General features: G+C 61.9%; 51 protein-coding genes (1 of these 51 running past the window's edge). 29 read left to right on the forward strand and 22 right to left on the reverse strand.

Features of this window, described 5'->3' with window-relative positions; genetic code table 11:
* Positions 1-192: 192 nt before the first annotated feature.
* The 9 genes from ACFVSJ_RS00005 (at position 193) to ACFVSJ_RS00045 (ending at position 9735) form a co-directional block, all read left to right on the forward strand.
* The gene (locus ACFVSJ_RS00005; RefSeq protein ID WP_387432876.1) at positions 193-891 is read left to right on the forward strand and encodes a GntR family transcriptional regulator; all 699 of its coding nucleotides are present in this window, start codon (positions 193-195) and stop codon (positions 889-891) included.
* 334 nt (positions 892-1225) lie between these two features.
* Positions 1226-2230: a sugar phosphate isomerase/epimerase family protein gene (locus ACFVSJ_RS00010; RefSeq protein ID WP_387432878.1), complete on the forward strand. Its 1005-nt coding sequence runs from the start codon at positions 1226-1228 to the stop codon at positions 2228-2230.
* Between the two features lie 6 nt (positions 2231-2236).
* A complete protein-coding gene (dhaL, locus tag ACFVSJ_RS00015; RefSeq protein WP_387432880.1) occupies positions 2237-3988 on the forward strand; it encodes a dihydroxyacetone kinase subunit DhaL in 1752 nt (583 codons plus the stop codon).
* Positions 3985-4467 carry a ribose-5-phosphate isomerase gene (locus ACFVSJ_RS00020; protein WP_387432882.1) on the forward strand — a complete coding sequence of 161 codons (483 nt, stop codon included), beginning with the start codon at positions 3985-3987 and terminating at the stop codon, positions 4465-4467. The genes dhaL and ACFVSJ_RS00020 overlap by 4 nt, the downstream gene beginning before the upstream one ends.
* A gap of 2 nt (positions 4468-4469) precedes the next feature.
* A complete protein-coding gene (locus ACFVSJ_RS00025) occupies positions 4470-5438 on the forward strand; it encodes a 3-hydroxyacyl-CoA dehydrogenase family protein (RefSeq protein ID WP_387432883.1) in 969 nt (322 codons plus the stop codon).
* Positions 5439-5457: 19 nt separating this feature from the next.
* Complete coding sequence (locus ACFVSJ_RS00030) at positions 5458-6222, forward strand: SDR family NAD(P)-dependent oxidoreductase (protein ID WP_387432886.1); 765 nt, start codon at positions 5458-5460, stop codon at positions 6220-6222.
* A 154-nt stretch (positions 6223-6376) separates the two neighbouring features.
* Complete coding sequence (locus ACFVSJ_RS00035) at positions 6377-7726, forward strand: MFS transporter (protein ID WP_387432888.1); 1350 nt, start codon at positions 6377-6379, stop codon at positions 7724-7726.
* Positions 7723-8499, forward strand: a complete 777-nt coding sequence (locus ACFVSJ_RS00040) for a triose-phosphate isomerase family protein (RefSeq protein ID WP_387432891.1) — start codon at positions 7723-7725, stop codon at positions 8497-8499. Before ACFVSJ_RS00035 ends, ACFVSJ_RS00040 begins: the two co-directional genes overlap by 4 nt.
* A 78-nt stretch (positions 8500-8577) precedes the next feature.
* Complete coding sequence (locus ACFVSJ_RS00045; RefSeq protein ID WP_387432892.1) at positions 8578-9735, forward strand: IS30 family transposase; 1158 nt, start codon at positions 8578-8580, stop codon at positions 9733-9735.
* A 40-nt stretch (positions 9736-9775) separates the two neighbouring features.
* Here ACFVSJ_RS00045 and ACFVSJ_RS00050 read toward each other — a convergent pair whose 3' ends face one another.
* Positions 9776-13324 (reverse strand): TM0106 family RecB-like putative nuclease, encoded by a 3549-nt coding sequence (locus ACFVSJ_RS00050; protein WP_387432895.1) that lies wholly within the window; start codon positions 13322-13324, stop codon positions 9776-9778.
* Between the two features lie 97 nt (positions 13325-13421).
* On the opposite strand from ACFVSJ_RS00050, the gene ACFVSJ_RS00055 reads away from it, so the two are divergent.
* The gene (locus ACFVSJ_RS00055; RefSeq protein ID WP_387432898.1) at positions 13422-13874 is read left to right on the forward strand and encodes a nucleoside deaminase; all 453 of its coding nucleotides are present in this window, start codon (positions 13422-13424) and stop codon (positions 13872-13874) included.
* An 82-nt stretch (positions 13875-13956) separates the two neighbouring features.
* Here ACFVSJ_RS00055 and ACFVSJ_RS00060 read toward each other — a convergent pair whose 3' ends face one another.
* From ACFVSJ_RS00060 to ACFVSJ_RS00080, 5 genes are all read right to left on the reverse strand, one after another.
* A complete protein-coding gene (locus ACFVSJ_RS00060; RefSeq protein WP_387432900.1) occupies positions 13957-16191 on the reverse strand; it encodes a hypothetical protein in 2235 nt (744 codons plus the stop codon).
* 403 nt (positions 16192-16594) lie between these two features.
* Positions 16595-16939 carry a hypothetical protein gene (locus tag ACFVSJ_RS00065; RefSeq protein WP_387432902.1) on the reverse strand — a complete coding sequence of 115 codons (345 nt, stop codon included), beginning with the start codon at positions 16937-16939 and terminating at the stop codon, positions 16595-16597.
* Between the two features lie 20 nt (positions 16940-16959).
* Positions 16960-23430, reverse strand: coding sequence for an RHS repeat-associated core domain-containing protein (locus tag ACFVSJ_RS00070; protein WP_387432905.1), 6471 nt, complete (start codon positions 23428-23430; stop codon positions 16960-16962).
* A gap of 549 nt (positions 23431-23979) precedes the next feature.
* Complete coding sequence (locus ACFVSJ_RS00075; protein WP_387432906.1) at positions 23980-24396, reverse strand: hypothetical protein; 417 nt, start codon at positions 24394-24396, stop codon at positions 23980-23982.
* 159 nt (positions 24397-24555) lie between these two features.
* Positions 24556-24978: a hypothetical protein gene (locus tag ACFVSJ_RS00080; RefSeq protein WP_387432908.1), complete on the reverse strand. Its 423-nt coding sequence runs from the start codon at positions 24976-24978 to the stop codon at positions 24556-24558.
* 72 nt (positions 24979-25050) lie between these two features.
* Here ACFVSJ_RS00080 and ACFVSJ_RS00085 point away from each other — a divergent pair, with 72 nt between their 5' ends.
* The 4 genes from ACFVSJ_RS00085 to ACFVSJ_RS00100 all read left to right on the forward strand — a co-directional run bounded on the left by ACFVSJ_RS00085 (position 25051) and on the right by ACFVSJ_RS00100 (position 28526).
* Entirely contained in the window at positions 25051-26013 is a 963-nt protein-coding gene (locus ACFVSJ_RS00085) for a hypothetical protein (RefSeq protein ID WP_387432910.1), read from the forward strand.
* Positions 26006-26746, forward strand: a complete 741-nt coding sequence (locus ACFVSJ_RS00090) for an ABC transporter ATP-binding protein (protein ID WP_387432912.1) — start codon at positions 26006-26008, stop codon at positions 26744-26746. The genes ACFVSJ_RS00085 and ACFVSJ_RS00090 overlap by 8 nt, the downstream gene beginning before the upstream one ends.
* Positions 26734-27900: an ABC transporter permease gene (locus tag ACFVSJ_RS00095; protein ID WP_387432914.1), complete on the forward strand. Its 1167-nt coding sequence runs from the start codon at positions 26734-26736 to the stop codon at positions 27898-27900. The genes ACFVSJ_RS00090 and ACFVSJ_RS00095 overlap by 13 nt, the downstream gene beginning before the upstream one ends.
* Positions 27901-28094: 194 nt before the next feature.
* Entirely contained in the window at positions 28095-28526 is a 432-nt protein-coding gene (locus ACFVSJ_RS00100; protein WP_387432917.1) for a CBS domain-containing protein, read from the forward strand.
* A gap of 45 nt (positions 28527-28571) precedes the next feature.
* On the opposite strand, the gene ACFVSJ_RS00105 is transcribed toward ACFVSJ_RS00100, so the two are convergent.
* Complete coding sequence (locus ACFVSJ_RS00105) at positions 28572-28868, reverse strand: hypothetical protein (protein WP_387432919.1); 297 nt, start codon at positions 28866-28868, stop codon at positions 28572-28574.
* Between the two features lie 80 nt (positions 28869-28948).
* On the opposite strand from ACFVSJ_RS00105, the gene ACFVSJ_RS00110 reads away from it, so the two are divergent.
* Complete coding sequence (locus ACFVSJ_RS00110; protein ID WP_387432922.1) at positions 28949-31399, forward strand: Tex family protein; 2451 nt, start codon at positions 28949-28951, stop codon at positions 31397-31399.
* Positions 31400-31424: 25 nt separating this feature from the next.
* On the opposite strand, the gene ACFVSJ_RS00115 is transcribed toward ACFVSJ_RS00110, so the two are convergent.
* From ACFVSJ_RS00115 to ACFVSJ_RS00125, 3 genes are read right to left on the reverse strand one after another with little or no spacing between them, the layout of a single operon-like run.
* The gene (locus tag ACFVSJ_RS00115) at positions 31425-32444 is read right to left on the reverse strand and encodes an alpha/beta hydrolase (RefSeq protein ID WP_387432923.1); all 1020 of its coding nucleotides are present in this window, start codon (positions 32442-32444) and stop codon (positions 31425-31427) included.
* A complete protein-coding gene (locus ACFVSJ_RS00120; RefSeq protein WP_387432924.1) occupies positions 32441-32833 on the reverse strand; it encodes a DUF1622 domain-containing protein in 393 nt (130 codons plus the stop codon). Before ACFVSJ_RS00120 ends, ACFVSJ_RS00115 begins: the two co-directional genes overlap by 4 nt.
* Before the next feature lie 14 nt (positions 32834-32847).
* Positions 32848-33747 carry an MSMEG_6728 family protein gene (locus tag ACFVSJ_RS00125; protein WP_387432927.1) on the reverse strand — a complete coding sequence of 300 codons (900 nt, stop codon included), beginning with the start codon at positions 33745-33747 and terminating at the stop codon, positions 32848-32850.
* Positions 33748-33830: 83 nt separating this feature from the next.
* On the opposite strand from ACFVSJ_RS00125, the gene ACFVSJ_RS00130 reads away from it, so the two are divergent.
* From ACFVSJ_RS00130 to ACFVSJ_RS00140, 3 genes are all read left to right on the forward strand, one after another.
* The gene (locus tag ACFVSJ_RS00130) at positions 33831-34862 is read left to right on the forward strand and encodes an adenosine deaminase (RefSeq protein WP_387432929.1); all 1032 of its coding nucleotides are present in this window, start codon (positions 33831-33833) and stop codon (positions 34860-34862) included.
* Positions 34863-35009: 147 nt separating this feature from the next.
* Positions 35010-35813, forward strand: coding sequence for a hypothetical protein (locus ACFVSJ_RS00135; protein ID WP_385665551.1), 804 nt, complete (start codon positions 35010-35012; stop codon positions 35811-35813).
* Between the two features lie 93 nt (positions 35814-35906).
* Positions 35907-36191, forward strand: coding sequence for an acylphosphatase (locus tag ACFVSJ_RS00140; protein ID WP_387432931.1), 285 nt, complete (start codon positions 35907-35909; stop codon positions 36189-36191).
* Here ACFVSJ_RS00140 and ACFVSJ_RS00145 read toward each other — a convergent pair.
* The 3 genes from ACFVSJ_RS00145 to ACFVSJ_RS00155 are packed head-to-tail and all read right to left on the reverse strand — an operon-like array spanning position 36188 to position 38002.
* Entirely contained in the window at positions 36188-36313 is a 126-nt protein-coding gene (locus ACFVSJ_RS00145) for a hypothetical protein (RefSeq protein ID WP_387432934.1), read from the reverse strand. The two genes, ACFVSJ_RS00140 and ACFVSJ_RS00145, sit on opposite strands and share 4 nt — an antisense overlap.
* 11 nt (positions 36314-36324) lie before the next feature.
* Complete coding sequence (locus ACFVSJ_RS00150) at positions 36325-37203, reverse strand: PfkB family carbohydrate kinase (protein WP_387432937.1); 879 nt, start codon at positions 37201-37203, stop codon at positions 36325-36327.
* A 25-nt stretch (positions 37204-37228) separates the two neighbouring features.
* On the reverse strand, positions 37229-38002 hold the full coding sequence (locus ACFVSJ_RS00155) for a GntR family transcriptional regulator (RefSeq protein ID WP_387432939.1): 774 nt from the start codon (positions 38000-38002) through the stop codon (positions 37229-37231).
* Positions 38003-38137: 135 nt separating this feature from the next.
* On the opposite strand from ACFVSJ_RS00155, the gene ACFVSJ_RS00160 reads away from it, so the two are divergent.
* Positions 38138-39568 carry an MFS transporter gene (locus tag ACFVSJ_RS00160; protein ID WP_387432942.1) on the forward strand — a complete coding sequence of 477 codons (1431 nt, stop codon included), beginning with the start codon at positions 38138-38140 and terminating at the stop codon, positions 39566-39568.
* Between the two features lie 72 nt (positions 39569-39640).
* Positions 39641-40633, forward strand: coding sequence for a nucleoside hydrolase (locus ACFVSJ_RS00165; protein WP_387432943.1), 993 nt, complete (start codon positions 39641-39643; stop codon positions 40631-40633).
* Between the two features lie 76 nt (positions 40634-40709).
* Here ACFVSJ_RS00165 and ACFVSJ_RS00170 read toward each other — a convergent pair whose 3' ends face one another.
* From ACFVSJ_RS00170 to ACFVSJ_RS00190, 5 genes are all read right to left on the reverse strand, one after another.
* Positions 40710-41462, reverse strand: coding sequence for an ArsR/SmtB family transcription factor (locus ACFVSJ_RS00170; RefSeq protein ID WP_387434134.1), 753 nt, complete (start codon positions 41460-41462; stop codon positions 40710-40712).
* Positions 41463-41502: 40 nt separating this feature from the next.
* Positions 41503-42840 (reverse strand): amidohydrolase family protein, encoded by a 1338-nt coding sequence (locus tag ACFVSJ_RS00175; RefSeq protein ID WP_387432945.1) that lies wholly within the window; start codon positions 42838-42840, stop codon positions 41503-41505.
* A 148-nt stretch (positions 42841-42988) separates the two neighbouring features.
* Positions 42989-43489 carry a DinB family protein gene (locus ACFVSJ_RS00180; protein ID WP_387432948.1) on the reverse strand — a complete coding sequence of 167 codons (501 nt, stop codon included), beginning with the start codon at positions 43487-43489 and terminating at the stop codon, positions 42989-42991.
* Positions 43486-43917 carry a VOC family protein gene (locus ACFVSJ_RS00185; RefSeq protein WP_387432951.1) on the reverse strand — a complete coding sequence of 144 codons (432 nt, stop codon included), beginning with the start codon at positions 43915-43917 and terminating at the stop codon, positions 43486-43488. The genes ACFVSJ_RS00180 and ACFVSJ_RS00185 overlap by 4 nt, the downstream gene beginning before the upstream one ends.
* A 36-nt stretch (positions 43918-43953) precedes the next feature.
* Positions 43954-44709 carry an SDR family NAD(P)-dependent oxidoreductase gene (locus ACFVSJ_RS00190; RefSeq protein ID WP_387432952.1) on the reverse strand — a complete coding sequence of 252 codons (756 nt, stop codon included), beginning with the start codon at positions 44707-44709 and terminating at the stop codon, positions 43954-43956.
* Positions 44710-44886: 177 nt separating this feature from the next.
* On the opposite strand from ACFVSJ_RS00190, the gene ACFVSJ_RS00195 reads away from it, so the two are divergent.
* From ACFVSJ_RS00195 to ACFVSJ_RS00210, 4 genes are all read left to right on the forward strand, one after another.
* Positions 44887-45576, forward strand: a complete 690-nt coding sequence (locus ACFVSJ_RS00195; protein WP_387432955.1) for a hypothetical protein — start codon at positions 44887-44889, stop codon at positions 45574-45576.
* Between the two features lie 181 nt (positions 45577-45757).
* Positions 45758-46036, forward strand: a complete 279-nt coding sequence (locus ACFVSJ_RS00200) for a hypothetical protein (RefSeq protein ID WP_387432957.1) — start codon at positions 45758-45760, stop codon at positions 46034-46036.
* Between the two features lie 600 nt (positions 46037-46636).
* On the forward strand, positions 46637-48136 hold the full coding sequence (locus ACFVSJ_RS00205) for an AAA family ATPase (RefSeq protein ID WP_387432959.1): 1500 nt from the start codon (positions 46637-46639) through the stop codon (positions 48134-48136).
* The gene (locus ACFVSJ_RS00210) at positions 48133-48759 is read left to right on the forward strand and encodes an HNH endonuclease (protein WP_387432961.1); all 627 of its coding nucleotides are present in this window, start codon (positions 48133-48135) and stop codon (positions 48757-48759) included. Before ACFVSJ_RS00205 ends, ACFVSJ_RS00210 begins: the two co-directional genes overlap by 4 nt.
* A gap of 363 nt (positions 48760-49122) precedes the next feature.
* Here the strand turns inward: ACFVSJ_RS00210 and ACFVSJ_RS00215 are convergent, their stop codons facing one another.
* Positions 49123-49548, reverse strand: a complete 426-nt coding sequence (locus tag ACFVSJ_RS00215; protein WP_387432962.1) for a hypothetical protein — start codon at positions 49546-49548, stop codon at positions 49123-49125.
* Positions 49549-49819: 271 nt separating this feature from the next.
* Here ACFVSJ_RS00215 and ACFVSJ_RS00220 point away from each other — a divergent pair, with 271 nt between their 5' ends.
* Positions 49820-50557, forward strand: coding sequence for an ANTAR domain-containing protein (locus ACFVSJ_RS00220; RefSeq protein ID WP_387432964.1), 738 nt, complete (start codon positions 49820-49822; stop codon positions 50555-50557).
* A 377-nt stretch (positions 50558-50934) separates the two neighbouring features.
* Entirely contained in the window at positions 50935-52305 is a 1371-nt protein-coding gene (locus ACFVSJ_RS00225) for an MFS transporter (RefSeq protein WP_387432967.1), read from the forward strand.
* Here the strand turns inward: ACFVSJ_RS00225 and ACFVSJ_RS00230 are convergent.
* Entirely contained in the window at positions 52292-52537 is a 246-nt protein-coding gene (locus tag ACFVSJ_RS00230) for a hypothetical protein (protein ID WP_387432969.1), read from the reverse strand. The genes ACFVSJ_RS00225 and ACFVSJ_RS00230 overlap by 14 nt on opposite strands.
* A 121-nt stretch (positions 52538-52658) precedes the next feature.
* Here ACFVSJ_RS00230 and ACFVSJ_RS00235 point away from each other — a divergent pair, with 121 nt between their 5' ends.
* Positions 52659-53111, forward strand: a complete 453-nt coding sequence (locus ACFVSJ_RS00235; RefSeq protein ID WP_387432971.1) for an SRPBCC family protein — start codon at positions 52659-52661, stop codon at positions 53109-53111.
* A 2-nt stretch (positions 53112-53113) separates the two neighbouring features.
* On the opposite strand, the gene helR is transcribed toward ACFVSJ_RS00235, so the two are convergent.
* On the reverse strand, positions 53114-55279 hold the full coding sequence (gene helR / locus ACFVSJ_RS00240) for an RNA polymerase recycling motor ATPase HelR (protein ID WP_387432972.1): 2166 nt from the start codon (positions 55277-55279) through the stop codon (positions 53114-53116).
* A 431-nt stretch (positions 55280-55710) separates the two neighbouring features.
* Between helR and ACFVSJ_RS00245 the strand changes: the two genes are divergently transcribed.
* Positions 55711-55950: a hypothetical protein gene (locus ACFVSJ_RS00245; protein WP_387432974.1), complete on the forward strand. Its 240-nt coding sequence runs from the start codon at positions 55711-55713 to the stop codon at positions 55948-55950.
* Positions 55951-56249: 299 nt separating this feature from the next.
* On the forward strand, positions 56250-56819 hold the full coding sequence (locus ACFVSJ_RS00250) for a hypothetical protein (protein ID WP_387432975.1): 570 nt from the start codon (positions 56250-56252) through the stop codon (positions 56817-56819).
* 155 nt (positions 56820-56974) lie between these two features.
* Here ACFVSJ_RS00250 and ACFVSJ_RS00255 read toward each other — a convergent pair whose 3' ends face one another.
* A protein-coding gene (locus ACFVSJ_RS00255) for a DUF1648 domain-containing protein (RefSeq protein WP_387432977.1) crosses the window boundary here: on the reverse strand, positions 56975-57671 show its 3' portion. Its footprint extends 53 nt past the window's final position; only the last 697 of its 750 coding nucleotides appear in the window; the start codon falls outside the window, past its right edge — the gene reads right to left on this strand; its stop codon occupies positions 56975-56977.

Below are 57671 nucleotides of genomic sequence, written 5' to 3' on the forward strand. Positions count from 1 at the left end.
CTCTTCTCTTTGCGGGCGTGTACCGTTAAGGGGGGGCAACCGCCCTGGGTCGCTTTTGGGGGGGTTTTGCGGCCTCAAACCGCGCACAAATGCGACCCAGTTGGGGGAGGGTGGGCGGAATGTGACGCTGGGATCGCCGGGGTTTGGGGGATATTCGAGGGTTTGCGTGGGGCGTTCCTATAGGATTTGGGCATGCCTGAAGCTTCCCCGAGCTCCGCCCGTACCGGCTTTCCCGTGAGCCGCCAAGTCCTTGCCGACCACGTTTATGAGGCGCTGCTTGAGTGGCTCATGGATGGTCGCTTGGAGCCAGGTGCTGCGGTCAGCATCGACGGCATGGCGCGGGAACTCGAAGTCTCGCCGACTCCCGTGCGTGAAGCCTTGGCCAGGCTGGAGCACACCGGCATGGTCCGGCGTGTGGCTCTTAAGGGCTACCGGGTGGCTCCGGTTTTCACGCGCGAGGATTTCGCGGAGCTCATGGAGGCCAGGCTGTCGATCGAGCCCGTCAATGCCCGACTGGCGTGTTCGCGCATGACGCCACAGGGCCTCGACGCGCTGAAACAGGCCGTTGAGGACCTGAAGAGGGCGCCCCGCGGGGGGTCGTTCGCGGAGTATCGCAGCTACCTTGAAGCCGACGAGCGCTTCCATCAACTGATCGCGGCCCAGGCCAGCAACCAGTTCCTCCTCGCGGCCTACAACACGCTGGGCGGGCAGATCCAGCGGTTCCGGCTCTTCGGGGGAGTGGGAATTACCGACGCGGAGCAGGCCATTGCGGAGCACCAGGCTGTCCTCGATGCCATGACCAGCGGAGACCCTGAGCGGGCGGCGCAAGCAATGACCGACCACGTTGAGAAAGTCCGTGGCCGCGCTATCGCCGACGCTCCCGAGGACTAGCCACTCACTCCAGTATGTGTTGCGCACTCCTTTGCGCCGTTCGCACCAGTTGAGCGTCGATGGCGCATCCGTTCGCGCCCTGCGCACCCCTGGTTACGGGGGCGGTTGGCGGGAAGGGGTGCGAAGCGCTCCGAGGCGCCTGTGGTTGCGGGTGCGCCCGGCGGGAAGGGGTGCGCCGCGCTCGGGACACCCGAGGGCCTGCCACGCCCAGTGATCCTCTTCACAAAAATTTGTAAGACATATAGGATCTAGGAAGTTTCCAGCAAAGGGTTGACAGCGTAGCTCGATTCGTAAATCCTATAGGAAACAGGATTCCACGAAGGAGTGATCACCCATGGCGTACACCGCCGAAAACTGGCCCATCACGGCGGCCCTCCTCCAATTCCCAGGCTCTGACGCCTCCGGCCAGCAGGTCAACGACGCCGACGCTTCCGTATGGGCGGATGTCCTCCAGGAAGTCAAAGACGCAGGTTTCGCCAACGCTGACCTGACGGACAGCTGGGTCCGCCCCGGCGACCTCGGCAAGGAACGCCTGGCGGAGTTCAAGCAGGCAGCTGAAGAAGTGGGCATCGGCGTCCCCGTCATTTCCGCCATCCGCCGCAGCGTCATCCACCAGCAGGACTGGGCCGAGAACCTCGCCTACAGCCACCGCACCATCGACGCCGCCGCCGAGCTGGGCTGCGAAGTGGTCTCCTTCGGCCTGCACCAGGCCATCACGCCGGAACAGCAGAAGCAGTTGTGGTTCTGGACCGTTGAGGGCTACAAGGACCCGTTCGGTGACAAGGAAGCCTGGAACAACGCGGTTTCCCGCATCCGTGAACTTGGCCAGCACGCAGCTGAGGCGGGCATCCTCATTTCCCTGGAAATGTACGAGGACACGTTCCTCGGCACCGGCGACTCCTCCGTCCAGCTGGTGCAGGACATCGGCCTGGACAACGTGGGACTCAACCCGGACCTTGGCAACCTGATCCGCCTGCACCGCCCCATCGAGGACTGGCGTGAACTGGTCCACAAGACCCTGCCGTACTCCAACTACTGGCACATGAAGAACTACATCCGCGACGAGGACGTGGCCCGCGACAGCTACATCGCCATGCCTTCGCCCATGGAAAGCGGTTTGATCAACTACCGCGAGGCCTTCAAGTTCGCGCTCTCGGTTGGCTTCCAAGGCATCCTCTGCGTGGAGCACTACGGCGGCGACGGACTCAGCGTTACTGCCAGCAACCAGGATTACCTGCGCCGCCACATCCTTCCCAAGAAGGACGGCTACGCCTTGGGCCGGAGCAAGGTTGCCCAGGGACGCCAGCAGCCCGCCACGTCCGAGTTCGCCGGGGTCTAGGAAACCATGACACAGATCTTCGACAACCCGGCGGACTTCGCCGACGAGGCACTGGACGGCTTCGTCGCGGCAAACCGGAATTACGTTGCCCGGCTCGATGGTGGCGTGGTCCGTTCAACCGAGATACCCGAAGGCCAGGTGGCCCTGGTGATCGGTGGCGGCTCGGGACATTACCCGGCCTTTGCGGGCCTGGTAGGCCCCGGCCTCGCTGCCGGATCGGCCTGCGGCAACATGTTCGCTTCACCGGCGGCCGGTCAGGTGTACCGGGTGGCCAAGGCATCCAACGCGGGCGGCGGCGTGCTGCTGAGCTACGGCAATTACGCCGGCGACGTCCTCCACTTCGGCCAGGCCCAGTTGCGCCTCAACGCCGAAGGCATCGAAACCCGTACCGTGCTTGTCACTGACGACATCGCCAGCGCGCCCATCGACCAGCTTGAAAAGCGCCGCGGCATTGCCGGTGACCTCACTGTTTTCAAGATCGCAGGAGCCGCAGCGGAAGCGGGACTGAACCTTGACGACGTCGAGCGTTTGGCCCTCAAGACCAACCACCGGACGCGCTCGCTCGGCGTGGCGTTCGACGGCTGTACCCTGCCCGGCGCCAAGGATCCGCTGTTCCACGTTCCCGCAGGCCAGATGTCGCTCGGGCTGGGAATCCACGGCGAGCCCGGGATCTCCGAACACCCCATGCCCACAGCCTCGGAGCTCGCAGAACTCCTGGTCTCCAAGCTGCTCGCGGACAAGCCGGAGGATTCCGGTGACCGCGTGGTGGCAATCGTCAACGGCCTGGGCACGGTCAAGTACGACGAACTCTTCCTGCTCTTTGGCAAGGTGGAGAAACTCCTCGCCGCCGCGGGTCTGACCATCGTGGAACCGGAATGTGGGGAGCTGGTGACCAGCCTGGATATGTCCGGCCTGTCCCTGACGCTCCTGTGGCTGGATGAGGAGCTGGAGCAGTACTGGTCCGCGCCCGCCGACACGCCCGCCTTCCGCAGGGGAAGCATGGCACCGCGCGCACCCCGGACCGCTGCGTTGGCGGACGACGCCGAAACCTCCGAGAGCGAGCAGCCCACCACGGCTGCTGCTGAACTTGGGCGGCAGGCCGTGGCCGTGCTCGCCCAGGTGAGGGACGTCGTCGTCGAACATGAGGACGAACTCGGCAAGCTGGACGCGATTGCCGGCGACGGTGACCACGGAATCGGCATGCGCCGCGGCGTCGATGCTGCAGCGTCGGCTGGAGAAGCTGCGGAGGGATCCTCGGTGGCGAAGGTTCTGCTGGACGCCGGCGAAGCCTGGAGCGAAAAGGCCGGTGGAACCTCTGGTGCGCTCTGGGGTTCAGCGGTCATCGCCGCCGGGCAGGCGCTCGGCAACCGCGAGACCTACAGTGCAGCGGACGCCAGGGACGCTGTGTCGGCCTTCGCCAGTGCGATCACCGAACTTGGCAAGGCCGAAGCGGGCGACAAGACCATGGTGGATGCCCTCCTGCCGTTCCGGGACGCGTTCCTGGCAGAGCTCGACGGCGGCGCGCCGGTTGACCGGGCACTGGCAGTGGCCGCTGCGGCGGCCGAATCCGCTGCCGCAGCAACCGCCGAACTGCGCCCGCTCAAGGGCCGGGCACGTCCGCTGGCCGAAAAGAGCCTCGGCCATCCTGATCCGGGCGCGGTCTCCTTCGGACTGATCACGGCACGCATCTCACAATTCATCGATTCACAACTGGCCCCCGCCTCCGCGGCACAGGCCGGAAACGGAGCAGAAGCATGAGCACCACTGAAGGCTGGCGGATTATCGTCGGCAATGACGAGGCGGGCGTCGAGTACAAGAACGCGCTGAAAGCCTTGCTCGAAGCCGATCCCCGCGTCGCTTCCGTAACGGACGTCGGAGTCGGTGCCAACGATTCCACCGCCTACCCGCACGTTGCCGTGGATGCTGCCCGAAAGGTGGCAGAGGGCGAAGCCGACCGTGCTTTGTTGATTTGTGGCACTGGCCTTGGCGTCGCCATCGCGGCCAACAAGGTCCCGGGAATCCGTGCCGTCACCGCCCACGACAGCTACTCCGTGGAGCGCTCCGTCCTCAGCAACAACGCCCAGATACTCACGCTCGGCCAGCGGGTCATCGGCCTCGAACTGGCCAAGAAGCTCGTGGGGGAGTGGCTCGACCACCGCTTCGATGAAACCTCCGCTTCCGCCGCCAAGGTGGATGCGATCTGCTCTTACGAACCCGACTACACGAAGGCAGTCTGATCATGACGTCAACAGAAACCCAGGCCCGGAAGATCGCCGTCGTTGGCTCCGGCTACATGGGCGGCGGCATCGCCCAGGTGCTGGCGCTCGGCGGTGCACGCGTGGCCCTCGCGGACGTCTCTGCCGAGGTGGCCCAGAAGAACTACGACCGCCTGTTGGAGGAGTCGGACCAGTTCATCGCCGACGGTCTCTTCCCCGCAGGTTCCACGGAGATCCTCAAGCAGAACCTCTGGGCGGCAAAGGACATTGAGGAAGCCGTTGCCGACGCCGACTTCATCGAGGAAGCCGTTCCCGAGGTGCTCGAGATCAAGCACGCAACCCTGGCCCGGATCAGCGCCGCCGCCCGCCCGGATGCCGTGATCGGTTCGAACACGTCCACGATCTCCATCGCCGCCTTGGCTGAGGCAGTGACCAGCCCGGAGCGCTTCCTGGGCGTGCACTTCTCCAACCCGTCTCCGTTCATCCCTGGCGTGGAGATCATCCCGCACGCCGGGACATCCGTGGACACGGTCTCCGCATCGCGGGACCTCGTGCACGCAGCCGGCAAGCAGACCGCCGTCGTCAAGGACGTCACCGGTTTCGTGCTCAACCGCCTGCAGTACGCGCTTTTCCATGAAGCGGCGCAACTGGTGGAGCAGGGCATCGCAACAGCGGACGACGTCGACACCCTGGTCCGCACGACGTTCGGCTTCCGCCTGCCGTTCTTTGGGCCGTTCGCCATCGCTGACATGGCCGGTTTGGATGTCTACAACTTCTGCTACAAGTCCCTGCAAACCGGGTTCCCGGAGCGCTTCGCGACGCCGAAGATCCTCTCCGACCTGGTGGAAGCAGGCAAACTCGGCACCAAGACCGGTGCCGGCTTCCTCAACGTTCCCGCCGAACGGACCCCGGAGCTCATCGCCTACCGCAACAAGGCCTATGTGGCCATGCAAAAGCTCATTGAAGAGCTTGGCCCGGCACCGATCAACTAACTCTTACAGGAGAAAACACATGACGTTCCCCGTATCACGCACCGCCGTCGTTACCGGCGCTGTGTCCGAACGCGGCATTGGCCGTGCAACCGTCAACTACCTTGCCGCACAGAGCTGGAACATCGGCATCATTGACCTCGACGACGCCGCCTGCAAAGCCGCCGCCAAGGAAATCGCGGCCGAATACGGTGTCCAGGCGCATGGCGTCGGCGCCAACGTGGCCAGCGAAGCCGAGGTCCGCGCTGCGATCGACGAACTCGAGGCCGAACTGCCGCAGATCGTGGCCCTGGCCAACGTGGCAGGCGTCAGCTCACCCATCGGCTACCTGGAACTCGAGCCCGCGGAGTGGGACCGGGTGCTGAGCATCAACCTCAACGGCGTGCACTTCGCTACCCGGCGTGTGGCCGAGTCCATGGTGAAGAACGGCATCGGCCGCATCGTCAACATCTCCTCGGTCTCGGCGCAGCGCGGTGGCGGCACCTTCTCGAAAACCCCGTACTCGGTGGCCAAGGCCGGCGTCATCGGCCTGACCCGTGCCACCGCCCGTGAGCTTGGCGAATTCGACATCACCGTCAACGCGATCTCTCCCGGCCCGATCGACACGGACATCATGGGCGGAACCCTGAGCGACGAACGCAAGGACGAGTTGGTCAAGGACCTCGTGGTGAACCGCGTTGGCTCCACCCGCGACATTGCCGCAGCCATCGCCTTCCTCATCAGCGAGGACGCCGGATACATCTCCGGCCAGACGCTGAATGTGGATGGCGGACTGTACATGCACTAGGCCCGACATGAGGGCCTGGACCAAGGAACGCAAGATCTACTTCGCCGTGGGCGTCGTCGCCTGCATCGTGGGCATGGTGCTCATCTTCTACCCGCGCTGATGGCGCGCACTTAAATCCATCACCCCCCAACTGACTACTCAAAGAGGAGTTTCGATGTCCGTTGCCTCAACTTCCACCAAGGAGTTGCTGGATTCGCCGATTTTGAAGTCGGCCATATCCAAGGCTTCATTCCGGCTGATGCCAATGTTGGTCATCCTGTATGTGGTGGCCTTCCTGGACCGCACCAACGTGGGCTTCGCGGAGGCTGCCCTCGGCGTGGACAAAGGCATCACAGCAGGTGCCTACGCCCTCGGCGCCGGCATCTTCTTCATTGGCTACGCCCTGTTTGAAATCCCCAGCAACCTGCTGCTCACCAAGTTCGGAGCGAAGGTGTGGCTTGCCCGCATCGCCGTAACGTGGGGCATCGTATCCGCGTGTTTCGCGTTTGTGCAGGGTGAAACCTCGTTCGTGATCCTGCGCTTCCTGCTGGGTGTGACCGAAGCGGGCCTGTTCCCGGGCGTCATCATGTTCCTCGCGGCTTGGTTCCCCAACAAGGTCCGCGTGAAGATGTTTGCCATCTTCTACCTGGCCCAGCCGTTCTCGCAGATGATCGGTGCTCCGCTGTCCGGTTGGCTCATCAATATCGGCGACCAGGTTCCGGGTGTCGCCGGCTGGCAGGTCATGTTCTTCGTCGAAGGCATGCTGGCAGTCCTGGCCGGTGTCGCAGCATTCTTCTTCCTGATCAACAGCCCCCAGGAAGCCAAGTTCCTGAGCAAGGAGGAGAAGACGGCACTCACGGACGTCATGGCCCTGGAAGATACCGTCAAGGAAGAATCCGGTCCCCGCGGGGTCCTTGCGTCGATGCGGAACGGCAAAGTCTGGTACTTCACCGTCATCTATTTCTGCCTGCAGATCGCGGTTTACGGTGTGACGTTCTACTTGCCCCAGCAGGTGGCCCAGCTGACGGGCCAGAAGGTGGGGCTCGCCGTCGGACTCCTGACTGCCATCCCGTGGTTCTTCGGCATCTTCGCTTGCTTCTTCATCGGCAAGGCCGCCAACACGGTTCTCCGCCGCCGCCGCTGGGGTACGGCACTGTTCGTCTCCACGGGCTTGTGCATCTTCGGTTCGGCGTGGGCAGGGGCCAACCACCAGCCCACGCTCGGCATCATCTTCATTACGCTCGCGGTGTGCAGCTTCCTGGCGATTGGTCCCATCGCGTGGTCCTACCCGACGGCGTTCCTCACCGGAACAGCGGCTGCTGCGGGCATCGGCCTCATCAACTCCCTCGGTAACCTGGGCGGCTTCGTGGCGCCGATCCTGCGGACCACGGTCAACGAAGTCACGGCCTCGGACACCGGAACCATGGGCGTCTACGCCCTCGGTGTCCTGCCGTTCCTCGCGGCGATCATGATGTTCGGAACGCGTGCCTTCACCAACAAGGCAGACGAGCTGCTGGGCAAGTGACGTTTTCTGGGACCGGGACCCTGTACGTAGGGGTCAGCACCAAGATGTACCTTGGCTACGCGCAATCCCTGGCGTGGTTGGAGCAACTGGTGAAAGAAGTGGACGCCCGTCCGGCCCTCGCGGCCGGGCGGGTAGTCCCGTTTGTCATTCCATCGTTCCCGGTACTGCCTGCCGCTTTGGAGCTCGTGGCGGATTCGCCGTTGGTGCTCGGTGCACAGGACTGCGGGTGGGAGGACGGGCCGTGGACAGGGGAGGTGTCACCGTCGATGCTGGCCGAGATCGGTGTGGGCCTCGTTGAAATCGGGCATGCCGAACGGCGCCAGTGGTTCGCCGAGTCTGAGGCGATGATCGCGCGGAAGGTGCGTGCCGCCGTCGACTCCGGCTTGACGCCGCTGCTGTGCGTGGGGGAGGCGGAAACTGTGTCCCCGCAGGCGGCCGCGGACTATGTGTTGGGGCAGATCGCCGAAGCCGTGTCCGGCGATTGGGCTCTCGCAGGGAAACTTGCCATTGCTTATGAACCGGTGTGGGCCATCGGCGCGGCGGAACCTGCTTCGGTTGGGTATGTCTCGGAGGTTGTGTCGCGGTTGCGTCGCCTGTTGGCCAAGCACGGTCTGGGTCAGCTGCCGGTCATTTATGGCGGCTCTGCAAAGCCCGGCTTGTTGCCGCAGCTCACTGGCGTATCCGGGCTTTTCCTGGGCCGCTTCGCGCACGATCCCGCGAACTTCGGACGTGTGCTGGACGAAGCCCTGGCCCTCCTCCCGACTCCCAAGTAAGTCGCATTTGTGCGCGTTCTGAGCCCTTCGAATCATGCGGTGATCGCAACACCTGATTATTGAAGGGTGTCGATTGCCATGGTGAAGTTCTCCAGTCGTTTGGTTGCTGAGGTTGTTCAGTCGTTCTGGCAGCAGGTAGCGGAAGGCTCCCGTTTTGAAGAAGCGGGCGAGTCCGTCGGCTGGTCCGTCACGACCGTTCGGCGTGAACTGAGATCCTCGGGAGGGGTCCGGCCCCGCAGGGGTCGGACCCTTTCGGGGCGTTCGCTGTCCTTTGATGAACGCGAGCAGATCGCTTTGCTCAGAGGCAAGGAATCCATCCGTGATATCGCCAAACGGCTGGGCCGGTCGCCCTCGACGATCTCCCGGGAACTGCGCCGGAACGCTGATGAGGTCTACTACTACCGTGCCACTACTGCCCATGCACGGGCCCACGCAAGGGCAGCCCGGCCCAAGACCGCTAAGCTCAAAAGCAACGAAGCCTTGCGCAAGGAAGTCCAAAAGCGACTCCGTAGGAAGGACTCACCGGCCCAGATCGCCGGCCGGCTCCGCAAGGACCACCCGAACAACCCGGAGATGTGGGTGTCACACGAGACCATCTACCAGTCCCTCTATCTTGAGTCCCGGGGCGGACTGAAACGGGAACTGCTCAAGAACTTGCGCACCGGCCGGACCTTGCGCAAACCCCAACGCCGCCCCGACGAACGCCGCGGCAGAATCCCAGGCATGGTCATGATCGCTGACCGCCCCGCCGAGGTCGAAGACCGTGCGGTACCAGGGCATTGGGAGGGAGACCTCATCGTCGGCAAGGACGGCAAAACCGCCATCGGCACCGTTGTCGAACGCACCACAGGGTTCGTGATGCTCGTCCACGTACCCACAGATCAGAACCGCGCCGAGTCCGTCCGGGACGGGCTGATCAGCAAACTGAGCGCCCTGCCCGACGAACTGAGGCTCTCACTGACCTGGGACCAAGGCATCGAAATGAGCAAGCACAAGGAAATGAAGATCGCAGCCGATATCGACATCTACTTCTGCGATCCCCACTCACCCTGGCAACGCGGCTCGAACGAAAACGTCAACGGGCTCCTGCGCCAATACTTTCCCAAGGGCACAGACTTAAGCATCTACAGCCAAACCGACCTCGACTACGTCGCCCACGAACTCAACGACCGGCCACGCCAACGATTCGACTTCTGCACCCCAAATGAGATGATCAGAACCTTCCTGTTGCGATAACCGCTAGAAACCGCCCCGTCAAAACGCGCACAAATGCGACCTACTTGGGTGAGCAGAGGGCGATGAAACCGCCGAGGTTCTCAAGGCCCTCGGGATGCGTCGGGAGGTAGTTGGTCAACTCGGGCGAACGTACGACGACGGCACGCCACTTACCGCGCGACACCGCCACATTGATCCGGTTGCGCGAGAGCAGGAATTCCATGCCCCGGGGGACCTCACCCGCGGCCGATGCCGCCATGGACACGATCACTACGGGGGCTTCCTGGCCCTGGAACTTGTCCACGGTACCCACCCGGACCGCGCCGAGCCCGGCCGCACGGAGCTGGTGCTTGATGAGCTGGACCTGGGCGTTGTACGCCGCGACCACCAGGATGTCCGTCTCGATCAGGGGGCGCGGACCATCGTGCTCTTCGGAGGGGTCCAGCCAGGGGAGACCAAGGTGTGCCTGTACCTGCCGCACCACCTCGGCGGCTTCCTCGGGGGAGGACGTTGAATTTCCGGTGTGGTCAACGTACACACAGGCAACCCCGGGCCCGGCGCCTTCCAAGTGTCGCTTTGACGCCGCCGGGGCTGCCTCAAGCCTGCCATCGTAGGACAGGACCGAGACGGCATGGCAAAGAGCCGGGTGCATCCGCCACGAGTGGGCCAGGAAGTATCCGAGCTCCGGCGGGAGGGTGTTGTAGCCGTCGGACAGCCACCCCAGCGCGGACTCGTCAACGGGTTCGGGATGCGTACCCTGCGTGACTTGGGGCAGCTGCTGGGGGTCTCCGAGGAGCAGGAGCCGTTTGGTGGCCCGGCTGACGGCCATGGTGTTGGCCAGCGAGAATTGCCCGGCCTCGTCAATGACAAGCAGGTCCAAGCACCCCGCGGGAACGGTACTTCCCACCATAGTCCACGCCGTCCCGCCGATCAGCGCACCTCCCGGCTTGGAGAGGATGTCCTGGACGTCGGCCTTCCCACACCCGTTCCACGGCACGGGATCGTTGTGCTTGACTTCCTTGGCCACCAGCCACGGATCCACGCCCGCCTTCTCCACGGCTGCGCACAGCATGTGCTCCACTACGGCGTGGGACTGGGCGACCACCCCGACCTTCCAACCGTCCGCCACAAGGCGAGCCAGGACATGGGCTCCGACGTAGGTCTTGCCGCTCCCGGGAGGTCCTTGGACGGCCAGGTAGGAGTGGTTCAGATCTTTGACGGCGGAGGTAATGGCGTCGATGTACCCGTCGGGTCCAGCGGCCACCGGAGGAAGCTCCACCAGCGTTCCCAGCCGTGGCGGCTGCCTGCGGACCAGGTCCAGGGCGGCACCCTTCGGCCACTTCGGGAGCGAAGCCCGAAGCTTGGTGGCCAGAACTGCCAGAGCATCCCGCTGGCCCGTGGTTGCGATCGGGCTGTCCGGGGTCAAAGCCATGGGTAGTTGGCTGAACTCCGTGGAATCCTTGCGCAGCCGTTCGGAGATGGTCACGGATTCGAGGTCACCGTCTTCGCCGACCTCCACCACTTCCGTCCCGCTCCAACCCGCCCTGCCCAGCACTGAAGACTCCTTGGCCACCAATGCCTCGGGCAAGGGGGGACCGTACATCCGGAAGTACTTCCTGCCCGGTTCCAGGCCGGCACCATCACCCGAGCGACCAACGAGCTTCACGAGCCGAACCGGGTTCTTGCGCCCCTGCTTGGTCCAGTCCTGCAGCAACTCGGCACGGTCAGCGATGAAGATGTCGCGGCCGTCGTCCCATTGGGAGGTTGGCTTTTCGAGCCGGTCGAAATGCCCCCACCAATGCTGCTTGTCCTCGCGGCGGTGATACCTGACGCCCGCTGCAACAATGCTGATGGCCCGCGAGTCAGGAGTGAACCGGTCCTCTTCCGGCAAACCGTCCAGGTATTCGAACAGGGCTGCCTCTTCCGGAGGGGCCTCGTACCTTTCCGCCTCTTCCGAGGGCTCTTCCCCTGCCGGCCCACCCGGGACGATGGACCGCTCGGCCGCGCGGTCCAGCAGCCAGTTGCGCAATGCCAAAGTGGAGAGGCAGTCGTACTCGTTGTAGTCCCGGATGCTCTCCAAAATAGCCGTAGCCTGCCCGGCCTGTCCCGTGTCCCGGGCCGTGCAGTAGTCGGCGTAGGCAACCACGGAGGCACCGGCGTCGGTCACGTCTCCGGACCGCAAGTGCTGGCCCATGTAAAGGGGCTCAAGCTTCTTGATGCTGTAGGAATTTTCGGAGACCCGGATGCTGTGCCGCACGGTGTCGTAGAGGTCCACCAGCACGCCTTGCCGCAGAAGATCGTCGACGGCGGTTTCGCCCACCACATGCGTCAGGGACAGGTTGCGAAGCGCCGTCTTTTCGTAGGCCGCGTAGTGGTAGATATGCATGCCCGGGTATTGGGCGCGCCGTTTGGCCACGTACTCCAGGAAGTCCACAAAGGCCTGCCGTTCCTGGTCCCGTGAATGGGCCCAGAAGGGGCGGAAGACGGGTTCTGCTCCGGGTTTCGCAGGGTTCTCGATGACGCCAAAGAGGTACTCGATGCCCCACTTTCCGGTAACAGGATCCTGCCACAGGGGATCGCCTTCAAAGTCGAAAAAGATATCGCCGGGATCCGGCGCAGGGAGCCTGCCGAGGGTGTTGTCCGCAAGGATCTTGTAGCTCACGGACTTGGCTGCCCCGGCTTTGTCCGTGTACTTGACCGTTCCGTCCGGCGTACCGGTGCCGGTCTGCAGCTGCGCTTGTTCCCGCAGGCGAAGCAAAGTGTGGTCGCCCTCAGCTGGAAGGCCGGCAAGTTGGTCGATGGTGGTGACACCGTCTTCAATCAGCTTCTTCCGTCGGCTGATCCTCATGCCGGCCACCATGAGGAGGTCGCGGTGCAGAAGCACCTGCTCGGCGCAGTAATCGCAGCGACCGCAGGCCGTGCAGCGGGGATCGCCCCACTGAACCGGGCCGGATGAGTCAATGTGCTCAGCGGTCATCCTGAGGAACCGGTCCCGGCGTTCCCTGAAAACGGGCAGTATTTCGGACAAGGGGTGGTCCGAGTGGACGCGGTTGCCCAGGACCAACGTCACGGTTGGGTCCGGCGCGATCCCCGCTTGCAGCAGTTGGTCTCCATAGGCCGCCAATTGCAGGAGCGCCGTGACCTTGGCGTGCCTCGCCAGCTTGGTATCGAAGACGGCGTAGGTGCCGCCGGGTTTCTTGACCAGGAAGTCTGACCTGCCGTGGAAAACGCCGTCAAAGAAGGCAGCCTGGAACACGATGTCCGCACCGGACCGGAGGGCCCCGATGGATTCCGCGTGCTTGGCCGAAAGGCTGGCGCGATCCATCGCGGTGGCGGGAACGACGTCGTACACGCCTCTTCCAGTAGCCGCATCCCACGGCCCGAATTCCGCCACAAACTCGTCCAGCACTTTGTGCTCGTGAACGTCGCCCAACCTGGCGGTGCGTTCCAGCATCGCGTCCGCGGCAAAAGCCGGGACAGCCGAACGGCCAAGTTTCTCGTCCAGCTTGCGGAGCACTTGGTACTCGCACGTAGCCGCAATGACCAGGTCGCTGGCCGAGAAGACCAGGTCTTGCGGCGCACCCGGTTTCTCCGGATCGAGAAAGAACACGGTGACCTACTCCTCACGACGAGCAAAGCTGAACCCTTGCTGCCAAGCTATCAGCGGCCACCGACAATTTCGGGCGAAGGCGCCTTAGACTGCCCCCATGACTCACTCGATCCCCAGCACAGACCCCGCATTCGAGGCCGCCTACCAAGCGGCGCAGAAGAGCCTCAGCGAGGGAGGGATTCCCATTGGGGCAGCATTGGCCCGGGGAGGGGAGGTCATCGCGAGCGGCCACAACGAGCGCGTGCAGCATGGAGATCCGATCGCGCACGGAGAGATGTCCGCGCTCCGGGCTGCCGGCCGCCAGAAGAGCTACCGCGACACCACGCTGTACACAACGTTGGCGCCGTGCGCCATGTGCACCGGAACCATCATCCAGTTCAAGATTCCGCGGGTGGTGGTTGGCGAGGCAGAGACATTCCCCGGCGAGTTCGACCTCCTGCGCTCACGCGGGGTGGACGTGGTGGTTCTCAACGACCCCCGTTGCGTGGAGATGATGCGGAATTTCCAACACGAACACCCCGAACTCTGGGCCGAGGACATCGCCGAGTAAGCAAGGAGCGACGGCGGCACCAAGGGCGGGTGCCGCCGTCGCCGGCTGCTGGGGAGCCACGTGTCAAAGAGTCATCCGACGACTATTTGGCAGGCTTCCTCGGAGCCGACCGGCGGGAACGGGCCGCCGGAGTGGAGGGAACGAGTTCCTTGACCTGGGCCACCACGGTGGGATTGGCGCCGCGGGTTCCCAAATCTTTCGCGAGGGTTTCCACCTCGGACTTCGCGGCCGCCGAATCGTCGGCCTTCACGTGCAGCTGAGTTCGCAGCTCAACCAGGTTGCGGTAGGCCAGGTTGCTGCTGGCCGTACCTTCCTGCTGGAACGTGGCCAGGCCTGCGTCCGTCAATGCAAGGGCACGCCCGGGGTCGGCGCTGTGGTGCTTGACCATCTTGTCCTCCTTGCGGCGATAGAAGTCGTCTCCTACGGACTGCGCGACGGCGGTAGCCGCCTTGACGCCCAAAGGCTCGCCGCTGAAGCGCTCGGCAGCCTCGGTCAAGGTGTCCAGGCCCTTGCTCAGGTGCGGCGACATGGAACCTTCGAAAGCCAACGTGAGGCCAACCTCCCGGGTGAAGAACTCGGGGGCGAAGCGGTCCTCTTCCTTCGTGACCGGGAAGCCAACGCGCAATGGCCAGGTGTTGGACGCCTGGACCACGCCATCGGTGCTGTAGACGGCCCGGACCAGGTATTGGCCGGGTTGGTCGAAGGCGAAGCCCACAGTGCCATAAGCGAGCTGGACCAGTTGGCTGTAACGGTCGCTCCCGTCGGTGTTGCCGGCGGGCGCCAGCGTCACCAGTTCCGGCAATCCGTAGAAGCACACCACCGATTCGTGCAGCACGACTGTTCCGTCGGGCTTCTGGACGTAGACGGTTGTGTTGCCGTACCGCGGATCCAAGCGGCCATCCACCAACACGGGAGCGTCGCTGGTGTTCCGCAGGCGGAATTCAAGGGCCACCGGTTCCATGTAGTCGAAGTAGCTCTTGCCGGACAGAGTCAGCTCCACGTCGCTCCCGGGACCGGACACCGTCATGGCACCGGGAGGGGACTCAAGGTGCCCGCCGGAGGCCCACGGATCGCCGCCCATGATCACCGCGGCACGGTCGCCGTGGCGCATATGGAGCAATTCGTCGTCGTCAAAGCGGAAGCGGAAGTTGGCCCAGAAGGTATCGGCGCCGTTGCGCTGATCGTACTTCCAGTCGTAGTTCATCCAGGACAACGCATCAGGCCTGGCTTTGTCCCAGGCGTGCAGGAAATTGAACGCGTGGCCGGCTTCGTGGACCCAGGTGTAGAGGAAATGCCGCATGGCCCAGGCTTGGTCCTGCGTTGACGGGTTGGTGACGAGGTTGGTGAACCATGTGTGGTTGCGGAAGACAGCAAAACCCTGGCGATCGGGTCCGCGGCCCGCGCCGCCGAAGCCAGCTGCGGCGTCGAACATGATCCCGCCTACGCCCGCGCTGTCGAAAAGACCTGCCTGCACGCCCCACAGGTTCCATGCGGGCCAGCCCGAGTTGTACTTTCCAAACGAGGTTTCCATGGCGTCGTGGAGTTCACCGACACTCCACGAGGCGAAGCCTGCGGCGCTGTCGTCGATCACGGTGTGCGCGGGGTCGATGGTGACCGAAACTCCGGCGTCCTTATAGGAGGACTCGATGGTCAACGTCCGCTCGGCAAGGTCGGCGGGGCGGTTGTTGTGTGCATGGCTGTTGTAGATGGGCACCTTGGGCTCGATGTCCACCGACTGGCAGTAATCCAGTTCCAGATTGACGTCCCTGAAACAGTCGGAGCGGTACGTGCACGCGTATGGCTGCCCGGCAACGCCGCCGCCGGTGAACGTTGCAACCGCTCCGGTGATGGCGCCGTGGGACCACGTCACAGTAATGTCCACGGTGGTTGTGGGGTGGGTGCCCTTCCAATACCGGACGGTCCCGGTGATGTGGGCGTCGGAGCGGGTCATGGTCACCACAGGGGCATCGACGATCCACGATTCCACGTAGGTCTTCACGATCTGCGTCAAGCCGCCGACTTTCACCTGGCGGGTGCTGAAGAAATCGCCACTGACTTTGTTGAGAACGGGAGATTCCACGCCCTGGCGGGGATCGACGTCGAGCCTCAACTCAAGGGCGCTGCCCACCGGGCCGGTGACGGCTTGGTTGCCTTCATAGCGGCCGCTGACGGCGGCGGATCGCCAACAGCGCCACCAGTCTTCTGAAGGCCAAGACCAAGAGGCGGGCGACGGGCCGGGCACGGGAGGGGAAGGGATGGCTGAGGGGTGATGGGGGACAGGGTCAAGGAGGGTGCTGGGGACGTTGGGGATGTCCATGGGAGGATCTTTCTCGCGCTGCAAGCAATCAACAATGCGTTCGCCGATGCCGTGCCGAGGGCAGCAGGACCTTGTGAGTCGGCCTGCTCCGGGCGGATCGGCGGCATGACGGTTCAGGGCGAGGCGGTGCGAGTGGGGAGTCCCGAAGTGGGGTGTTTGGCCAGTGCCCAGAAGCCGTGAATAACCCAAAACGAGGATACTCCAACGAATGGATTATATCCAGGGGATTTTTGCAAATTGTTCGTCGGTTTGGTCGTGAGCACTTGCCACGGACCGTCCGGCAGGGAACCGGGACTGTGCGACGTTATCCCCCTTCCTCCCCAGCCTGGATATCCGCTCGGATGGACGCTTGTCCGAAACTCACCTGCTCTGGCTGCGCGACGGTGGCTGATGCGACGGGCCTTCAGTGCCTGACCGTCGGGCTGCCGTTGGGTGTAGTTCCAGCTGTGCCGGCGTCAGGCTGGTCGAGGGGTAGCCCTTGCCGTCGCCGCTTTCGGTCCAGAGCGAAGAGGCGCATGATCTTCCAGACTCCGACGAAATTTAGAATGATGTAGGTGAGGAGGGTCAGACCTATTAGGCCCATGCCGATTGCGGCGATCGGGCCCTTAGGGTCTGGTCTGAAGCTGGCTAAGGGGACCGTGACAATGACAAGCAGACCAAGAAAAACGCCGGTCCTGATCAGCATGCCCCACTGGAACTTGTCGTACCCCCTCAGAGTTTCCTTGCTGTACTTTCCTGTGGCTGCCAACTTGTCTGAATATGAATACATTACCCACCGCACATTCTGTGATAAATACCTGCGGCTGTAGCTGCCGCAGTTCCTAAGGACATTGAGCCTCCAAAGAAATCCAGGCCCGGACCGAGATCGTTGATGATGGTGGACGCGGCTTTGGAAACTCCCGGAACCCTGGGTATGAATCCAACACCGCCTGTGAGTACCCCGAGAGCATCTATTCCAAGAGTAGTCGGGTTCAATTGCCAGTTATTGGATATCCCGGATAATAGATCGGCCGCTAATGTTACTGTAGCCGCACCCTCGGCAACGCCCTCGGCGACCGGTGCGCATTCTGCTGTTATGACAGCCATCACACACGCAATGGCAACCATCGAGGAGACGCCGGACACGATGCCGGAAACGGCTGATACGCCGTCATAGAAGCCCGGGTCATTCCACCAATCCAGCCCCGTGGGGTCAACTCGGTTGATGGGGTTATTGGACGTGTATGCGTACCACTGGAGAGTCCATTGGAACGCAGGGTCCTTCGTCAGAAATTGGGCGGTCGTGGGGTCGTAGTATCGGGCGCGGAGGTAGACGAAGCCCGTTTCGGTGTCGGTGTAGCCGGAGGTGTACTGGATGGGCGTAGACGTAGTTCCTGTGTGGCCGGTGGTCTTGCCGTACGCGTCGTAGCTGTACGTACAGGCGAGATTTCCGCTGGCGTCTGTGAGGGCCCGTGTTGAACCTACGTGGTCGGTGAAGAAGAACTGCAGCTGAGTCCCGTTGATTTGCTCGAGCGGAATGCCTCCTGGGCCGCGGATCCAGGTGTTGGTGCCGTCTGTGAGCAGGTTGGGTACCTTGCCGTCGTCCCACGTGAATTTCGTTGTTACCGTCCCCGTGGTTTTGCCGGTTCTTAGGCCGTTTGAATCGTACGCGTAACTTGTTATTGCAGTTCCAGCGGTTGCTTTCGTAAGTTCGTCAGCTCCGTTGTACGTGTAGGTAGAGGCAGCGCCGGCGGAGGGAGTGCTCGCTATGCGGTTGCCGTTGATGTCGTAGGTAAATCCCGTAGCGCTGGAGGGTTTGTTGGCACACACTGGGTTGGTCACGACCGCTGCCGACGACCAGCAAAGCTGGTTGGCGGGGTCGAACGTTTGGGTTCCGCCACGGAGGGTGGTGGCGTTGCTCGCGGCGTCGTATGCGTTGGTCGAAGTGGTGCTGCCGGTGGTGACGGCCGTCAGTTGGTTTAGTTGGTTGTAGGCGTCGGTTTCGGATGCCCCTGGGAGTCCCGTTGGAGTTTGAACGGTGATCTGGCCGGCGTTGTCCCTGGTGTAACTGACGGACGCCAGCGTGGTGCTGCCCTTTGTAAGGGCCGTAGCGCTGAGAGCTCCGGCGTTATCCAGGGTATTTGTGACCGTTGTGCCGTTGGGATAGGCCAGGCTTTTGACTTGGCCATCCGCGGTGTAGGCAATGGTGGTCTTGTTGCCGGCGAAGTCGGTGACGGTGGTCAAATGTCCGGCGTCATCGTAGGTCTGTATAACGGGAACCGACCGTCCAGGGTAACGGAGGCTGGTCAGGTTTCCTGCGGCGTCGTATCCGTAACCGATGATTGCGCCGGCGCCGTTGGTGTGGCCGGTTATCTCACCGAAAGCGTCGTAGCTCCACGTACTTGTTCCGGTTCCATCTTTCAATGTGATGCGACGGTTGGCGGAGTCGTAGCGAATTGCTGATGTTCCTGGCGTGCCATCAGAGTATGCCTCCGCGCTGAGGCGACCGGCAGTGTCATAGGTATACGTTGTCGTGGTGTTTTTGGCCGTAGTCCGCGTCTTTTTTAGTCCTGCTGCGTCGAAGGTCGTTGAGCTTTTGTGGCCGTTGGCGTCTGTAACTGCGGTTTGGCGACCTTGGCCGTCATAGCCGTAGGTTGTGTGCTTCCCAAGTCCGTCCACGGTGTCGGCCACTTGCCCATCGGGCTTGTAAGACGTGTTGGTCGTGGAGTTGTTGGCATCTTTGATGCTGATGGCTTGGTTGGCCGCGTCGAAGGTGTTGGTTGTGGTGTGGTTGTTGGCATCGACGATGCTCGTCTTGTTTCCGTTGGCATCAAAGATTGTTGTAGTGCGGTGGCCGAGTGGGTCAGTGACTACTGTGGTGTTGCCCCACGCATCGTGCTTATAAGATGTGCAACCTTTGGCTGGGGGAGTGCAGGTGACCGCAGTGCCTGCGGCGGTCCCTGACGCGGTGACGGTGCTGGTCAACCAGCCGGTGGCCGTGGCGTATCCCATGAGTGTTTTGTTGCCCAGCGGATCGGTTGTGCTGGTGACATCGCCGAAGGCGTCGTATGTCGCGGTGGTGGTTTTGCCCCGGGCATCCGTGGTTGAGGTCCGTTCGGCGGGGTGGGCCGGATCTGCGTAGCCGTAGCTAACCGTCCGTGCTGTTGTGCTGGAACCGGATGGTCCGCCTTTGGGGTTGCCTAAGTCCGCGTCTTGAACTGTTTGGCTGACGGTCACGACGGAGGGGACTCCCGCTGGTGTGTAGGCGGTGGCCGTTCTCAGGCCGGTTGGTGTGATCGTAAGAATCTGGTGGCCTGCGTTGTCGTACTGGGCAACGCTGGTGTTCCCGGCCGTGTCGGAGGCGGAGATCCGATTGCCGTGCTCGTCATAGGCGAAGGTTTGCGTGTGTCCGTCGGGGTCCACGGACGTAGTGATACCGAGAGTGCTGGGGTCGTAGGTGTAGGTCCAGGTTCCGGCCTCGAGTGTCCCGACTCCCTTGGTTTCCGAGGTGAGCAGCCCGTTGGCGTCGTAGGAATGGATGCTTTTGTGGCCAGCCGGATCGGTCACCATGGTTTGGCCCTTGGCCAGATTTGCCGTGATGCTCGGACCGTAAGTGAAAGTCGTCGTTCTTCCCAGAGGATCGGTTTGGGAAGTTACTCTTTCGGCGCTGTCGTAGATCATGGTCGTGATGGGCGTCGGTGATGCGGTCTTGCCGTAGTTGGCAGGTGTACGCATGGAGGTGATCAGATGTGTGGAGGAGTAGCCGTATTGGGCGTGATCGGCGTTGTCTTTTGACCCACCGGCGCGGGTTGTGCCTACTCCATATACATCAGTCAGATTTGAGTTGGCGTCGTAGCCGTAGTCGATTTGGCGGTTTGCGGTGTCCTTGACACTTGTGATGTGGTTTCCAGTCCACGTGAACGTATAGGTGCGTCCTGATGGGTCTTTGACGGTGGCCAGATGTCCTGAACTGTCGTAGGCCAAGGTTGTGGCGTAGGCAGGCGTGGCTTTGGTGCCTGCGAGGTCCGTTTCGCTAGTCAATCTTCCGGTGACGCTGTCGAAAGAGAACACCGAGTTTCCACGCCGTGTGTAAGTGTAAGTTGTCCCGGCTTTGGTCAGGATCGCGTCGAATCGGGGAGCCGTCGCAGTGTAGGTGCCGTTGGTGAGGGCGAATGTGACCTTGGAGCCGTCTTCTTGGGCGATGGTGACTTTTCCGGTGGCCGCATCTGTAGCGGCGGTGAGGCCGTAATTGTATGTCCAGCCCCAACCGAAGGGTCCATTTGAGGCTGCTGAGGCGTTGGGGCCGGACGGATTCGCGAGGGCGGAGGCGTACGAGCGCGTAACGCTCAAGGGTAAGCCGAGGCCAGGAGTGGAGAGATCGGTCTTGCTTTCGCCGAAGTACCCGGTTTGCGTGCTGACAGGATCCCCTGCGGTGCGCTGGACGCAGCCGCAGTTCACGAAGGCTGGGTTCGATCCCGTGAGCGCATCCTGGACACCGGTAGGGCCACCGATGGGTGTCCCGGGTGAGCCCCCCATGGGAATGAAGGCGATCGCATCATATGCGACGTCGTATCCGCCGGGGGTCATGTTGCTGCTGTTGTTGAGAGAAACACTCCCACCGTTTTGCATGGCAAATGTCCCGATGGTGGTCCACTGTTCCGAGCCCCAGTCCTGGTTGACACGGATCTTCCATGGAGCTACACCGCCACCAGGGGTGATGGTGTAGACAACATCTGTGGCCGTGGCACCCGTCGCAGGGAGGTGGATCTTTATTTTGTAGTACTGCAGGCTTGGCAGGATGGGCGTCCAAACTCCGGTGTTGATGACCTGAGGTTCATTGGCGGGCTCGGTATGGGTAAAAAGGATCCGGCCGCCGAGGCCTACTCCAAGCTGGTGCGTGTCGATCTGTCCTACGGAAACCCCGCTACTGTTCTTCCCGTAGCTCATAACAAACGTGCCTTTGCTGGACCAGTTCGCTCCGGAGCATCCTGCAATATTCAACGGTGGGGACGGCTCGTCGTCGACGACGATTGGGACCCCGCCCGGGCCGCTGGGGACCGTGGAGTCCAGGTTGCAAGTCGGTGGGTGAGGATTGCCGTAGGTGGGCTCGGTTGATCCGGCAGCGTATTCATAAACCGACGTGGCACAAGTCGTGGCACACGTGCTCACCCAGGTCACGGGTTTGTGCCACCAGCACTCGTAATCAGCCAAGGTGCAGTATTTGCCAGTGGCATCGGCCGGGTTGCATTTGTTGGTGCTGTCACACATGGCGTTCACCCCAGGGAGCTGTATCCAAGAGGCTCCGTGATATTGCGGACTGGAGTAGCCATAGTAGCCGTAGCGGATGATCGGGCTGGCCATCCAGCCCATAACACGTTCCTGATATGGCCAGTCTCCCGGATGTGCGGCATCAGCGTAGGTGTTTTGCAGAAATGGTGCACGGTTGGGCGGATAGGACGGGTTCCGGGGGTTATTGCTCCAGCCGAGGCCCCAAGTCCCATCCGGGCCGGTGCATCTTGGGCTGGGCGCGCACCCTGTGGTGTTTCCGAAGGCGGCAGTGGGCTGGATTCCGCTGTTGTACGCCCAGAGAGCGAAGTACCAGTTTTCCAGTTTGGCGGGGTCTGCGTTGTTGGCAGTGATGCCGGATTCGTAAAGCTGGTTCCATGACGACTCGAGGATCTGCAGTCCGGCAGCAATATTCTCCTGGTAATCCGCGGCAATTTTCATCTGGCCGTGATGCGAGATGGCTGTATCTCCGGCGTGCATTCCGTTCGTTACCTGAGCGAGGCCGTAGCCGCAGTCAGCCCCGGGGTAGTCAATTTGATCGATGGTTCCGGCAGCACCGTAGTAGTCGGCGATCAGAGGGTCGGCTGGGACTCCAGGAAGGGCGTGCCATGAGGCTTGGTTGAAGTTGGATTCCTGGGCGAGGATTCCCAGCATGACTGAACGAGGGACCGTGGTTTGTGAGCTACCCGCCGGGTGATCCAAGGGTATCGGTGAGAAGTCGTCGCTGGGGGAGTAGCTGACGAGCCCCATGTTCGCGAAATTGGCGGGACGGGCATATTTTGCGCCAGACAGGAGGCCCTGTTCCGCCATTTGCACGGCCCAGTTCACTTGGGCGTTGGACGGTTGCTTGACCTGCAGAGCCGGGTCCAACCGCCCGACAGCGCAAGTCGGCGTGTCAGTGTTACTGGCCAGGTCTACTTTCAAGCCCCCAGAATTCGTCGTTGGGCCAGGATCAAGCAGGACAGAACCCCTAACCCCACCATGTCCATCTGTAGCAGAGGCATCAACGGATTCTTTGGGCGAGATCGTGTTTTTCTCGTCGGTGGCTGCCTGTGAGTCCGCCCCGGCCGCCGGAATGAAGGTGGAAACTGCGGTGGTTATCTCTCCAAGGGTGGGATCGAAGGTGCGATCCACGACTTTGCCGGTGCCTGTGACCACAGCCTCGCCGGCCGTGACCGCTGTTGTCTGGGCCGGGTCGGCCGGTTGCTCGCTTTGCGAATGTTCTGGCGGTCCTGCTTGTTTGGAACCAAAGACGGCGTCTCCGTTCAGCGATGCCCCCGTAGCCATGCCGGTGAGATGCGATGAATCCACACTCTTAATTGACGAAGTAGAGGGTGCGGACTGCAGCCCGGTCACGGTGTTCCTTCCACCGCCGCCAGCGAACAACGCGACCTTGTTTACCGGACCTTGCCCCAGTACATCGACCTTTTTGCCGTCGAAATGCATTGCCTGTGTATGGGAATTGTCGACAGTCACGTTCAGAAGATCGACCCCACCGTCGATGGAAGGGCGGAGATTGAAAGGGGATCCCTCGACAGTTGCGAGTTCAGAAAGTTTGGCCGAGTGCGTGGCGTCTCCTTTGTCCGCCACAGCGACAATACTTGACCCCAGGACACCCGTGATTCCGCGGGGCGTCGGAACTGCTGACGAAACTTGCCCGTCAACTGTGATGACGTTCTGCACTTTGCCCTCGTCCAGGTCAACCGTTACGAGTCCGGTTGTCTGTTCTTGGGCCCCGAGGTACAAGGAAAACACCGCCGTATCACCGGTTCCGCATCCGGGTGAGTAATACTTCAATCCGATTCCGCTGACTACCGGTGTGACCTTGCCGGTGGAAAGCTCGATGGAGTAGCCAAATGCTCCACGGTTCCTGGCCGCGGGCAGGTTGGCCGAGGACTCTGACAGGACGGCTACGGCGGCGTACCTGCCGTCACCGGACAGGCATTGATAGCCCGTCCATGATGAGGAATCCACCCCTCGGGGTTTGATTACAGCCAGTGATGTCCATGCGAAGCCCTCAGACTCATGTCCAACTTGGAGGTGGTAGCCGGATGAATCACCGTAGCCCGATATCGCGAGGTCAGAAGAGGCGAGCGCTTCCGTCCCGAAGTCTTCTGCATGTATCAAGGCTGCAGTTCGGGAGCTCTGCCGATCATCTAAAACCGTAACGGGTTCAGCAGCGCGCGCGGGAGCAAAGCTCAGTAGCGGAACAATAATGGCGCCGGCAAGAATCGATCCGATGAGACCCGCCAAATGTGGCACGCGGGACAAAAATTTCATGTTGGTCGGCTTTCCAAACAGACCGAGCTGAAGGGCTCGTTGGGGGAAGAAAGGAGGCACCCATCTCGTTGCCCAATGAATGTGAATTCTTGGGGTAGATGCGGCCTAGGGACTGTCGTTCGTGCATTGACGTCACGGCACGAATGGTAAGTCCCAACGAGGCAGACATAGAGTTGGTCCGCCATGGCTACTCAGCCGATAGGGTCAGAAGCCATGGCGCTCAGAATAGGATGAGCCCGTGTCTTAGGGGACTGCAGTCGACGATGGACTTGCCCGGTCGTCAAATTTGAATTGAGAGCACGATTGGGTGAATGACTGTTTCATTCCAGAGGGATCTCCAAGCTTGGCCGGGTCCAGGACGGTGTGCTCCCACCCATGCTCCGGATCCTCCACGCTTGTGGTGTAGAAGGGGGTTGCCGGGAACTTTTCGATCATTCTCAGCGCCGATTCTGCATCGGATGAATTCTGCCGGTTGAAGGCGGCAATGTATGCGCGTTCCCATGAGCAAAGCCAGTAAAAGGTCACTACACCGCGAGCAACGCCGTCTTCGTACTTTGTTCCTGGCTGGCTTAGTTGTTGCGGTGTTTCTGTGAACCACCCCACATCGGTCGGTAAAGAGAAAGGAAATGCTTTGATTTCTGCCTTGACAACTTCTGGCATCTGCTCGGGGTTGAGGAATGTATGTTGTGCTGTCGCCGTGGGAGATGGGGAGGAGGCCGCCCCGTTGATCCCGCATCCGGCCAGAAGCAGGACTAGTGGAAGGGCGGCAGCTCTCCGCTGAAAGGATCGAATACTCATTCTTGGCTGTTCCCATGCGATCTAGAGGAAGAGGACTGCGTAGAAGGGCATGGCCCCGCCGTTGCCGCAGCCGGCCCCAAGCCCGCGTGCATTGGTCGAGTAATAAGATGCCGGCAGGTTTGAACCGGTACCACCCGCCTGCATGAACCACCTGGTTCCGGGACCGAAATATCTAAGCGAATTGGAGACTTGATAGCCGCCGCTGCTATCACGCAGGCCGATGTCGATGTACCCGCCGCAGCTAGCCATGGATGTCATGTTCCAATTGGCGTCGCCAAGATTGTGCCATCTCACCGTTTGGAATTGATAAAGAGTTCCACTCTCATTGACCGTGCCTGAAGTGTTGTAGTAAACAGTGCCTGCTTGAGCCGGAAGTAAGGTTCCTGTGATAAAAGCAAGAGTCGCGCCGATTATGGATCCAACACGAAAGATTGACTTGCCCATATGTCCCCCCGCAAAAGTTGAGCGATTCACAGCATGCTTAGTAGCTGACAACTTCAAGAAGATTGTTAGCGCATGACAACTCGAACGATAATTGCCTATCAGATCGTTGTCAAACGACCAATGCTTGTGATTTATCCGAGGTTGATGGACTATGCTTTCTGGCGACAACGGTATTTGAGCCGCGGGGTGAATAAATTGAAGGTTCAATTTTTTATGCGCAGTAAGAGGGCCGCTGGTTGCTTAGCTGTGTTCGGATTCATGGTGCTGTCTTCAGGCTGCTCCAGCCCACAGGCAACGCAAATCGACGGTGCAGGGCAGGGGTCGACGGACCTACAAGCCGTCGTCGTAAAACGTTCGGACGTCACGCCTGTGATGTCGTTGAATGCGACAGTGGCTAGCTCGGTGTCGTATGAGATAACTTCTCCGACAAGCGGAAAAATCAGTCAGCATCCGAACGGGATGATGTCTGTTGTAGATGACTCCGGCACATCGCATCCCATCAAGGTTCCCGCTCTAACGATGAACCTGGTGAGTATTGTGCCCGAAGGTGCCACTGTAGCCCGGGGATTACCGGTGGCCACCGGCACCTATTCCGGGTTCGTTATTGCGGCCCCCGTGGCGGGCGCTGATCTCCTCCGATTGCAGGAAACCCCGGTATCTGCCAGAGCCCAAATCAGCGGTGGGGCTGAACCTTTTGAATGCCAGCTACTGGATCCCATAGCGAGCGGTTCACCTGACTCGAAGGAAGATCTCCGTAAGCTGTATTGCGTCGTCCCCAACGAACAGCCTGCGATCAACGCATTGACCGGGATCTTGGCTGTGAGGTTTCCGACCACCATCGATGCGCTTGTTCTGCCCGTAGAGGCGGTCGAAGGATCAGTTTCCTCGGGGCTGGTCCACGTCAGGAGCGGCCATTCGCTTGAAGACCGACGTGTGAAGCTCGGCGCGACCGATGGCGTGCAAATCGTCGTCACAGAAGGATTGAAGGAGGGCGAGGTCGTGGAGATTCCCCACACGACCGCCCTCCATGGATAGAAGCGACGCAATCCTTGAAGTACAAAACGGATCCAAGTCCATTTCGGGTCACCGGAATCTACTCGACGGCATCAGCCTAACGGTGGAACCCGGCGATTCCGTAGCCCTGGTTGGCAAATCGGGATCAGGAAAGAGTACGTTGCTGTCGATCCTGGGGCTGCTCGACGACTTCGACGGCGGGAGCTATCATCTGCTCGGCCGTGATACGTCAACACTTCGCCAACGCGGTCGAGATGTCCTACGTGGATCAGCCATCGGCTTCGTTTTCCAGAGATTTTCCCTCATTCCACACCTGTCAGCGTTGGAAAACGTCATGGCACCGCTGAGGCACGACTCTGGGACTTCGGAACGGGAAAAGCGGTTCCGTGCCCACAGGAACCTTGAACTTGTCGAAATGGATCAACTGGTACAGCGACTGCCTCGTACCCTCTCTGGGGGCGAACAGCAGCGAGTGGCCATCGCCAGGGCACTCATACGATCACCCCGCCTCATTCTTGCTGATGAACCAACCGGATCGCTTGACGCCGAAACGGGCGAAACGGTGATGAATCAGCTGTTGGGCTTAGGTACTCACGAGGGACGTGGCCTAGTTGTTGTGACGCACGACAATGAAATAGCCTGCCGCACCAGTAGGACTGTTGAGTTGCATCGTGGCAAATTGATTGGTCAACCTCACCGTAAGCAGCTTGTGGGCCCCTTCTTAACGACGTCGGGGACGACGTGCTCCGGATAGCATGGCAAGGAGTTAGGGGTTTTCCAGTCAGGGGTCTCTTGACCGCTCTCAGTCTTACGGTGGGAATCGTCGGGTTGGTGTCTATCTATTCCGCATCGGCAACTATCCAAGCGACCGTCGAACAAAAGGCACTTCTGTCAGGTGGGAAGACGGCAACCTTTGACGCAGCGGGGCTAACGGGGAATGCTGACCTGAATCGTGGCCTGACAGTCACAGATCAACTTCGTAGATCGCTCGGCACTGATGCCAAAGTAGTGCGGCTGGCGTCTTCCCCCGCAATCAGCCTGGACAGCAACGGAAAGCGGATCGACGCGGAGATCGTATTTGCGCAACCCTCCGCGGGACCTATCCGCGACTTTCCAGTCGTTGAGGGCGCCTGGCTGTCCGAGGTGGAAGGTCGGACTCGACTGCAAGTTGTGCTGAACCGGGCTGCGGCCCAGTCCGTGGGTACAAGTCCACGAATGGAAATTCACCTGCGCGTCCAGCAGGTGAGCGGCTCTTGGCCTGTCGACATCGCCGGCATCGTTGAGGACGGAAGTGTAAAGCCGGCCGTCTACGGGAACATCGCAGATCTCCCGATGCTGTTGGTCAACCAAGAGGGCACGATAAGCACTACTCTTGAAGCATCCGCTCCCGACCTAACAGCAGAGTCGTTCATTGCCCATCTCAAGTTCTTGGACGAGTTCAGCGCCAATCATGTGTCATGGACTGTAACCCGCCGTGACACCGTCGGCCAGCTACAGATGGAAGTGTCCGCAACGCGCTCAAGCTTTCTCACCGTAGGCACTCTGGGGGTACTGGCGACAGCCTTTGCCGTCGCAAATGTAGGCCTCAGCGCTCTTCGGGAACGATCATCCGAACTCTCCCTTCGTCGTGCCCTCGGGGCTCGACGCTGGCAGATTCCCTTCATCATGGTCCTTGAGTCACAGATAGTTGCTCTACTTGCTGGGACTTTCTCCATACCGCTGTCTCTCTTGGTCTACCCTGTAATCGCAAACCAATTTGGTGCTCCCTTCGGTGTCTCTGCACCTCCGTTCCCCTGGATCTCAGCGTGGGCCGGCCTCGCCCTTGGAATGCTGACAGCGTTTCTGGGAAGCATCGCTCCGGCCCTAAGAGCGCTCAAGATTCCGATCTCGACCATGATGAGGGAATAGGGCTAAGTCGAAAGAAGTCGGCTTAGTTGGAGTCGTTCCCAGCGCCAGAACGAGAATTTTCCCGTCGGAGCCCGCGGCGCTGGTCAGTGCCCACCACCCGGCGTAGTCTGGCTCCATCGGCGCCGGTGCCGAAAGGACCCCCAAGAGGACCCAAGGACCCCACGTCGATGACCCCAATCGATGAAGGAGGACCCATGAGTGTCGTACGTGAATTTATGACCACGAATGCCTGGTGTATCCCGGAAGACCAGACCCTCGAGGACGCCGCCCGCAAGATGAAGGAACTGGACTGCGGTTCGCTTCCCATCTGCGGCAATGATGGCAAGCTCTCCGGCGTCATCACCGACCGCGACATCGTGGTCAAATGCCTGGCCGAAGGCAAGGATGCCCGTGAAGTCCGCGCCAGCGAACTCGCCCAGGGCAAGCCCCATTGGATTGATGCGGACGCCAGCATCGATGAATGTATCCGCATGATGGAGGAACACCAGGTCCGCCGGCTTCCCGTCATCAGTGACCACAAATTCGTTGGCATCATCAGCCAAGGAGACATTGCCCGGAACTACGCCGAGGACCGCGTAGGCGAATTGGTGGAGCACATCTCCGCCAAGGAGCACATGGCCCACTAGCCCCCCAAGGGCTGCAGCGAAAGTCCAGCCGCCGCGAAGCGCTCCCTAAAGGAACGCCTCGCGGCCCGTCCCTTCACGCAACACCAGTTCGCCTTCCTCGATGGAGACGATCAGGCTCTTGGGTTTTCCCACGAGCTTCCTGGTTGCGCTGAGTTTCCGGCTGCTGACCTCAACCCCAACCGTGGCACCTTTCGCGGGGAGTTCCACCGTGATCTCGTCGGCCATGCCGAGCAACATCTTGGTGGAGACATCCCGCTCGGACACGGCTTCCTTGCCGTTGACGGTGACAGTCACGTCATCGGAAGCGAATCCGTCCTGGAGGATGATCAGCAGTTCCTGCATGGTCCAACTACAGCACTAACGGCGCCCCCGGCATAGGGCCGGACCTGAAAACTGTCAGCCACGTGAGGCAAACTGTCAGGGTGACCCAAAATCTTCAACACCAGTCAGCAGACTCTGCCATCCACCAACTCATCGCCAAGGAACTTGGCGTCCAGGCTTGGCAGGTCAAAGCCGCGGTGGAACTGCTCGACGGCGGATCCACTGTTCCCTTCATCGCCCGGTACCGCAAGGAAGCCACCGGGACGCTTGACGACACCCAGTTGCGCGACCTCGAGGAACGCCTGAGGTACCTGCGGGAACTGGAAGAACGCCGCAAGACCGTCCTGGAGGCGATCGCAGCGCAAGGCAAGCTGACTCCGGAACTGGAGGCCGCCGTCGTCGGGGCCGATACCAAGGCGAGGCTGGAGGACATCTACCTCCCCTTCAAATCCAAGCGCCGCACCAAAGCACAGATTGCCCGCGAAGCAGGGCTCGAACCGCTGGCAGACATCCTCCTGGCGAACCCGCAGCTCAACCCGGAAACGGAAGCGGCAAAGTACTTGAACGCGGAGCACTCCATCGAGGATGCAGCCTCGGCGCTCGCAGGGGCACGCGCCATCCTGGTGGAGCGGGTGGCGCAGGATCCGGACCTCGCAGAGGACCTTCGCGAGCGTCTGTGGAAGCAGGGGTCCATGGTTTCCCGGGTCAAGAAAGGCATGGAAGCCGAAGGCCAGAAGTTCAAGGACTACTTCGAGTTCACCCAGGTCCCGTCCGGCATGCCGTCGCACCGTGTGCTCGCGCTGCTGCGCGGCGAGAAGGACGGCGTCCTTGAGCTGGACCTCGCCGAAGCGGACCCGGCCGACGACGACGCCCTGGCCGCCGCCCGGACGCGTTACGAGAACGCTGTGGCCAAGTCCCTTGGGGTCGCCAACCAGGGCAGGCCCGCCGATGGGTGGCTCACTCAGACTGCCCAGCTCGCTTGGCGTGGGCGCATCCTGGACCGCCTCACCACGGACCTTCGTGGCCGCATGTTCGCCGACGCCGAAGACGAAGCCGTGCGTGTCTTTGCGGCCAACCTGCGCGATGTCCTGCTCGCTGCCCCTGCCGGGAACCGCTCGACGCTGGGCCTGGACCCGGGACTCCGCACGGGTGTGAAGGTGGCTGTGGTGGACGGCACCGGAAAGGTCGTAGCTACCGACACTATCTATCCGCACGCACCGGCCAGGAAGTGGGACGAAGCCCTTGCCACGCTCGGCAGCCTGGCCAGGCAGTACGGCGTGGAACTCGTGGCGATCGGCAACGGCACGGCTTCGCGGGAAACGGACAAGCTGGCTACCGAACTCATCAAGTCGCTCGATGCTGCCGGAGTGAAGGGTATCCAGAAGCTTGTGGTCTCCGAAGCCGGGGCATCTGTGTACTCGGCCTCCGCGCTGGCAGCCTCTGAACTGCCGGGCATGGATGTCTCCCTTCGCGGAGCAGTCTCCATTGCGCGCAGGCTCCAGGACCCCTTGGCCGAGCTGGTGAAGATCGAGCCCAGGTCCATCGGCGTGGGCCAGTACCAGCACGATGTCACTGCCGCGAAGCTGGACCGATCCCTGGATGCCGTGGTGGAAGACTGCGTGAACGCAGTGGGCGTGGACGTGAACACTGCGTCACCGGCATTGTTGAGCCGCGTGGCCGGTGTTGGTCCGCTGCTGAGCGAGAACATTGTGGCGTACAGGAATGAGAATGGCCCCTTCGGCAAGCGCAGCGATTTGAAGAAGGTCCCGCGCCTGGGCGCGAAGGCGTTCGAACAGTGCGCGGGCTTCCTCCGGATCACCGGGGGAGCTGAGCCTTTGGACGCTTCCAGTGTGCACCCGGAGGCGTACTCCGTTGCCCGCAAAATCCTGGTTGCCGCTGGTGGCGGTCCTGCCACGGCCTTGGACCCCCAAGCCTTCGTTGACGGCACGTTCGGCCTGCCCACCGTGAAGGACATCATGTCCGAACTCGAGAAGCCGGGCCGCGACCCGCGTCCTGCCTTCAAAGCCGCCTCGTTCTCTGAAGGCATCGAGAAGATCTCCGACCTCAAGCCCGGCATGATCCTGGAAGGCACGGTCACCAACGTGGCCGCGTTCGGTGCGTTCGTGGATGTTGGAGTGCACCAGGACGGGTTGGTCCACGTGTCCGCACTGTCCAACAAGTTCGTGTCAGATCCCCGCGAGATTGTGAAGTCCGGCCAGGTGGTCCGCGTGAAAGTCCTTGAGGCTGATCCCGAGCGGAAGCGCATCTCGCTCACGCTGCGCCTGGACGATGAACCCGGCACTGCCGGCGGACGCGGCGCAGGCGGCCGCGGTTCGGCCGGCCGCGATGGTGGCCAACGCGATGGTGGCCAGCGCGGCGACAGCCAGCGTGGACAAGGTCAGCGCAGTCAAGGCCGCGAAGGTCAGCGCGGCCAGGGTGATCGCCGCCAAAGCCAAGGCAACCCGCGCGGCGGCAACCCTCGTCAGGCCAGCCCGGCACCCGCTGACACAGCGATGGCTGAGGCCTTGAGAAGGGCAGGACTCGGCAAGTAACTCCACATTCGGCGGAGGCGGGGAGCTACAACCCCGTTGTCCGTGCTTCCCACTGCCCTGCATCCACGGGTTGCAGGGCAGTAGGAAGCCAGCGGCCGACTCGGGCGAACGCCTTGCGCCGGATGGCCTCGGGCGACAGGAAGATGTCGTGGAAAGCGTTCGGCAGCCGGCTCACCGTGACGGTGTCGGCCAGGGACAATGAACGGTGGGCCACGGCGTCAACGTTCAGTGCCACGTCAGCTGTCAGGGCGTCCGCGGACCACTTGGGCTGAAGGTAGCTCTTGTCCGAGAGCAGCACCAGCACGGGAATGTCGATGCCGAGGCCCGCAGCAACGGTCGCTTGGCCGCGGAACACCGCGTCCAGGAACGCCGGAGTGAGCGGAAAACCCCGGTCGGGCCGCCACTCAAGGTTGTACTCCCACTCGCCGTCCAGTGCCGCTGATACGGCGCGGGTGTAGATTCCGGGATCCACCGCAGGCAGGGGTGCCAACGGATGGAGTTTGGCGTGGAGCCCCATCAACGGAGCAATGGCACGCCGGCCGAGCTCGGTAGCTTGGAATTCCAGCCACGGGCTGTTGAGGATCAGCGCCGAGGCCATGCCGGGGTGACGATGAGCCCACAAGCTGAGGGTGAGGCCGCCCGTGGAGTGGCCCAGCAGAACCAGGGGTCGGTCCGTGCCGGGAACACCGGACCGGCCCATTGCTGCCAGAGCCGCCGCAATGTCCGCGTCGTAGTCGTACAGATTGCTGACAAAGCCCGGTACGAGCCCAGGCCGGAGGCTGCGTCCATAGTTGTGAAGGTCCAAGGCAAAGAAGCGCGCCCCGGCCCGGTGCCAGAATTCGGCAACATGGCGCTGGAAGAAGTAGTCCGACCAGCCGTGGACGTAGAGGACATCTGCATCGATATCCAGGCCGCCGGTCTCGTCCGACCATTGGGGACCTGAACCGTTGTACCGGACCAGGGTGGCGACAGAGCCGCCGTCGAGCTTTAGCGTTTGCTGTTCGAAGCCTTCACCAAGAAGGTCCGGTCCCCACGGCTGTGTCATGGATTAGACGCCAGCTTCCCACCGGCGTCGGGCTCTTTTTCCTTCTGCCAGGGCCATCGGCCGGTGATTTCCAGCTCCAGGGAGAAGCTGAGGAACGTCCTGATGAGCACGATGATGGCGAGGACGCCCACGCTCTCGAAAGTGGGCGTCACTGCGACTGTCCTGATGATGTCGGCGGCCACCAGGAGCTCAAGTCCCAACAGAATGGAGCGTCCCAGCAATTGCCGGTAGGCACGGTAAGGGGAAAAGGGAGCCAGTCCGTTGGCGCGCTTGGGCTGGTAACCCCGCAGGGCCAGTGGCAGGGAAACCACAGCACCCACCACCATCACTGCCACACCGGCAAAGTCCATGTAGCGGCCCACAACCTCGATGATGTGCTGGAAATCCATGGCCCTCCTGGCGGTTACGGTGCGGGTACGGGGAAGAACACCCGGGGATCCTGCAGCAGGGCCGGGTAGTCGAAAGCTGCGCGGTCGATCACGTCAGTGAGTTCGAAGTTGCGGGCGAAACGACCGTCAACGGTGATGGGCCGGCCCACGACCTTGCCGAGCGCGAAGATTCGGCCGTCCTCGAACGGGACCGCAATCTCTGTCTTGCCGGGGAGGACGTTGAACGCCTCTTCGGCTGCGGCCCGCTTGCGGGTGGGCTTCTTCTCAAGCTTGACCGGCCGCTTTTTCGGTGCTCCGAGATTGCGACGGGACTTCTCTTCCTGGTACACAAACTGGTACTCGTCCGGATCCGCGGCGGGCCGGGCTTTCCCGTGCGGCGGCAGGCTGACCGTGCTGAGGTCTTCAGGCCGGAGGTTCTCGACGGCGGACCGGATGATCCACAGGCGATCGTCCTCCGGGTCTTCGGGGTGGAATTCGTGCCGCGGCTCGGGCCAGATGTAGTCCAGCCGTTCTTCGGTGCCGGGGAACAACTGCTTGTAATGCTTGGGATCCTTGCCGATGAGCTTGGATCGGTGGGTCTGGTGCAGGTCCTCATCGCCCAGCCACCAGGGCATGACGATCCGGTCGGCGTAATCCGGGTGGGCTGCCTGCGGGGCGAACTCAGTGATGTTGGCGCGGGTGTTGTCCGGGTGTCCGCGCTTGATCCATTCGTCGGCCATCGCGAGGCCGTAGAGGGTGAGGGCGGGGACGTGGCCCATCCACATACGGACGGCCGGGTGGTTCTGCCATCCGTATTCGGGGATGACGAGTGCGCGGAGCACCTGGAGGGCTTCGACGCGCTGCTTGCCGAGCCTTGAGGTGTCCAGCGCAGCGGCGCTCTCACGGAAATCGGCGAAGGGGAGGAAAGTCTGCATCCCTTCAGTTTGGCGGTGCTGCGGCGCAGAACCAAGTTCAGTGCTCCGGGACACGCGAAGAGGATTCGGCCTAGAGTTGTCGGGTGGAAACTTTTGGCGAGAAAACGACGACGACGGCGCCCCCGGTTGCCGAACTGCACCTGCACATCGAAGGGACGCTGCAGCCCGAGCTGATCTTCTCCCTTGCCGAACGCAACGGCATCGAGCTGCCGTACGAGGACATCGAAGAGTTGCGCGAGAAGTACGAGTTCACGGATCTCCAGTCCTTCCTGGACCTCTACTACGCCAACATGGCCGTGCTGCAGACCGAGCAGGACTTCGCGGACATGACCCGCGACTACCTGAAGCGTGCTGCCGCCGGGGGCGTCCGCCACGCGGAGATCATGATGGATCCGCAGGCACACGTTTCGCGTGGAGTTGCCTTGGAGACCTGCGTCAACGGGGTGGCCAATGCGCTCGCCACGTCCGAGGAAGACTTCGGCGTCTCGACCCTCCTCATCGCAGCCTTCCTTCGCGACATGTCCGAGGATTCGGCTCTTGAAGTGCTGGACCAGCTCATCGCCATGCACGCACCAATCGTGGGTATTGGCTTGGACTCCGCAGAGGTGGGCAATCCGCCGTCGAAATTCGAGCGCCTGTACCAGCGCGCGACGGAAGCCGGGCTGCGCCGCATTGCGCACGCCGGCGAGGAAGGACCGGCGTCGTACATCACTGAGGCCCTGGACGTGCTGCATGTTGAACGCATCGATCACGGCATCCGCTGCATGGAGGACACGGATGTGGTCCAGCGCCTCGTATCCGAGCAGGTGCCGCTGACGGTCTGTCCGCTCTCCAACGTCCGTCTCCGCGCCGTGGACAAGCTCGAAGACCACCCGCTGCCGGAGATGCTGGCCATCGGACTCAACGTGTGCGTCAACTCGGACGACCCCGCCTACTTCGGCGGATACGTGGATGACAACTACCAGCACCTGGTCAAGGTCCACGGCTTCTCCGTGCCCGAGCAGGCCACGCTCGCGGCCAACTCCATCCGGTCTTCCTTTGCCAGCGACGAGCGGAAAAAGGTGTTGCTGGACGAAGTGACGGAGTGGGTCAAGGAGTCCGTTCCGCAGCAGTAATCAGGCCTCAGCCGAGACCCTGCGCTCACTTCGGGCGTCACGAATGTCACACTCGGTCACGACACACGGTGTTTACCTTTTGCAGTCGCCGGAATTAACAAATCATTGGCAAACTGCTGGGTGAGTATCCACCGTTGAAGGAGAAGCATGGGCGCGAGCACCGCCGAGAACACCAACCTTCGTCTGAAGGCCGTACTGGACATCCTGGCCGAAGGCGTGTGGTCCGGGGCCATGCTGAACGCCGGTGAAGTGCTGGCTGAGGCAACCGTCCGCGTGCCGTTCGACGCCCATGAAGCCGAACTGCTGAGCGGTGGCATTCCGCGCGGCCACAAGAACCTGACCACGGCCTCGGCCAAGCTGGTCAAAGCTGGCTGGCTGGTGAAGGGCCGCTCGGGCTGGACCATCCCGGATGATGGTCTGCGCGCGACCGTCGCCTTCCCGGACGTTTCGGCTTTCGCGGAAGCGCTCGACGCCGGCACTCCCGTCCCGGCCGACGTCGCCGTCCCGACTGCCCCGCCGGCCAAGCCCAAGGCCAAGCGGGCGGCAGCCCCGAAGAAGGCCGCCGCTGTGAAGGCCGAGCCCACCGCCAAGAAGGCCACCACCCGAAAGGCACCCGTCAAGAAGGCCGCTGCCCCCGCCGTCGAAACGCTGCCGCAGCCGGAAGCCGTTGCCATTGCGGGTGATTTCAACAAGCTCCTGGGTGCGGCCGAGGACTGGGCTCCGCAGTATGACGAGGCGCAGATGGAGTTCAACCCGCTGGTCCAGCTGTGGACTTTGACTGCAGAGTTGCCTGCCGGTTTCTACACCTACAAGATCGCCCTCAACCGCTCATGGGACGAGAACTACGGTGCGTTCGGCGCCCGCGATGGTGCCAACCACGAGCTGAACCACGACGGCGGCCCGGTCACCATCACATATAACAACGCCACACGGGACATCGTGGTGAGCTAGTTTTTCCGGCGCACGGATCCCGCCCTCGTCCGCTCAACCCAGCCTTGTACCTGGGGAGGGGCGTACGAGGGCGGGATTCGTTAAGGTGGGTCCATGGCTAGCGACGAGTGCAGGCTCACCGCGCGGATTTCCGGCGTAGTCCAAGGCGTAGGTTTCCGCTATTGGACGGCCCGTAAGGCAGACGAACTCCTGCTGACCGGAACGGTGCGGAACCGCTTCGATGGCTCTGTTGAACTGGTCGCTGAAGGGCCGCGCCCGGACGTCGACCACCTGTTGGACTGGCTCAACTCGTCCGGTGCACCCGGCCGTGTAGAGGACGTCGACTTCCAGGTTACGGATGCGACCGGGGAGTTCAACGACTTCCGGATTGTCGGTTAGGCCAAGTCAGCGGTCCCCGCGAACGTAGTCAGCTCGCTCTTGATGCGGGGGATAGCAGTGAAGTCCACCCGCGCGGTGTCCGCTGCTGTTTGGGTGTCTGGCTTAGGTTGCTTTTCCGTCATGTCCAGACATGCTAGCAAGTGAGACTGGCCGAAGAGCGCGACGCGTCGATGTAGTGCTGCAGCGGACGCAGGGCCGGCTGGGAGGAAGCATCTCTCACGGCGTCGGCTCCCACCGCGTTGGCCGCAGCCAGCGCATGGCCGTAGGGCAATCCGGATTGCAGCGCCAAGACCAGAGCCGCGCAGAAGGCGTCGCCGGCGCCGATGGTGTTGGCAACGTCCGTCACCGCAACGGCGGGAGCTTCCGCCACACGTTCGCCGTTCTTGAAGATCGCCGAGCCCTCGCCGCCGTACGTCACTGCCACCAACGGCGCGTTCTGCAGCTCAGGGATCAGCGCGTATTCCGTTTCGTTGACGATCACCAGGTCGCAGCGGTCCAGGAGCTCGGGCAGCAAAGGCGCGGCGGGTGCGGCATTCAGGGCGAAGAAGCCCTTGGCGCGGCGGGCAGTCTCCAGGACCACCTCTTGGTCGACTTCGAGTTGGCACAGCACGGCCTCGTCATCGTTGAAGGCAACACCTTCCACGGAGACCTGCCCGTTGGCGCCCGGGCAGACGACGATCTGGTTTTCGCCGTCGGAGTCCACCAGAACCAGCGCTGTACCGGTGGCGCCGTCGACGTGTGCGATGTCCGCAATGTCGACGCCGGCAGCCGCCATGGCTTCGAGCAGGGTTCGTCCCGCTTCATCCCGGCCGACGGCCCCGACCATGCGCGAAGAACCGGACAGCCGGGCTGCGGCGACAGCCTGGTTGGCGCCTTTTCCGCCGGGCTGCTGGCGGAGAACGCCGTCGCCTACGGTTTCGCCCGGGGAGGGGAGCCTGCGGGTGGTGGCCGTGATGTCGAGGTTGATGCTGCCCACGATGGTGAGGGCGGAATTGGGCATGGAAGAGCTCATGGGGGACCTACCTTGGAAAGAAAGTTCAGGATGACTGGATGACGGAGAGGTGCCCGGCCTTGGCTGCGACGAGGCATTTGGCCAGGTAGAACGGTGCGCCGTTGCGGCGGACGTATTGGGTGAGGACCAAGACTGGATCGGAGGGCCGGAGGTCCAGCAGTTTGGCACGGCTGGGACCGGCCGTGCTGAGGCTGATCTGGCATTCGCCTGGACCCAGGGTGCTTCGGGAGAGGCCCGCGAGGATTTCCAGGAGTGTCGCAGCGGGCAGTCCGGGTGCTTCGGCCGCCTCCAACAACTCCGCAGCTTCCGGCAGATCCTGCGCCACGTTCTCCTGCAAGTGCGCCACGGGTTCGCCGTTACGGATCAGCACGCTTTCCCAGAACCACACGTCTTCGTCGGGCTGTACGCCAAGGCCGGGTGCCACGAATTCCGAGGCGGGCTGCTTGATGGCAGCCACCCGCTTGACCTGGATGTCCGAATCCTGGCCACCCAGCAGCTGGTCAAACGGCCGGATGTGCTCGATTCCGATCCGCGGCAGGGAATCAGCCACGAACCGGCCCACTCCGCGTCGTGCACGGGTGAGGCCGTCCTCCTCGAGGAGCATCAGGGCCTCCCGGATCACGGTGCGGCTTACGTCCATCATGTTGCCCAGTTCGGTCTCCGTGGGAAGGAGGGAGCCAGGTGGCAGGAGCTTGGTCCTGATGGCCTCGGCGATACGGGAGTAGGCCGCTACGCGCAGGGGCTGCCCTTGTTGGGCAGCGAGGGGCCGGGAGAGGAACTGGACGGCGTTGTCGGTCAAGGGAGCCTCGCTAGGAATCGGTTAGTCACACTGTACCGGAGAACTGTCAGAGGTTGCACAAGCTCGTAATACATGCTTGTATAACAACTCACATCCAGCGGCGCTTGCCGGCGCCCTCGGACAAAGGAGTTTGATGTGAACATCCCCAACACCGCGGTGGAACCGCAGGAAACGGACTTGGCGACGGAGACGGAGGCAGGCCGGTTTCAGGGCCGTGCCGCTGCCTTCCTGATCACCACTCTGGTCCTGGCCGTGCTCGCGTTCCAGCTCAACGCCAGCATGATCACCCCTGCGCTGCCCCACATCGGTTCGTTCTTCGGCGAGACACCGGAAGCCGTTGCCCAGGTCCAGTCCATGTTCTTCCTGGCCGGCGCCATCGCCGGTCCGGTGATCGGACGCTGGAGCGACTTCATTGGACGCCGCACCGCACTCCTGCTGGTCCTCGCGATCATGGGAGCCGGAACCGTGCTGTGTATCTTCGCCCCGAACCTTCCCCTGCTGGTCACCGGCCGCTTCATGCAGGGCGTGTCGAGTGCGATCTTCGCGCTGTCCTACATCGTCCTCAACGAGTACTTGCCTGCGAGGCTCTTCGGCACGTCCATCGGAATCATCGCTGCCATCAACGGCGGCGTCGGTGGCGTGGATGGCTACTTCGGTGGCCTGATGGCTGAAACCCTGGGCTTCCAGTCGATCTTCGTCGCCGTGCTGGTACTGGCCGCGATCGCCGTCGTCTGCGTCATCAAAGTAGTCCCCAAGGGACGGTCCGCCGTTGCCGCCGGCCGGATGGACTGGTGGGGTGCGGGCTCGCTGTCGGTGTTCCTGGTGTTCGTTACGTACTTCGTGTCCACGGGTTCATCGGCAGGGTGGACCTCGCCGGCAGCCCTGGGCCTCCTTGCCGGAAGCATCGCCTCCTTCACCGCGTTCTGGCTGATCGAGAAGAAGCGCGAGACCCCGCTGGTTGCCGTCCACCACCTCCGTTCCCGCCAGGTGTGGCCCGTCATTGCCACCACGGTCCTGACCTTGGCCGGTATTTTCGCCATCATCAACTTCACCGTGGTGCTCTTGAGCCAGGACAAGAACAGCGGATTCGGCCTCTCCGCCTCCGTCGCGGCCCTGCTCTTCCTGACTCCCGCGGCATTAATCGGCGTCTTCGCCGCACCGCTCGCCGGCTGGATTGCCGACCGTCGCGGCTGGATCAAGACCGTCCGCGTCGGATCGGCGGCCAGCCTGGCCTGCGCGATCGTGGCTGCGCTGTTCGCCAACAACCAGATCGCGGTCCTCATCGCCATCGCCGCACTTGGCATCTTCTACAACGGCTTCTTCCTCACCGCGATCAACGGACTCTCTGTTCTCCTTTCGCCCAAGGAAGCGCCCGCCGCCCTGCCGGGCATCAACGGAGCGAGCTTCGGCATCGGGGCGAGTCTCGGCGTCGTGGTTGTTGCACCGTTCGCGGGCCTCGGCACAGCCGCCGGGTACTCAACGGCCCTCTGGATTTCCGTAGGCATCACCGTGCTCGCCTTCGTGGTGAGCCTGTTCATCGCAGCGCCCAAGGGCCAAAAGATCTAAAGCACGACGGCGGTACCCAGCTCCGCGCGCATCTCACCAGCCATGTTCCGCAAGACCCGAAATGAGAGAACCATGAACCAGCCCGCACCCTTCTTCCTTGATTGCGATACAGGCATCGACGACGCCCTGGCCCTCGCCTACCTCCTGGCGTCGCCACGGGCGGAGCTGGTGGGCATCGGTACCGTCAGCGGCAACATCAGCGCGGCCGGCGGGGCCCGGAATACGCTCGATTTGCTGAAGCTCTCCGGGCACCCGGACATTCCCGTTGCCGTAGGCGCACACGATCCGCAGGTGGGCACGTTCCACGGCGGAGCTCCGCATGTGCACGGCGACAACGGAATCGGGGGAGTGGACCTTGAGCCGTCCGACCGTGAGCCGGTGCCGGGTACGGCCGCGGAACTCCTCGTGGAACTGGCCCGGAAGCACGCCGGTGAGCTGCGCGTCGTCGCAATCGGCCCGCTGACCAACATCGCCGAAGCCCTGCGCCTGGAACCGAAGCTTCCCGAACTCGTCGCTGAGATCACCATCATGGGCGGCGCAGCGTTGGCTCCTGGAAACATCACGCCGGTGGCCGAGGCCAACATCGCCAATGATCCCGAAGCCGCGGCCGAAGTCCTTGCAGCCGACTGGGATGTGACCCTGGTGCCCCTGGACGTGACCATGACCAACGTCCTGGAAGAAAGCCACCGGCAGGAACTCCTTGCCTCCGACCACCCGGTTTCCCAGGCCCTCGGCGACATGCTGGGCTACTACTTCGGCTTCTACGTGGACATCTTCGGGCGGGCCTGCTCCGCGATGCATGATCCCCTCGCCGCAGCCATTGCCGTCAGGGGAGTGGAAGTGGCTGTGGCTCCCAAGGTCCGGGTAGCCGTGGACACGACCAACGGTCCGAGCCGTGGCCAAACCGTGTGCGACCTCCGTGGCCAGTATGTGGGCTTCCCGGACCAGCGGGGAGCACGATGCCGCGTGGTCCTGTCCATCGGCGAAGAGTTCGCCCCGCACCTGCTCGGGACCATGCAGGCGGCCTGGCTCTCCGAGGAAGAGGTGCCGGCCCCCGTCGCCTAACGTCGCCTTACCCAACTGGGTCGCAGTTGTGCGCGTTTTGAGCCCTCAGAACGCGCACAAATGCGACCTACTTGGGCTAGGCGTACATGAGTGAGCCAGGCGTGGTGAGCGTCTCGCCCGTCTCCAGCCACGTCTTCAGGCCGGAGAGGATCATGGGCCAGCCGCCATAGAGCTGGTCGTTGGCGCCTTCGCGTAGCTGATCGTGCGTCACGGTGAGGTGGCACGAATCGCCCACCGGCTCGATCTCCCAGGTGATCCGCGAGGTTCCCTCAGCCTTGACGTCATCGCCCCACAACGCGGTCATGGTCTGGACGAGCCGGCGCGGTGGATCGACCTCGATGTTCTCGCCTTCTCCGAGTGGTGCGTCGGCCTTGGGATTGCGCATCTCGAAGCGCCCACCCTGCGTCCAGTCCGAGGTGAGGGTGTTCCCGAACTGGTACTTGCTCCGGATCTCGCTGTTGGTGATGGCTTCCCACAGCCGTTCCGGGGTGGTCTTGATATAGATCTCGAAGATTTTTTCCATGGGACTTTCCAATCTGGATTTGAGGTCGCTGAGGGCAGCGGCCCATGGTTCTGCGTATTTGCTCACCCAGCGGTCATGGATGAGCCTGATGGGGACCGGGTTCAGGAAGTGCAGCTTTTCACGCCCCCGACGGCGGGTGACCACCAATCCTGCATCCTCCAACAGCTTGAGGTGCTTGGCGATGCCGAAACGAGTCATCTCGAACCGGGCTCCGAGGGCCGACAGGGTTTGCCCGTCCGCGCGGAACAACTCGTCGAGCAATTCCCGACGCGTGGGGTCTGCGAGTGCCTTGAACACGGGGTCCATGGCTTCAGAATAGGTGACCATTTAGTCACATGTCAACGGATCAGAGATTCGTTCGAACCACCGCACCTTGAGCGATCACCGTGCTCACCTTTTCGAGCGCCGAGCCGTCAGCCAGCGGGTCGGCATCGACGATCACGACGTCGGCAAGCGAGCCGCGTACCAAGCGGCCGATCGTGTCGCCTCGCCCGAGCAAACGCGCCGCGTTGGTGGTGGCTGCCTGCAGCGCTTCAAGCGGCGTCAGGCCAGCTTCGGAGAGCAACCGGACCTCGGTTCCGATCGGGGTGACATCCGTGCCGAAGGAATCCGTACCGGCGATGATCGGGACGCCAGCATCCTTGGCGGCCCGGACGGCAGCCTGCAGGATCGGTGTGTACTCCTTGCCACGTGCGGCCAGGATCGGGTTGGCGGACGTCGCCATGCTGGTGATCGCATCCATGGTGGGCGTGAAACACGTGCCCCGGCGCGCCATCTCGTGGATGGTCGCCTCCGTCATGAACACCCCGTGCTCAATGCTGCGAACGCCGGCGCGGACCGCCCCGTCGATGCCTTCTGCACTGTACGCGTGGCACAGGACGCCTGCACCCTTCGCAGCCTTCACGATCGCCCCGATCTGGTCCACGTTGTAAACCAGCTCGCGTGGATCCTGCTCGGGAATGCCTGCGCGGGGGTTGGCCCGGGTCTTGATCACCTCGGCACCACGCTTGAGGTTGATCCGCGTGAGGTAAGCGAGGTCCTGGGTTTCCTTCACGCCGTCCTTGAGGGTGGCCAGCGGGGCCAGATCCGGATCGGCGAGGAGGGAATCACCTTGGTCGGGGGAGATGAACAGGCCTGCCGGGGTCATGCGCGGAGTGACACCGGGCGCCCAGGAAGGCACGGCGGCCATGGCAATGTCTTGATAGAACGTGCTCGACCCGCTGCGGACACTCGTTGCGCCGCCCTGGAGGAGGAGGCGGGCGTCGGCGAGGGCATTGGCGTGAACGTGGGCATCGACGAGGCCCGGGAGGACCCAGCGGCCGGCGGCGTTCAGCACGCGCGCACGGTTTGCGACGGCGGCAACTGCCTTGCGGGTCTGGTCCCGGGTTCCGACGGCGGTCACCTTGCCGCCGTCGAGGACCACCACGCCGTCAGCAACAGCATCGCCGGTTTTGGGGTCCACCACAGTACCGCCCTCGATGATTACTGGCTGTGTGGTGAGGGGATTGCCGGGATAGTTCGGTCCGGCCTGGGGGCTATCTGCCAGAGCCGGGGGAGCTGAGGCCATTTGCGCGGCGATGCCTGCCACGGAAATTCCTGCCAGCGCGGCGGCTCCGGCAAGGATGCCTCGGCGGGGCAACTCACCCTGGGGTTTGGGCGCTGAAGTGTGGTCGTGAAGGCACATCGTTGTACTCCTGGGTGGAACTACCGGGACCGCTGCGGGCTCGCGATCCGCTTTTGGTATTCCAGAATGCCTCAAGGGTGGTCAGGAATGCAATGCTTTCGGCGAGATTGCTCGTCAAGTAATCCATTTTGGTATTCCAAATTAGGGCTCAAACGCTCGTGATCTGCTCCCTGAGGATGTCCGCGTGCCCGCAGTGCTGCGCAAGCTCCCTGAGCATGTGCAGGTACACCCAGCGCAGAGGCAATGGACCGCGGCGATTCCCCAGCAAGAGGTCATCCAAACCCAGCTCCGCCGCCGCCCGCCGCGACGCCTCGCATGCCTCGCGGTGGGCGTGCTGGATGCTTTCGATAGTGTCTGTGTCAGTCAGCATGAACGACTCATCCGGCGTGGCCGGAATGCCGATCTCAGCGCGGGAGCGGCGGGTGATCGCTTCGTCGAACCACACCTTCTCCACGAACGTCGCGTGCTTGACGAGTCCCAGGAGCGTCGTGCGGGAGGGGACCAGCCGCCGTCGTACTTGTTCCTCGGTGAGCCCATCCAGGCTGGTGTTCAGGGCGCGGCGGTGCTCATCGATGAACGTCTCGAACTGTGCTCGCAGGTCCTGGTTGATCACGTCGTCGGCCGTTCTTGTCCCAAAAGCCGCGCTCATCCGAAAACCACCGTGCCGTCGTCGTCGATCCGCCAACCGGGGTTGTAGGCGATTTCCCAAACGATGCCGTTGGGGTCCTTCACGTGGCCGTGGAAAATGCCGCCGAATGCTCCTGCCTGGGCGGGTTTGAGTACCGTGGCGCCGGCTGCGACCAGTTGCTCCATGGTGCGGGAAACCTCGGCTTCGCTGCCCACGTTGTGGGACAAAGTGACGCCGCTGACGCCGTTGGTTTTATCGCCGGTGGCCAGGTCCTGGTCGAATTTGTCGGAGTCAAAGAGACCCAGGACCTGGCCCGGGGCAACCTGGAAGAAGATGATCTCGCCGGGGACGTCCATGAGGGGATCCCAGCCGAGCCCGTCCTTGTAGAAGGCGCGGGCCCGGTGGAGGTCAGGCGTGGCAAACGTGATGAAGTGCAGTCGCTGGTCCATGGGGGCCATGCTAGCGAGGGGGTACGACGCCGCAGCTCAGGCCAGGTGCTGCCGCGTGCCGTTCAGGTGGGAAGCCGGGGCGTCGAACAGGGCAGCGATGTGCTCGCCGAGCTCGCGGACGTGCGTGTAGCCCGGGAACTTCCGGTGCGGCGCGGCTTCCTTCATGGCATCGTCCAAGAGTGCTTTGACCACGAAGACCACAGCGGCAGAGGTCTGTTCCTTCGGCTCGGTCTTGTGGCCCGACTGCTCCGCCTTGAATCCGTCCGCCACTGCCAGGACCCAGGCCTCCGACGCCGCCTTGATCGCCGAGTAGCTGGCGCCGCCGGCGGTGGGCTTGGCGGCGGCCACGGCTGAGACAATCGCCAGCCGTCCGCGCGGCGAGGCTTCGAGGTCCGCGTAGAAGGAGCGCGAGGTGTTCCGGAGAGTGGTCATGATGCTCGTGTGGAGGACGCCCCAGTCATCGTCGCTCTGGCCTGTGATTCCTTCGCCGCCGCGCCATCCGCCCACCAAGTGGATGAGGCCATCGACCGATCCGAAGTCATTGCGGACCGTGGCGGCGAGCTTCTCTACGGCCTCGGGGTTCGCAAGGTTGCACGTATACGGGGTAACGCCGGGGTTGGCTTCCGCGAGTGCCTCCAGGCGCGCGGCGTCAAGATCGACGGCGGCAACGCGGGCGCCCTTGGCCAGCAGCGACGCCACAACTGCTTGGCCGGCGGCACTGGTTGATCCGGCAACCACCACATTGAGGGGCTGGGCGGTTTCCACGTCGTTGTGGTGATTCGTGGTGGTCAAGGCAGGTCCTTCCAAGCGGCTGATTGCGTTTCTCAAGAGCGTACCGAGCTGTAGTGATAACTAATGGATAATTAGCGTGAGAATAAGAGATTCTCATGCTCGCCATCCATTGGCGGTTGATGAGGACCGGCGCCCTTGGCTGTTGAGGCACATGGAAGGCGGTGGGAGGATGAGTCTGTGCAACCCTTCTTCGACTTCCTCGGACATTACTGGTGGCTCATCTTCCCGATCGGCGGCATGGCCGGCGGGTGGATCCGGCAATGGTCCCGCGCCAGCGAACGACGCCACCGGCGCAAGGTGGAGTTGTACAAACTGAAGAACCAGCAGGCCGTCACTGAGCAAGCCAGCCAAGCCGAAGTTGCCGCACTCATGGCCGCCCACGACGCCGTGAACCACAAGTGGCTGGACTACGAGCTCGACGTCGGAAAGCTCATCGATTACCCCCTCATGAGCGACGTTCGCGAACCGCTCACGGTTGCTTTCCTGCGTGCCAAAAAGGAGGCCGACGGCTTGCGTCCTGCCTCCCCGGGAGACATTACGACGGCGGCACGGCTCGCCGAATACCGGGGAACCGTGCACAGCTATGAGATTGCTTTCGAGATCGCGGAGCGCGAAGCAAGGCGTATCAAGGACGGCAACTTCACCGGACCCGAGCGCGAACGTCTTGCCACGGCCAGGAAACTCCTGCGCATTGCCGAGGACGTCGCCGCTACACCTGCAGAGCGTCAGACGGCATACAAGCGTGCCCGCAAGGAACTCGATGGCCTGATCGTTTTGCCTGAAACCACGGTTGCCGCCCTGGAAAAGAAGGTCGCCGGGATGCTCGACACCCGGAAGGACCCGGACACGGACGCCCGGATCGCCTGAGCTGCCCTGCCCTGTCCTGTCCTGTCCAACGGCTGTACCTCGGCAACCCGCTTTGAGCCGTTCGAGGCAATTGTCCAACCGGAACAGGGTGCAAATGGCCTGTTTGGAGCGCAAAGTGGGTCGCGGAGGGACATCTCCCCACCCACCCCACGCTCTCTCACCAAACCGCCCCTTCCGACGAATGATCTCTCAGTGCCGCGACCGCTGGCCCGCGCGGACGCCGAGGCGACATCGTGCCGGGCACGCCTTCCAAGAGGGCATCGACGGCGATGGCCGTGGTACCCGCGTCCTGGTCTCCGCAGCCCACAACAAGGCAACCACCACCCTCGGCTACTTCGATGACGGGCGATCCCTGACCTTCGGAATCGGCGACCGGCACCTCGCCGCCTACATCGATCGCCCTTCCGACACCAGTACGAAAGCCCCCGCCCCTTCTTGCCCATTCACCACGCGCGGTTGAGACGAGGTCACCAATTCCCGGCCTTGGGACTATGTGTGGCAAAGGGCCTGTCCTGCCAGACGTGGGCGAACACGACTTCTGGGGCGGAGCCACGTACACGCGCCAGGCCGGACACGCGAACCTAGACAACAACGGTGCCATGAACCCCGAGGCCTGCACCGGCTTCGAGGAAACCGCGCAGTGGATTACCGTTTCGGAACCCTGCCGTGGCCCGGCCAGCCCACCTCAGATTAGCCGGACAAACCGCTCATTTCGGAAGACCGCCGTTTCTCCCTCCAACTCCTGCCCGGTGGGAATGACTGGGTACCCCTGATCGAAATCACCTTGGAGAATTTTTCAGACGCCGAGATCGCCATCGGCAGCCCCTCCACGAAGGCCGCGACAACCGGCTACTGTGGCTCATATTCGCGGGGACCCCTCCTTCACCGGCGGGGAGTCTGGAACGCGACGAGGGGCTGCCGCAACGGATTGAACTTGGCAGGGAGTTGGTGGTGCGGGTCCCCACGGCGGCTGTCTAGCGGGACACGCAAACAAACGGGACCGGGTGGCCAGTATCGTTGGCATACGGCACCGTTGTGAGAGCGAATTGAGGGGGACTACTTGGAATTCCAGTTGCTAGAAGTTGTAAGCCGAGCTAGTGAGGAGGTGTTCGGTGGGAGGCGCACTTCTGGTGCCCGCTTTGATCTTACTGACGGAGCCTCAGTATTTGCTGAGGGACAGCATGTAACGGCGATTATCGGAAAGAATGGATCTGGCAAGTCTCACATGCTCAGCTCCGTAGTCGAGACATTTCTCCTCCTCGAAGAAATGGCAAAGGGAAAGAACCCAGCTAAGGTGGAGCTGCCACTGGCGAGACTGGTCTATCGCGCCTCCGGGCGGACATGTGTGGTTGAACATAGCCCCTTCGGCCCCACCTTGCTGGTGGAAGGTCACCGAGTTCCGCCGGAATTATTGCCGCTTCCGTCGCGCATAGTTGCATTGACCATAAGCCCATTCGACAAGTTTCCTGTCCCCAAATCTCTACCATTATCTATGGAAGTCGCAAGCAACAGTAACTCTTCCTTGTATCGATATCTCGGGCTACGTGATCGCACGGGTAGAGCAGCAATCGAAAATCTACTCTTTAGATCCTTGAATAGTATATTCGAAGATAGGGGCGTGAAAGACAATTTCCGGCGGGCAAATCTCGCACGAGTGTTTGAGTTTCTCAAATTGTCCCCGACATTAAGCATTAGCTATCGCTTACGAATTTCTAGGACTGTCACGGAGGCTGTTTTCCAGGGGCGGAATATCTTGGATCCAGAAGTTATTCTAGACAAGCGAATTGCCGAGCGGGCTCGTGACGTTGTAGAACTTGAGGGAATAACACCCGAACACATGGCTTTCCTGTTGACGAAGGTAATCGACAGGCAGCGAGGCGGGAAAATTCGCTACGAGACCCACTTCAGGCGCGCGGGATCTCAAGACGAAGAATTCCGCGAGGTTCAACCTTTGCGGCGTGCTGGCTTCCTCCAACTGAACGCAGTAGATATACTCCGGAACGGCCTTCCGACGAATTTGAAGGACGCGAGTTCAGGTGAGGTCAGCATCGTTACTGCTCTATTATCTTTGGCATCCGTCATTAAGCACGGAAGCCTCGTGTTGATCGATGAACCCGAACTCAGCCTGCACCCCGAATGGCAAGTCCGCTACGTCGACCTTCTGCTACAGACATTCTCAAACTACCTTGGATGCCATTTCGTCATTGCAACACATTCTCCTCTAGTGGTTTCCGAGTTACCCAGCAATGCAAATATTGTTTCCCTTGATGACCGCGCGCTTCCTCCACTTTCGGCATTGTCAGGTCAGCCGGCTGACTTGTTGCTTGCGGAAGCGTTCGGGCTTCCAAACAGTAATAACTACTATGTTCGTGAGCAATTGCTTTTAGCTGCACAACTTATAGCTGAAGGGGAGGTTGAAAGTGCACAATTCAATGAAGCATTTGGGCGAATACGGCGACTTGCGTCGGAGATGGATACGGACGATCCGGCCTTAGTTATTGTTGAGGGCTTGGTAAAGGCTGCTGAAACGCGATCGGGGTCAAAGACTACATGGAAGTGATCGAGTACTCGGAAAAATCCACATTAGCAATTGAAAACTTCAATGCCCTGGCAGTTAAATCGGCATCCTTTTGGTCTGACGACGAAGTTAGTAGCATTCGAATTGAGATAAAAAAGCATTATATTAGAGCGCAAAAGTTCAAGTGTCCATATTGCGGAAGAGAATACCCGACTACAAATGCTTCCGTTTGGGATGCTGAGCATGTCATTCCAAAGAAGATATGTCCTGAGTTTATGTTTGTTGCCCAGAACCTAGCTGCTGCATGCAAGGATTGCAACATTTCAAAGAAAGACGTGGAAGTTCGCGTTAATCCGAAGCGAAAGACATTCCCGACTCGATCCGAAGACTATACGATTGTGCACCCACATTTTGATATTCTGGATGATCACATAGGATCGATGGGGCCGATTTACTACCCTCTGAGTAGCAAAGGAGCGGAGACTATTTTTCGCTGCAACCTCGGTCGATTTACCATTCAGCAACTAGGATCCGGACTTGGACGTTTTGCGGATCCGGTGTTGGTCAAGATCATTTCTGGTCTCAATAGTGCAACTTCGAAAATAGAGGCAAAGGCCATGGTTAGTGCAATTGAGAGATATATTGATGAGAGCACGGAGGAATGAGCTCTCTGGAGTGGTGCGTTTAGTCGTATTCACCTGCTCGCGGTGTTTATGGGCGCAATAAAGGCTCAGCGGAAGTGTTCGGAGATTTGTTGATGGTGGTTCTTTCAGCAGAAGCCGGTAGACTGTTTTGATAGCTCTATTCGTCATTCATAAGACATTTATAGTGTCATACGCAAGTGGACGCAGCTCGCCTACCGGCGCGTCCCAGGTTACCGCCAGCATGAAGCAGATCATTAGCATTTGAGGTTGTCAGCGAAATGTTCATGATCTGAGATATTTGGGCTATCCTATTCCCCGAAGAACGGCCACTCCGCAACTGCAGCCGGTTGTAGAGCGGCCGTTCGCTTGTGAAGACCAGATGGCTCAGCCCCGGCCCATCGAGCTGGAGGGATCCTCACCACCCTCCGAAGGATCGGCGCGGAGCGCGTCCGGATCACCCTCAGGCAGGCCTGCCGGGCCGGGGACATCACCCGCGGCGTTGGGTACATCCCGGTCGCCCTCGCGGTCCTGGTTGATATCGCTGTCTGTCACGCCTGCGTCGTGGTGCGGGTGCTCCTCGTGCGCTTCGCCGTGGCCGTCCACGGCGAACGAACGGTCCTCGGCTTGCTCTTCCGGGGTTTCCGAGTCCATGGCGTTGGAACCCTCGCTGATGGACGAGTGCACTTGGATGTCGTCGTCCTGCGTGTTGGGTTCGGGCACCTGACGGTCCTTGGGTGCGGGATCCGAAGTGCCGGCCAAGTCCTCCATTGCGTTCTCGGCGGCTTTGTGGATGCTGTCTTCGATGCCCATGGGATGACTCCTTTGCGATCGATGGTCCGTGTGACGGACTGGAACTATAATAGTAAGCATACTTAGCTATTGCCCAATGTGACAGCCGTAAGGAGTTGACAAAGTGGTGGTTGCTCGCTTCCTAAAACCGCAGGTCAGCGCTCGCCGTGCCGCACTTTGTACCGGTGATCGTTGAACGTTATGGTTATGCAAGACCGTTTTGCAGAGGGCGGCAATTTTCGCTCCTTTGCTGTAGGCCGGGGACGCTTTTCAGTCATTAGGAACACGTCACATGGTCAACCCCCGCCCTGAGCAGGAAGCTCTCCAGAATGGTTACTTTCTGGATCTTGTCCTGGGCAGCGAAGATGTCGAGGCGTTTCTGACGGACTTGGCCGCCTTCTCCGCCGAGAGCCTTTCGCTTCCCGACGCGCCCGTCTTTTGCGGTATCACCGTCCTGCGCAAGAAGCGCGCCGCCACCGCTGCCACCAGCGATGATCGCGCGCGCGTTCTGGACGAACTTCAAAACACCCACGAAGGTCCGTGCCTTACGGCCACGGAAAGCATGGCGTCTGTATTGGTCCCCGATCTCACCCAGGAGGAGCGCTGGCCCGAGTATGTGGAGGCCGCTTCCGGCCAAGGCCTTCGCTCGATCCTCAGCGTTCCGCTGCTTCTCGAAGGAGACGCCCGTGCTGCGCTGAACCTGTATTCGGAGCGGGCCCACGCATTCAGTGATGATCACATCGAGCGGGCCGAGGTCTTCGCCTCGCACGCCTCGAAGTCCCTCCGCCTGGCCCTGAAGATCGCCCAGCTCAGCGACGCACGGAACGACCTTGCCGCTGCGATGCAGTCCCGCACCATCATCGACCTCGCTGTGGGCGCGATCATGGCGCAGAACCACTGCAGCCAGGAAGAAGCTTTCACCATCCTGCGCACCGCATCGAGCAACCGGAACATCAAACTGCGGCACCTGGCCCAGTCGATCATCGCTGCCGTCTCCTCCGGAAAAGTCACGACGCACTTCGAGGAGTAGTCCAACATAGTTCCGGCTTTGGCGCCTGGAAAAGCCAGAACCTATTTGTTGCCGCTGCTGGTGCCAGATCAAGAGGCCATGGCTGCCGCGCCCGAGCCGCTGTTTTTTGAGACGCTTGCCCCGTCGACGAAGATTTCACAGGTCACCGACGAATCGGTGCAGAAATCTCCGGAAACTGTGAGGCGGCGAGATTCTGCTGGATCATCCGCCACAGCCGTTCAGGGAGGGCCCGGGAACGAGGGCTTCCGGCGAGTGGGACTCGGAATGATCCAGCAAAAAGTTCAATCGCGCGCCGCACCCCCACCCTAAGAGTTGGGGCGTCCCACCCTGCGGGCCCGTTTCGTGACCCGAGGCAACGATGCACCAGACTGGGGTAGGTGACCACCAACAACTCCCGTCCAGGCTTGGCCATCGCCGCACTCAGCATCGGTACAGCGCTGAATCCGCTGAACTCGTCGATGATCGCGGTGGCGCTGGTGGTGCTGCGGGAGGACTTCGCGCTCGACGTCGCCACGGTCACCTGGGTGATCACCGCCTTCTACCTCGCTTCTGCCGCCGGCCAGCCGCTCATGGGCAGGTTCGCTGATCGCTTTGGCCCACGCCGTTTGTTCACCTTCGGCATGGCGCTGGTGGCAGTGACGTGCGCGATCGCGCCGTTCCTGCCGAACTTCGCGCTGGTGTGCGTTGCCCGCGCGTTCATGGCGGTGGGAACAGCGACGGCGTACCCGTCCGCCGTCGTCATGGTTACCGACCTCAGCCGGCTGGCAAAGGTGCCCACCACCCGGCCGCTGGGCAGGATCCAGATGGCCAATACCTCGGCCGCAGCCATCGGGCCGGTGGTCGGCGGCCTGCTGGTGAGCTTGTTCGACTGGCAGGCATTGTTCGTGATCAACGTGCCGCTCGCGCTCATTGCCCTGTTGGTGGTGCAACGCACCGCGCCCGCCGACGCCGGCCGCGAAACGGGCTCCCTCGGGAAACTGATCCGCGATTCGGACATCCCCGGCATCCTCGCTTTCGTGGTCTCACTCATGCTGGCGATGATGGCCCTGCTCAATGTCATGCCCGACTACCGGTGGTATCTGCTGGGTGCCGCCATCCTCATCGCCGCCCTGTTTGCGTGGCGTGAACTCCGCTTCAGCCCGCCGTTCCTGGACCTGCGGTTGCTCGGCCGGAACCGCCCGCTGTTGCTGGTCTACCTCCTGTTCATAGTGTTCAGCGGGGTCTACTACTTTGCGTTCTTCGGCCTTCCGCAGTTGCTCCAGGAAGCAGGAAACTACGACGCCGGACTGGTAGGCCTGCTCATGCTTCCCCTCGCGTCGATGTCGGTTCTGGTGACGCCGCTGACCGTCCGGCTGATCGAGCGGTTCGGCGTCCGGACCGTGCTTATTGCCGGAGTGTTGGTGCTGACGGTTGCCTCCGCGGCGCTCGGGCTGCTGACTTTGTCCCTGTGGCCACCTCTCGTGCTGGTGCTCACAGCCGTCATGGGTGTGCCGTATGGCGCAGTCAGCACGGCATCCAACCAAGGGCTGTACGTTTCTGCACGGCCGGAAGAGCGTGGCGTTGCGGCCGGGATCTTCCAGACCTGCCGGTACTTGGGCGCGATTACAGCCACCGTGCTGATCGGTGTGTTCTATGGGCCGGGCGTGAACCAAGCGAACTGGGGCCTGATGGTCCTGGTGATGCTGGCGTTGAGCCTCGTGGTGATTGTGCTGTCCGTGATGTGGAGGAAGCCGGCTAGTCCGGCATGATCCGGATGCTGACCTCGGGCAGCTTTTCGATGATCCGGCGCGGTATGTTCCCCTGGAAGGCGAGCCAAAGGATGTGCCCGCTCGGCGTCACGGACTCCACCTTTCCGCTGTCCACGAACTGCCCGTGATCGTAGACCTCCACGTTCCGTCCCCTGAGTCCGGTCCAGTCGGTGGCCACAACCCATCCGATGCCCGGTTCGACGCCGTTCTTGGTTCCGCGTATTTCAGTCATGAGTCATCCCTCTTTTGCGCATGAGTCTTTCCAAGTCAGGGACGCCCGTGGAAGGTTCATGACGCAGATGCGGGAATCAATGTCTACTGACGTGGCCGACCGCCGGCGGTAGCATCTGAACATGTCCAACGACTCGGCCATCAAGGCAAACACCGTGAGCAAGACGTTCAGCCGTACCACGCAGGTTTCCGCCACTATTGATGCGACCCCAGCGAAGGTCTGGAGCTTGCTGACCACGGCGGGCAACTACCCCCAGTGGAACTCCACCATCGTTTCGCTGGAGGGTGAGATCACGCCCGGTTCCGCTATCAGGCTCGTGTCCACGCTGGACCCGAGCCGGACGTTCAAGCTCAAGATCAAGGAGTTTGAGCCCGCCCGGCGCCTCTCTTGGGGCGACGCGCTGGGCACCCGGGTCTACACGCTGACGGAAACCAACGGCGGCACGCGGTTCGAAATGAATGAGCGCATTGGCGGCCCGGTGTTCCCGCTGTTTGCTGGCAAGATCCCGTCCTTCGACGCGAGCTTTGAGCAGTTCGCGGCCGACCTCAAGTCTGCCGCGGAGAAGGACAGCTGAATTTACGACGCCGGCAGTTGGGTTCCGCTGTTAAGGATCACCAGCTGCTGCGTCGCGCGGGTCATGGCGACGTAGCGGTCCACGGCTCCCTCGATGCCGGCTCCAAACGAGTCTGGATCAACGAGGACCACCAGATCGAACTCGAGTCCCTTCACCAGTTCCGGTAACAGCACACGGATGCGTGGCGACGCTGGGAGCGAGCCCAGTCCGGCGTCGTGCGTTGCTATGACGCAAGCCGTCCCTTCAGCGTTGGCTGCGAGCCATTCTGTGAGCAACTGCCCAAGGTCGCCGAGCGAGCCGTACCGCACGGGCGGTCCGCTGCGGATGGATGAGGGCACGTTGGCGTCGGGGAGGGCTTTCCGGATCACGGGCTCGGCCGCCGCCATGACCTCCTCCGGGGTGCGGTAGTTGATGGTGAGGTTGGTCCGGTGGACGGTGCCGAGCCCGACGCGTTCCAACCGCTCCTCCCACGATTCGCGAAAGCCGTGGCGCGCCTGAGCGCGGTCGCCCACCACGGTAAAGCTCCGCGACGGGCAGCGCTGCAGGAGCATCTGCCATTCGGCGTCGGTGAGTTCCTGGGCCTCGTCCACCATGATGTGCGCGAACGGGCCGGCCAGGACGTCGGGGTCCACTACCGGCGTATCCTCGGTGAGCTTCTCCTGCATGTCCTCGCCGCGGAGCATGGACATGACCATGAGTTCGGAATCGTCGGCCGCGATGAGGTCCTCCACCACGCGGTCCATGAGTTCCTTTTCTGCTGCGGCTGTTGCTCTTTGCTTGTTCCTGCGGATGGAGGCCTCCGGGTCGCCGAGCCGTTGCCGGGCCGCGTCGAGGAGCGGGAGGTCGGGGATGGTCCAGGCTGTGGGGTTGGCGCGCTGGAGGATTTTGGTTTCGTCTTCAGCGAGCCAGGGCGCGCACAGCTTCAGGAATGCCGGGACGCGCCAGAGGTCCGCGACCAACTCGGCGTAGTCCAGCAGTGGCCACGCTTTGGTGAACGCTTCTCTTAGCTCCGTGTTCTGCGCAAAGGTCCTTCTGAGGAGGTCCTCGGGAATCTCGTCGGTATCGAACTTGTCCAGCAGGATGGTGACGAGTTCGTCCCAGACCTCATCGCGGGCCTCGTTGTGCGGGGTGCCCCGGCTGGGCGCGCTAAAGGCTTCGGCCCACTCCTCCTCGCTGAGCCATACATCGGCCCACGGCGTCTCAATGTCCATGCCTTCCTTGGGCGGTTCCTCGTATAACCGGATCGCCCTTTCGATCGCCTTGACCATCTCCTTGGTGGATTTCAAACGTACGACGGCGGTGTCCGGCTCGGGTGCAGCAGAGGCTCCTTCGGGAACCAGATCGCGGATGGTGCACGTCTGCACGCCCTCTTCGCCGAGGTTTGGGAGGACGTCCGCAACGTAGTTCAAATAGGGACGGTGTGGGCCGATAAACAGCACCCCGCCGCGGCGATGCTCGAGCTTTGGGTCGGAGTAGAGCAGGTACGCGGCCCGGTGCAAGGCGACCACGGTCTTGCCGGTACCGGGACCGCCGTCGACCACCAACGCACCACGGGACGAAGCCCGGATGATTGAGTCCTGGTCCGCTTGGATGGTGCCGAGCACGTCGCGCATCTTTGCGGAGCGGCTGGTGCCCAGGCTGGCGATGAAGGCGGAGAGGTCCTCGAGGGCTGCGGTGTTCTCTTGGTTGTTTTTGCCGAAGACGTCGTCCCAATAGTCCGTGATCCTGCCGCGGGTCCAGCGGTAGCGGCGACGGCTGGCGAGGCCCATGGGGTTGGCATGGGTGGCGCCGAAGAAGGGTTCGGCAGCGGGGGAGCGCCAGTCGACAAGGAGGCGTTGGCCGTCGCTGTCCGTGAGTCCGAGGCGGCCGATGTAGAGAGGCTCTTCTTGCGTGATGACGCGGCCCAGGCACAGGTCCAGGCCGAACTTTTTCAGGGCTTTGAGTCTGCCCGTGAGCCGGCGGATTTCGATGTCCTTCTCAACCGCTTCTTGTCCGAAGCGGCTTGGGGCTTTCTTGATGGCTTCGAGTTGCTGTTCGAGGTTGGCCACGGTGTGTTCCAGTGTTTCGCCGATGGCTGCGAAGCGCTCCTCGTCGGCCGCGATGAGGGATGGATCGGCTTTGGGGGATAGGTGCTCGGGCAGGTTGAAGGCACTGGTTGCGAGAGGCATGGGAGCTCCTTGGTCCGGATTCGGCTCTCAATTGTGCAGGAGCCCCTGGGCCTTGCGGCAAGGCCCCCTGTGCCGTATAGATTGAAAGTGAGGAGAGGTGTTCTCCTCTTTTTTGTGGGCTTTTCGGGGCTCCGTTTCGATGCTTAGCTGCGCAGTGTGCCGTGCGCGCCATCGAATCGGCAGCGAGCCATCGAAACGGACGCTGTGCCCGGCGCGACCATTTCGACGCTTCCCTGCACGTTAGACGGTAGGAATCGTCTATCGTACAGCGAGCCATCGAAACGGTGCGTGGTCCGTTCTTGGAGATGCCCGGCGAACTTGTAGTCTTGTCCAGGCTGATGCCTATCGGCCCATCATCCGCACTGCAGAGCGGGTACGGTGTGCCCCGCCGAGGGTCCCAGCCCGCATATGTCACTGAAGAAGGACAATTCTTGAAGAAGCCGATGTTTGTTTTTCTTGTGACGGCAACTGCTATTCTGCTAGCCGTGCCCGCAGCGTGGCTCACTGCTTGGCTCATGAGCGGAAAGACACCCAGTCCTTTGGTGATTGGGGTTGGAATCGTCGTGGGGTTGTTGGTAGGCGTCATTGCTGGTTCACGGTTCTGGGATGACCGACAGGCGATTCGCCAGCGGATCGCTGAGGACAGTGAGGATGCTGACCAAGCAATATGAGCACCCGAGATCCCCAGCAGTTCGTTCGTGAGTTGATTGCTGAACATCCCTATCTCCAGTCGATCTATGCGGGGCACTTGGAAGACAACAACGGGGAACTTCTGCCACTTGTTGATGGCTGACATTTGCAGATGGGCAGAGCAAAAACTTTCAGATACGGACATGAGGCAGGCACGGGCGTGGGATCAGCAGGGAATGAGTGGCACAAGGTTGGCCCTGGCCAAGCGAGGAAAGCGGCGAAGGTTTACGCATCCCTTGGTGATCGCACGCCGAGGGAGCGGGCCAGCACTGTTGGTTCCATGTCATACACCCTGACCATGGCTTCGCTCGCTGGCTTGGTTGTACGCCGTGGCGGTGTCACTGCCATGCGCGGAACAGACCACGACTTCCAGCGGGTGGTCGGGGTGAGGGCCATTCTCGTGGCAGGAACTGCCATCCTGTTCGTGATCCTGATGAATTACATCGTGCCTTTGGAACAACGATTCGGTGTGTTCGTGGCAGCCGAGTTGGTCATCGTGGGTCTGTTTCTAGCCATCCTGCCCTCTCGAAGGTTCCACCGAGCACGTGGCGTACTCCCCAATCTTCGTGAGTGGAAGAAGCGGCTCGGGGTCAAGGAAGTGTGGATGCTCTACGCCTTGATCCACGATCCGGAGCTACCTGAAGACGAACTCGAGAGTGCTGTAAATTCGCTGATGCCGGACCTTGGAGCTGGAACGGCAGCAATCGTTTGCACAACGGCCGAATCGCAGGTGAGAGTCTTGGAGCGCCTCGGACTGGTGCGCGACAGCCCGGACTCAGGGTTGCTATTCCGGAAATCAGGCCAAGCGCGCAGTGCTGCCGACGACGGACTGGCAGCGGAGCCGGTCTAAAGCCGCAACCGACACGTATCTGAGCCGGTACAGAGGTCTTTCCGCCAGGGTTTGGCGGCGCCGGTGATAAAGCCTGATGTTCGAAGAGGAGCAGATGCTTCTCGTTTGGCCTCCCTGCACTGTCCGGACTGTGAGCTATCGAAATCTTAGGTTCGTCAGAGGGCTGCCATCGCGCCTAGAGCCAGTGGAGCGACCACAAAGACGACCAGGAAAATGACGCTGACGGCACGTCCTTTGGGACTACCCACGTTTACCGTCAGGCCGATGCCGGTTCCGGATCGTTTGGGAACCAGAATGTGTGGGTCGTCTGGATTGTTGTAGAGGATGCCCGCAATCCAGAGCTTCTCTTCTTCCTCTTCCGCCGCTGTGGGGCGAATTCCCCGGCTCAGTGCCGTCCGATGGGCCCATCGGGAAGCTGAGGCATAAGAAAGCGGTATAACTCCAAGAATCAGTGCAGTGAGCAGAAGCGCTGGCCAAGAAGAAACATGGTTCGGATTCGCCCATCCTGCCACGGCAAAAAATCCGGATAAGACTGCGATCAGGATCGTGGTGCTGCCCAAGGTCGCGATAGTGCCGCGGATCATGCCTTCCCGGCGATAGAGCTCCCAGAGGCTCGGTTCATTGTCCGGAATTATCATCTTCGGCACCGCTGCTGTGACGATAGCCAGAAGCGCGATGACGCCCGCAGCCACCAGCAGAGGAAAGAAAACCGAGCCAAAGGTTTTCGGGGACCAGCTGTCGGGACTTCCATCTGGTCCCCAGTGGGTGGGAACAACCTCGGGAAGCGACTCATAGGTGATGCCTCCGTAGACGAAGCACGTCACAAGAATCAGGACCGCCACTAGATGCAGC

It is taken from the genome of Paenarthrobacter sp. NPDC058040, assembly GCF_042885775.1.
Classification (GTDB): domain Bacteria; phylum Actinomycetota; class Actinomycetes; order Actinomycetales; family Micrococcaceae; genus Arthrobacter.

Excerpts from the sequence above, each read along its gene's own strand:
- ACFVSJ_RS00005 (WP_387432876.1), top strand. The coding sequence starts at position 193 with ATGCCTGAAGCTTCCCCGAGCTCCGCCCGTACCGGCTTTCCCGTGAGC.
- ACFVSJ_RS00010 (WP_387432878.1), top strand. The coding sequence starts at position 1,226 with ATGGCGTACACCGCCGAAAACTGGCCCATCACGGCGGCCCTCCTCCAA.
- dhaL (WP_387432880.1), top strand. The coding sequence starts at position 2,237 with ATGACACAGATCTTCGACAACCCGGCGGACTTCGCCGACGAGGCACTG.
- ACFVSJ_RS00020 (WP_387432882.1), top strand. The coding sequence starts at position 3,985 with ATGAGCACCACTGAAGGCTGGCGGATTATCGTCGGCAATGACGAGGCG.
- ACFVSJ_RS00025 (WP_387432883.1), top strand. The coding sequence starts at position 4,470 with ATGACGTCAACAGAAACCCAGGCCCGGAAGATCGCCGTCGTTGGCTCC.
- ACFVSJ_RS00030 (WP_387432886.1), top strand. The coding sequence starts at position 5,458 with ATGACGTTCCCCGTATCACGCACCGCCGTCGTTACCGGCGCTGTGTCC.
- ACFVSJ_RS00035 (WP_387432888.1), top strand. The coding sequence starts at position 6,377 with ATGTCCGTTGCCTCAACTTCCACCAAGGAGTTGCTGGATTCGCCGATT.
- ACFVSJ_RS00045 (WP_387432892.1), top strand. The coding sequence starts at position 8,578 with ATGGTGAAGTTCTCCAGTCGTTTGGTTGCTGAGGTTGTTCAGTCGTTC.
- ACFVSJ_RS00055 (WP_387432898.1), top strand. The coding sequence starts at position 13,422 with ATGACTCACTCGATCCCCAGCACAGACCCCGCATTCGAGGCCGCCTAC.
- ACFVSJ_RS00060 (WP_387432900.1), bottom strand. The coding sequence starts at position 16,191 with ATGGACATCCCCAACGTCCCCAGCACCCTCCTTGACCCTGTCCCCCAT.
- ACFVSJ_RS00075 (WP_387432906.1), bottom strand. The coding sequence starts at position 24,396 with ATGCCAGAAGTTGTCAAGGCAGAAATCAAAGCATTTCCTTTCTCTTTA.
- ACFVSJ_RS00080 (WP_387432908.1), bottom strand. The coding sequence starts at position 24,978 with ATGGGCAAGTCAATCTTTCGTGTTGGATCCATAATCGGCGCGACTCTT.
- ACFVSJ_RS00085 (WP_387432910.1), top strand. The coding sequence starts at position 25,051 with ATGACAACTCGAACGATAATTGCCTATCAGATCGTTGTCAAACGACCA.
- ACFVSJ_RS00090 (WP_387432912.1), top strand. The coding sequence starts at position 26,006 with ATGGATAGAAGCGACGCAATCCTTGAAGTACAAAACGGATCCAAGTCC.
- ACFVSJ_RS00100 (WP_387432917.1), top strand. The coding sequence starts at position 28,095 with ATGAGTGTCGTACGTGAATTTATGACCACGAATGCCTGGTGTATCCCG.
- ACFVSJ_RS00105 (WP_387432919.1), bottom strand. The coding sequence starts at position 28,868 with ATGCAGGAACTGCTGATCATCCTCCAGGACGGATTCGCTTCCGATGAC.
- ACFVSJ_RS00115 (WP_387432923.1), bottom strand. The coding sequence starts at position 32,444 with ATGACACAGCCGTGGGGACCGGACCTTCTTGGTGAAGGCTTCGAACAG.
- ACFVSJ_RS00120 (WP_387432924.1), bottom strand. The coding sequence starts at position 32,833 with ATGGATTTCCAGCACATCATCGAGGTTGTGGGCCGCTACATGGACTTT.
- ACFVSJ_RS00125 (WP_387432927.1), bottom strand. The coding sequence starts at position 33,747 with ATGCAGACTTTCCTCCCCTTCGCCGATTTCCGTGAGAGCGCCGCTGCG.
- ACFVSJ_RS00135 (WP_385665551.1), top strand. The coding sequence starts at position 35,010 with ATGGGCGCGAGCACCGCCGAGAACACCAACCTTCGTCTGAAGGCCGTA.
- ACFVSJ_RS00140 (WP_387432931.1), top strand. The coding sequence starts at position 35,907 with ATGGCTAGCGACGAGTGCAGGCTCACCGCGCGGATTTCCGGCGTAGTC.
- ACFVSJ_RS00145 (WP_387432934.1), bottom strand. The coding sequence starts at position 36,313 with ATGACGGAAAAGCAACCTAAGCCAGACACCCAAACAGCAGCGGACACC.
- ACFVSJ_RS00150 (WP_387432937.1), bottom strand. The coding sequence starts at position 37,203 with ATGAGCTCTTCCATGCCCAATTCCGCCCTCACCATCGTGGGCAGCATC.
- ACFVSJ_RS00165 (WP_387432943.1), top strand. The coding sequence starts at position 39,641 with ATGAACCAGCCCGCACCCTTCTTCCTTGATTGCGATACAGGCATCGAC.
- ACFVSJ_RS00170 (WP_387434134.1), bottom strand. The coding sequence starts at position 41,462 with ATGGACCCCGTGTTCAAGGCACTCGCAGACCCCACGCGTCGGGAATTG.
- ACFVSJ_RS00175 (WP_387432945.1), bottom strand. The coding sequence starts at position 42,840 with ATGTGCCTTCACGACCACACTTCAGCGCCCAAACCCCAGGGTGAGTTG.
- ACFVSJ_RS00180 (WP_387432948.1), bottom strand. The coding sequence starts at position 43,489 with ATGAGCGCGGCTTTTGGGACAAGAACGGCCGACGACGTGATCAACCAG.
- ACFVSJ_RS00185 (WP_387432951.1), bottom strand. The coding sequence starts at position 43,917 with ATGGACCAGCGACTGCACTTCATCACGTTTGCCACGCCTGACCTCCAC.
- ACFVSJ_RS00200 (WP_387432957.1), top strand. The coding sequence starts at position 45,758 with ATGATCTCTCAGTGCCGCGACCGCTGGCCCGCGCGGACGCCGAGGCGA.
- ACFVSJ_RS00215 (WP_387432962.1), bottom strand. The coding sequence starts at position 49,548 with ATGGGCATCGAAGACAGCATCCACAAAGCCGCCGAGAACGCAATGGAG.
- ACFVSJ_RS00220 (WP_387432964.1), top strand. The coding sequence starts at position 49,820 with ATGGTCAACCCCCGCCCTGAGCAGGAAGCTCTCCAGAATGGTTACTTT.
- ACFVSJ_RS00230 (WP_387432969.1), bottom strand. The coding sequence starts at position 52,537 with ATGACTGAAATACGCGGAACCAAGAACGGCGTCGAACCGGGCATCGGA.
- ACFVSJ_RS00235 (WP_387432971.1), top strand. The coding sequence starts at position 52,659 with ATGTCCAACGACTCGGCCATCAAGGCAAACACCGTGAGCAAGACGTTC.
- helR (WP_387432972.1), bottom strand. The coding sequence starts at position 55,279 with ATGCCTCTCGCAACCAGTGCCTTCAACCTGCCCGAGCACCTATCCCCC.
- ACFVSJ_RS00250 (WP_387432975.1), top strand. The coding sequence starts at position 56,250 with ATGTCATACACCCTGACCATGGCTTCGCTCGCTGGCTTGGTTGTACGC.